Consider the following 49,620-nt stretch of genomic DNA (forward strand, 5'->3'; position numbering starts at 1 on the left):
AGTGTCGGTACCGAGCTACAGACCTACTTCCTTTCGATAGCCAACGAACGTACCAAGCCTTATATCTCCTTAGGAATCAGCGCTATTTATGGAGGGTATGAGAAAAATAACTTTACTATTGAGCGCACTTACTTCATGCCCCATATTGGCCTTGGGATTGTAACACAATTCTAAGTCTCTGAATGATTTACTGGGTAGGTCATGATCTTTTTCATGGCTCTCTGATTGATAATTAACAATTAACCATTGACAATTAACAATTAATCTTTTTATCTTTGCCTTCTGAAAAAAGACCCTCTTTTATGAGTACAGAGATCCCCTATCTATTGGCTATAGAATCCTCCTGTGACGACACCTCAGCGGCTGTCTTACAGGGGGATAAGGTACTTTCCAATATGATTGCCAGCCAAAAGATACATCAGGAATACGGAGGGGTGGTGCCGGAGCTGGCCTCACGGGCACACCAGCAGCATATCGTTCCGGTAGTGCATCAGGCCTTGCAGTGCGCTGGGGTCGGCAAAGAACAGCTATCGGCTATTGCCTTTACACGTGGGCCAGGCTTGCAGGGTTCCCTCTTGGTGGGGGTGTCCTTCGCCAAATCCTTGGCGCTCTCCTTAGGGATTCCCTTGGTGGAAGTCAATCACTTGCAAGGACATATCCTTTCCCACTTTATAGACGAAGGGCAGAAGAAGCCTGCTTTTCCTTTTTTGGCGATGACCATCAGCGGCGGACATACCCAAATCCTCAAGGTCAATGATTATTTTTCCATGGAAATCCTGGGGGAAACCCAAGATGATGCCACCGGAGAGGCCTTCGACAAGACCGCCAAGCTCCTGGGACTTCCCTACCCCGGAGGCCCCCTGATCGACCAATATGCCCAAAAGGGCAATCCTAAGGCCTTTCCCTTTCCTTTCCCTAAGGTGGAGGGACTGAACTTCAGCTTTTCTGGCCTGAAAACTGCCGTGCTTTACTTTATCCAAAAGCAAGAACAGTTACAACCAGGCTTTGTTCAGGCTCATTTGGCAGATATATGTGCCTCCGTGCAATATACCATCATAGAAATCCTGATGCGCAAGCTCAAAAAAGCTGTCGAGCAGACAGGCATCCGCCAAATTGCCATCGGAGGAGGGGTCTGCGCCAATTCTGGCTTGCGGCAAACCCTCCAACAGTATGCCCAAAAATACCATTGGGAGGTCTTCCTCCCCTCCTTCCAGTATTGTACCGACAATGCCGCTATGATCGGTATTGCTGCTTATTTCAAGTACTTACGAAAGGACTTTGCCGATATGCACATCACCGCTCAAGCAAGATACCGTTTTAGTGACTAATCACTAACCACTAACAACTAAAAAATGAACATCGCTATCGTCTGTTATTCCACCTTCGGGGGAAGCGGAGTAGTCGCCACCGAGTTGGGGGTTGCCTTAGCTCGAAAGGGCTACCAAATACACTTTATCACCAGCGGACAGCCGGTAAGGCTTTCTTCTTTTCATAAAAACATCCACTTACATCAGGTATATGTGGAGGAATATCCCTTGTTTCGCTACCAGCCCTACGAACTTGCCCTCACCAGCAAGATGGTGGAGGTAGTGCGAGAACACCACATCGATATTATCCACGCTCACTATGCGATTCCTCATGCCTATACAGCCTATATGGCAAAGCAAATCCTGCATAAGGAGGGATTAGAGGTCAAGATAATCACCACCCTACATGGCACTGATATTACCTTGGTAGGCAATCACCCTTATTATAAGACAGCGGTCAACTTCAGCATCAACGCCTCCGATGCCGTTACGGCTGTCTCTCATAGCTTGAGAAACATGACCTACGAACTATTTGATATTCAAAAACATATCCAGGTTATCCCCAATTTTATCAACTTAAAAAAGAAGAAACAGAAGCCCAGCACCTGTCATCGTGCCATGCTAGCCGAGCCGGACGAGCTGATCCTTACCCATGTGAGTAACTTCAGGCCAGTGAAAAGAGCCTGCGATGTGGTACGGATCTTCCACAAAGTCCTCCAACACAAAAAGGCACGCCTTGTGATGGTGGGCGATGGGCCTGATAGGGAAAATGCCCAAGCCGTAGCGCATGACTTGGAAATACAGAACTATGTAAACTTCCTGGGTAACTACCTGGATGTGAATGACATCCTTTGCTCCAGCGACCTTTTCCTGCTCCCTTCTGAGTCCGAGAGCTTTGGACTGGCCGCCTTAGAAGCCATGGCCGAAGGAGTGCCCGTTATCTCCAGCAATGCCGGAGGAATTCCTGAGGTGAATAAGCAAGGCGTTTCTGGCTTTTTAAGCCCCATAGGTGATATAGACGACATGGCTCGCAATGCCCTAATTATCTTGCAGGACAAGCTAACTCTCGACCGCTTCAAGGCGCAAGCCTTTCAGGAGGCGACCCTCTTCGATGAGGAAAAAATTATCCCTATGTATGAGCTAGCCTACAAAAACACACAAGGTTAATTTTATTACAAATTTTTAACTTTCATTTTATTATAAACCTTGTTTGAATTGTAAACATAGTTAAAAAATATATTATTATATTTAATATAACTACATTTGCAGCCCAGTAATTCATTACATTTGCTCATGACAGGTATAGAAATACAGAAAGCGCTTGATGATCTTTGCGCTGATATGAAGGCCAAATTACCTGGATTCCGCTTCTGTGGCATCCTTAGCTGTGCCGATGGCTCTATTATTGCCCATTCTACTGCGGATCCTGAACTTGATAAGATAGCCTCTGAAGTGGCTCCTTTCTTTTCTATTATTATAGATCAGGTGAAGCTTGTGGTTGCCTCATGTGCTTCTATAGGGGTTAAGGAAACCCATACGCTTCTTATTGAGACAAACAAAACCACCTTTGTATCAGGTATTTCCAACAAGGGGAAATTCTTTATTGTTTTATCCTTAGAAAGAGAAAAAGCCAATCTAGGTATCGCTAGAGCTCTTATAGAAGCAAGCCGTCCGCTTGCCACTATCCTGGATGAACAACTATAACTTCAAAACTTTGAAACACAGATTCAACTTTGAACCTGTGTTTTTCCTTTTTCTATAACACTACATGGCTCCTTAATCTTTGCCTTCAAAAAAAAAGACTTTTTTGTGCCTCTTTAAAAAAAATTTCGTATCTTTGTCCCATAAAATACTAAATTTAAATTTAATGAAATCATTAAGACTAACACTCTCTGTATTAGCCATTACGGCACTTGCCAGCTGTAACGGAGGAAGTGGAAATGGGCAAAACAACAACGATTCTCAGCCAGCCGCTGCCACTGAGACTCCTGCCGCTGCCACTCCTGCTGAGACTCCTGCTGCTCCTGCCGCTGGGGCTAATGTAGATTTGAACAACAAGGGAATAGGCCCAGTGAAAGCTGTAAACCCACCCCTTGGGGCTACTGTAGACCAAGCGCTTGCCGAAAAAGGTAAAGAGCTTTTCAAAATCAACTGTACCGCTTGCCACAAGCCTACTAAGAAATTCATAGGCCCAGCTCCTAAGGGTATCTTAGAAAGACGTGCTCCTGAATGGGTAATGAACATGATCCTCAACCCTGAGGAAATGATCGCTAACGACCCTATCGCAAAGCAACTTTTGCTCGAAGCCAACGGAGCCCCTATGGCAAACCAGCACCTCAATGAGGAGCAAGCCAGAGCTATCCTTGAGTACTTCCGTACCATAGAGTAAGCTCCCAAAAGACTCCTTCAGGCATGGGCTGAAGTAGTCTTTTGTTATCCATCTCTCGGATATAATTTTTTTTTAAATAAATTGTTTTTATGAAGACAAGCAAATTGTTATCTTTGGCAGTTGCTGGAGCTTTTCTTGCCAGTTGTGGAAATGGCAATAATAGCAATAGTAATAAGTCTGGAGCTATCGGTGCTTCAGATGCTGCCTCCAAGGTGTATGTAGCACCAGGAGAGTACGATGAGTACTATGCCTTCCTTTCAGGTGGTTTCAGTGGCCAGCTCGCCACTTACGGACTTCCTTCAGGACGACTCCTCAAAGTAATCCCTGTGTTCTCACAAGACCCTGAAAAGGCGTATGGTTACAACGAAGAAACCAAACCCCTTTTGCAAACTACCCACGGATTCATTCCTTGGGACGACACACACCACCCCGACCTTTCTCAAACTAATGGAGAAGTGGACGGCCGTTGGATCTTTATCAACGCGAATAACACCCCTCGTGTAGCGCGTATCAGCCTTAAGACTTTCGAAACTGAAGAAATCCTTGAGCTTCCTAACGCTGCCGGTAACCACTCTTCTACTTTCGTTACTGAAAATACGGAATATATCGTAGGGGGTACTCGTTTCTCCGTACCTATTCCTCAGGAAGACGTAGCTATCAAAGACTACAAAGGAAAATTCAAAGGGGTAATCTCTTTCGTGAAAATCAATCCTGATTCTGGGGCTATGAACCTTGAGTTCCAAATCCTTATGCCTGGGTTCAACTACGACTTAGCACACTCTGGTAAAGGTAAATCTCACGGATGGGTATTCTTCACCACTTACAACACTGAAGAAGCAAATACCCTTCTTGAGGTAGAAGCCTCACAAAATGACTACGACTATGTAGCTGCTATCAACTGGAAAGTAGCTGAGGACTATATCAAACAAGGTAAATTTACCGAAATGAAAGCGCCTCACTACCACAATACTTACAGCGATGAGACCCACACTGGTAAGAGTGAAGTAGTAGAAACTGTAAAAATCCTTGATGCTTCTCAGCTCCCAGGACTTGTTTACCTACTTCCTACTCCTAAATCTCCTCACGGAGTGGATGTTGACCCAACAGGGGAATACATCATCGGTAACGGAAAACTCGCTTCTGAACTTACTGTACACTCTTTCACTAAAATGCTAAAAGCTATTGAAGACAAAGCTTTTGATGGTGAAAAATATGGTATTCCTACTATCAAAATGGATGCTGTTGTAGCTGGCTCTGTAAAAAGCTCCGGTCTCGGCCCATTGCATACCGAATTCGACGACAAAGGTAATGCCTACACTACTTTCTTTATCTCTTCTGAAGTAGTAAAATGGAAAGTAGGTACTTGGGAAGTATTGGACAGAAAACCAACTTACTACGCTCCTGGACACCTTATGATCCCTGGTGGAGACTCTCGTAAGCCTTATGGTAAATACCTCGTTGCGATGAACAAGATTACCAAAGACCGCTACCTCCCTACCGGACCTGAGCTTTGCCAATCTGCCCAATTGTTCGATATCTCTGGTGACAAAATGGAACTCCTTTTGGACTTCCCAACTATCGGAGAACCTCACTATGCACAAGGTATTGCTGCCTCTAAAATCAAAGATCAACAAACTAAGATCTATGCACTTAAGGACAACCACCACCCTTACGTAACTCGTTCCGATGCCGATGCTAAAGTCGTAAGAGAAGGTAACAACGTTCATGTATACATGACTTGCGTTCGTAGCCACTTCTCTCCTGACAACATCGAAGGTATCAAAGTAGGGGACACTGTGTACTTCCACGTAACTAACGTAGAACAAGACTGGGATATCCCTCACGGATTTTCCGTATTGGGTGCTCAAAACTCAGAACTCCTTGTCATGCCTGGACAAACTGAAACCCTCGTTTGGAAACCTACCAAAGTAGGGGTATGGCCTTTCTACTGTACTGACTTCTGTTCAGCTCTTCACCAAGAAATGCAAGGATACCTCCGCGTATCTGCCGCTAATGCCAACACTCCGCTTAAGTGGAGCCTTGGTAGCGACGAAGAATAGTATATAACCAAAAAAGGCTGGTACTCGTATCAGCCTTTTTTACAAAATTTTAATTGAAATGAAAGCACGAATTCTAATGGTAGTAGCTTCCCTTTTGCTACTATTCTTATTCTTTTTCCCTATTTGGCATATCAAACTTGATGCGCCTCAATATCCAGAAGGTATCAATATGTATATCTGGATTGACGATATTAATGGAAAGAGCAGCTTCTCTGCCCAAGAGGACGAACTTTCCGTACACACTATTGAGAATGTGAACCTTCTCAACCACTATATAGGAATGAAACACATCCATGCCGAAGATTTTTGGGAATTCAAGTATTTCCCTTGGGTGATCGGAGGTTTCCTTGTCTTAGGTCTTATTATTGCTTTCTTAGGCAAGCGTATCCTATACCTTGTTTGGGCTGGCCTTATGGGTGTAGCTGGAGTATTGGGTATGTATGACTTCTATCAGTGGGAATATGACTATGGACACAACCTTAGCGACACTGCTCAGATCAAAATCCCTGGTATGGCCTACCAGCCTCCTTTCTTTGGAGGTAAGGAGCTGCTGAACTTCTATGCAGAATCCTATCCTGCATGGGGTACTTATGCAATGATTATTGCCGCTACACTGGCTATTGTAGCCTTCTTTGTTACCAAATGCGACAAATGCAATAAGTGCAAAGCATAGTCCTATGAAATAATCATCTTAGCCTAAGAGAATACCCCTTGGGCTAAGGTGATTTTATTTTTACAATCAACTGATTTACAATATATTAATCTTTATTAATTATCAAATCATGAAAAAAGTATTCTTATTACTGAGCATGGCGCTCTTAGCGGTTGCCTGCTCTCCCAAAGCGGAGCCTATCGACTATGGTAAGGAAGAATGTGCCTTCTGCAAGATGACCATCGTAAGCCCACAGTTCGCTTCCGAAGTGGTTACCCAAAAGTCGAAGGCCTTCAAGTATGATGCCATAGAGTGTATGCTCCAAGCCCCTCAAGAGGATAAGGTAGCCCTACACCTTGTGTGCGACTACCTACATGAAAACACCCTAATTGATGCGACCAAGGCCACTTATCTCATCTCCAAAGAGATACAAAGCCCTATGGGAGCTCACTTGGCTGCCTTCGCCTCAAAGGATGAAGCTCAAAAGGTACAAGCTGAAAAAGGGGGTGACCTATACGATTGGGCTGGTATTCAAGCCAAATTCCAAAGTCACCAACACCCTGCCCACGATCATGGAAACATGCACGATCACTAATATTATCTTCTAAATGCTAAAAAAACTAATACCCCTGCTTATAGGCCTCCCCTTTTGGGGAGAGGCCCAAAGCCTACAAGTATGCCCCCAATGTCCCTATAGTACCATCGCCCAAGCCATAGCCGCTGCCAAAGAAGGTGACACTATCCTGGTACAAAAGGGGGTATATGCTGAACATAATATCACCATTGATAAGCCCCTAACCCTCATAGGAAAGGACAGGCCTACTATCAACGGGCAGTTTAAGGGAAATATCTTTAAAATACGAGCTAACCAAGTCACCATCAAGGGATTCCGCTTGGCCAACGTCCCCTTCAAGGCGACCGAAGAACAAGCGGCTATTCACTTAGAAAAAGCCAAAAATTTCCTCATAGAGGACAACCTCATGGATCAGGTATGTTTCGGGGTCATCCTATTCAAGGGAAAGGATGGACTGGTGAAGAATAATAGAATCTCCTCCAACGCGAAGGAACAATACAATTCTGGAAATGCCATCCACCTATGGAGCTGTAAAAACGTGAAAGTCATAGGTAATGAGGCCTTCAATTGTCGTGATGGTATTTATATACAATTCTCTTCCAAATCCTATATCGAAGGTAACTACTGCTATGGAAACCTTCGCTATGGGCTGCACTTCATGTTCTCCGATGACAACGAATACCACCGCAACAAATTTGCCAAAAATGGTGCTGGTGCCGCAGTGATGTTCTCCAAGCGGGTCAAAATGGTGGAAAATACCTTCCAGGACAACTGGGGTCCCTCCTCCTACGGGCTATTGCTTAAGGAACTCTATGATTCCGAGCTGGTAGGCAATACCTTCTATCGCAATACCATAGGTATCAATGGGGAGAACTGTACCCGTATGAAGTATAATGAGAATACCTTCTCCGAGAACGGCTGGGGAATCCGTATCCGTGGAGGCTGTTACCAAAATGATTTTTGGGACAACAACTTCCTGAATAACACCTTCGATGTGGCTTATGATAACAACGTGAACGACAACAAGTTTCGCAGCAACTACTGGAGTGACTACACCGGTTACGACCTCAATAAGGACTCCGTAGGCGATGTCCCCTACCGCCCGGTGAAGCTCTTCTCCTACATCAGCAACCGAACTCCCGAGAGTATCGTGCTTTTGCGCAGCTTGTTCATCGATATCATGAACTTCTCCGAGAAAGTAGCCCCCGTTTTCACCCCTGAAAACCTCATCGACGAAACGCCCCGCATGGAGCCTTTCAAAAGAACCCAAAAATAACATTTACCCCAACTAATACCTATCTCAAGCATGATCGAATTCAAAGATGTCCATAAGAAATATGGCAAGTTAGAAGTCCTCAAAGGGGTGAGCTTTACCATCAAGGATGGGGGCATCATCGCCATCCTAGGCCCTAATGGCTCCGGGAAAACGACCTCCATGAAGAGCTTCCTCGGTATGGTGGTGCCTACCAAAGGTGACATCCTCTTCAATGGCAAATCTATCAAAAACCAATGGGCTTATAGGGAACAAATCTCCTATCTGCCCCAGATAGCCAACTTCCCCAGCAACCTGAAGGTGAAGGAGCTGATTGCCATGATCAAAAACATCAAAAAACTCCCCTGCCAAGACCAAGAACTCATAGAACTCTTCGGCCTACAAAAACATATGAACAAGTCCTTGGGCAACCTCTCCGGTGGTACCAAGCAGAAGGTAAACTTAGTGCTGACCTTCATGGTGGATGTTCCTGTACTGGTCTTGGACGAGCCTACCTCCGGACTGGATCCTATCGCTATCCTCGCTCTAAAGAAGCTCATCCTACGCGAGAAAGAAAAAGGAAAAACGATCCTTATCACCTCTCACATTCTTAGCTTCATTGAGGAACTCTCCGACGAGATCCTCTTTATCTTAGAAGGGAATATCTACTTCCGCGGCACCCCGCTGCAACTGCTGGAGACTACCCAAAAAGACAATTTCCAAGAAGCCATTGCCGAATTGCTAAAAAACGAAAAATATGATTAAGATTATCCGATATACTTTCTTCGACCTCATCCGCAGCAGCTGGACGTATTTCTACTTGGGGTTCTATCTGATTCTAAGTAGTATCCTCTTGTTCCTTAACCATGATATTTCCAAGTCGGTCATCACCCTTATGAACGTGATTATCGTGCTTATCCCTCTGATTTCCACCATCTTCGGGGTGATGTATTACTACAATGCACGAGAGTTCATTGAGCTGCTGCTGGCGCAGCCTATTCCCAGGAAGCACATCTTCTTAGGACAATACTTAGGCATCTCCCTTTCGCTCTCTCTGAGCCTTGTCATCGGACTGGGGGTTCCTTTCTTGCTCTATGGGCTATTCCTCTCCCCTGATATATTCAACTTTATCATGCTCATTATCACTGGGGTATTCCTAAGCTTCATCTTTGTAGGTTTCTCCTACCTCATCGGGCTTTACTATGAGAACAAGATCAAGGGTTTCAGCTTGGCCATCTTCATTTGGCTCTTCATGGCGGTGATTTTCGATGGTCTCTTCCTGATTTGCTTTATGGTATTCCGTCAATATCCCTTGGATACCTTCTCTATGGCGATGATTTTGTTCAATCCTGTGGATCTCTCCCGTATCCTCGTCCTACTGAAGTTAGACATCTCTGCGCTGATGGGCTACACCGATGCGATTTTCAAGTCCTTCTTCGGCTCCACCGCCGGTATTGCCGCCTCCTTGGGCTCTCTAAGTCTCTGGGTCGGTGCCATTATCCTGATGATACTAAGAAAAATAAAGAAGAAAGACTTTTAGTTAGTTTGAGTTTTGAGTTGTAAGTTTTGAGTTGTAAGTAACTCAAAATTAAAAACTCAAAACTCAAAACTTTTTTGTATTTTTGCCTTCTAATTCCAAATCACTTTATCTTATGACTATTGTTCAGTTTCAGTATATTCTGGCCGTTGCCCAATATAAGAACTTCAGTGTAGCGGCAGAAAAATGCTTTGTGACCCAACCTACCCTAAGCATGCAGGTACAGCGCTTAGAAGAGGAATTGGACGTGCTTATCTTTGATCGTTCCAAAAAGCCGGTACGCGTAACCGAGATAGGAGAAAAAATCCTAAAACAGGCCGAGAGTATCGTCAACGAATCTGAACGTATCAAGAGCCTCATTGCCCAGCACAAAGGCTTTATCGGAGGGCGTTTCCGCTTGGGAATTATCCCCACCATTGCCCCTACGCTGCTGCCTATGTTCCTGAACAACTTCACTAAGAAATATCCCAAAGTAGAACTCAAGGTAGAGGAAATGGCCACCCGTGAGTGTATCCGAGAATTGAACGAAGGAAGCCTCGATGTGGCTATTGTAGCGACCCCCTTGGGAGAGAAAAACCTCATCGAACGTGTCCTATACGAGGAACCTTTTGTAGCCTATATCCCCAATGAGAGATACCACCTAAAGGAAAAACAGAAGATAAAAGTCTCCGACCTCAAGCTCCATGATATGCTCATGCTTCAGGACGGACACTGTTTTCGCGATAGCGTACTGAATCTCTGCCAGGAACTGGCTCATCAGGAGAAGGGGAAAGGCCTTCCCGTGGAAATCAAAAGTGGTAGCTTCGAGACCCTTATCCGCCTCTCCAACGAAGGTATGGGCATGACCCTACTCCCCTACCTACATACGCTCAACTTAGGGGAGAAAGAAATAAAAAACCTACACTATTTCGAGGATCCTGCCCCCGCTCGTGAAGTCAGCCTCCTATACCACAATCACGAACTGAAAATCAATATTATCAATGCCTTACACGAGGTCATTGCTGGGGTTGTTCGCGGTGCAATTACCTTCCACGACCTCCATATCATTGACCCTATACTCAAGAAAAAAAGCAAGAAATAGTTTTGAGTTTTGAGTTATTAATTCAAAACTCAAAACTAAGAATTTAAGTAGAGTTGTCTTACAATCCCATCGGCCAAGCCTACTTTAGGGACAAGGATATGCTTGATTTTAGCCCATTTCATGGCCTTGATATAGATAGGCAATGCCAAAGGAAGAATATCAGCGCGGTCCGGGTTGAGTTCCAGGTCACGGATACGCTCCTCATAGGTCATCTGGTTGATTTGCTCGAGGTATTCCTCCAAGAAGTGTAGGGTAAGCGGTACATCCTTGCGCTTACCGGTGGATTTGGATATCTTATTGATATTCCCGCCGGAGCCTATCGCTTCCATATCCTTGAGGTCTTTGGTATAGAGGCGTATCCAGTCCTTCACCTTGTCCCACAACTGCTCGTCAGCCTTGCCCTTGAGCAGGCGTACCCCCCCTATGGGGAAAGACCTGGCTGCCCTAACCTCGCCTTGGGCATATACGGTAAACTCCGTACTTCCTCCCCCCACATCTATATAGAGGTAGTTCTTATCTCCCTCCAAGAGGGTATGTAGGTCTGTATTGGCAATAATAGCAGCCTCCTCCGCCCCATCTATAATTTCTATAAAGATCCCCGTCTGCTGGGCTACTTCCTCCACTACTTCCTTCCCATTGGTTGCTTCTCGCATCGCCGAGGTAGCACAAGCCCGATAGGCCTCCACCCCTTGTACTTTCATCAGTAAGCGATAAGCCTCCATCGCATCCTTTAGGCGAACCGTATTCTCGGGGCTTATCTTCCCCTGTTCGAAGACATCCGCCCCCAAGCGGATAGGAACCCGCACCAAGCTCCCCTTGGAGAAAATAGGCTCCTTGCCCTCTTCCTCTAATACATTGGCAATAAGGAGACGAACCCCATTGGAACCAATATCTATTCCTGCAAATTTTCGTATATTCATGGTTTTGTTATGTTAGTTTTACTTTGCAAAGCTACAAAGATAAAACAATAAAAAAAGCTAATAAATGCCAATTAAAACACAAAAACCTTCTGCAACACAGTCACAGAAGGAATTTAAAAAATTAAGTAGAATGAAAAAGAAATTTATAACAGTTTGACAACGTCTTTGGCAAAATAAGAGGCGATAAGGTCAGCCCCCGCTCTCTTAATAGCATAGATTTGCTCCAGCATAATCGCATCGTGGTCTAACCACCCGCGTTGTGCTGCTGCCTTGATCATAGCATATTCTCCAGATACTTGATATACGGAAACAGGTACCTGTACCGCATTCTTCACCTCACGTACCACATCCAAATATACAATACCGGGCTTTACCATCACCATATCAGCACCCTCGGCCACATCCATAGCCACCTCTTTGAGGGCTTCTATACGATTGGCAAAATCCATCTGATAGGTTTTCTTATCCTTAGGAATATCCTGCATATCTACCGGAGCACTATCCAAGGCATCGCGGAAAGGCCCATAGAGTGCCGAAGCATATTTGGCCGAATAGGCCATAATACCCGCATTTTTATAGTTATTTTCGTCCAAGACACGGCGTATTTCCTCTATACGACCATCCATCATATCGCTGGGAGCCACCCAGTCGGCACCGGCTTGTATATGAGAAAGACTCATTTGAGCCAATACCGATACCGTCTCATCATTGAGTACCACCCCTTCTTTGATGATACCATCATGCCCATAGATAGAATAAGGGTCGAGCGCCACATCGGTCATCACCAGCATTTGAGGGGTCGCCTCTTTGACTGTTTTGACAGCTCGCTGCATCAGTCCCTCAGGATTAAGCGCTTCCGTTCCTTGATTATCTTTCAGGTTATCAGGCACTTTTACAAATAGCAATACAGATTTGATGCCTAAGCTCCACAATTCCTTTACCTCCTTGGCCAATATATCCAAGCTATAGCGATAATAGTCCGGCATGGAGGGGATTTCCTCTTTTACGCCCTTACCCTCTACCACAAAGAGCGGTACGATAAAATCATTAGGCGTTACAGTAGTTTCTCTTACCAAGGCGCGTATGGTGTCATTTACACGCAATCTGCGATTTCTTCTAAGTAGGTTCACTTTTTTAGGATTTAAGGGTTATAGGATTACAGATAACAAACCTCTAATCCGTAACCACTAATTCAACGAGTGCAAAGATACGTTTTTTTCTGTTAAAAAAGAAATTATATCTGTTAGATTTTGTACTTTTGTCCGTAAAAAATAACATATGCGGTTTTATATGCTTTGGATAGGCTGTCTCTTAACAGCAGTAGCCTCGGCACAGAGCGACTCCCTACAGATAGACCATAGTATAGATACTAAGTATTTAGAAGACCAATTTTACCTTGGGGTAAGCTATGATTGGCTTGTATCCAAGCCCGAGAATATGAAGCAACACAGCTTCTCCCGAAGCTTCTTCGGAGGCTATCAGCGGGATATTCCCTTGAATAAGGCGCGCAATATAGGGCTAGCCGCAGGGGTGGGGCTCTCCTATGAATTGCTTTACATTAATCTCAAGGCTACCCCATCTGATACAGGCACTCTATACGACTTGGTCTCTATCGAAAAAGCCCGAATCCATAAGAACTATTACGAGCACTACCGAGTGGACTTCCCTATCGAATTCCGCTGGCGTACCTCCACCCCTTATACCCATAAGTTTTGGCGTATTTATACAGGACTTAGGCCCTCCATTGCTTTTGTCTCTGGCTATAAGTTGGACAGTTCTTCCCAAAACTATACCCTCTCTTTGGAATCCCTCAAGGAATTTCAGTGTGGCCTCTATGCCGCTATAGGGCATAATACCTGGAACATCTATGTCCAATATGGTCTGCGCCCTCTCTTTAAGGATACCTATAGCCAAGAGGGCACCTCTTTGGAGAGTCATATGCTAAATATCGGACTTATTTTTTATATTCTGTAATTTTTTTTGGTCAATTCAAATAAAAATTCTATTTTTGCCCCCAAATTTAAAACAATATTGTTATTTATGGGATTTTTAAAAGAATTCAAAGAATTTGCTGTAAAAGGCAATGTAGTTGATTTGGCTATAGGGGTGATCATTGGGGCTGCATTTGGCGCCATCGTATCTTCCTTAGTAGCTGATGTGATCACACCTTTACTACTCAACCCAGCGCTAAAGGCCGCTCAGGTGGATAAGCTCGATGCCCTCATATGGAATGGGGTCGCTTATGGAAAATTCTTAGCCGCGGTGATCAACTTCTTATTTGTAGCCTTTGTACTCTTTATGTTGGTTAAAGGTATCAACAAGTTGAAGAAGAAGGAAGAAGAAGCCCCCGCTGCTCCAGCAGGGCCTACTCAAGAAGAACTATTGGCTGAGATCCGAGATCTGTTAAAAAAATAGTTTTCCATTTTATTTATTGCAGAAAATTGCCTCCTATCCTTTGGGAGGTAATTTTTTTAATAACACTACCCTTAGATGTAAGAAAAATTATTATCTTTGCTCTCTGTTAACGTCTCTTCTTTTATGTCTCATTACACAAGAATAACAGCCAATAGTGATACTATTGTAATTAATCTATCGCAATATTTGTATGATGCAGGCAAAACAGAATCGATGGTTATTGGACATTCAACCGAAGCAAACCCTAATTTACCTTCAACTAAAAGAAAGAAGAAACTGATTGATAAAGAATAGAAGGAACGAGCCAATATATCACAAGATTACCGTCACGGAGAACGAAAGTTTTATAATAATGGAAAAGTTATCTTAACAACAACTAAGGAAGGCAGAATTACAGGTGAAGAAATTAGAGAGGCATTAAAAAATACAAGTTTATGATTATTATCTTTTTGATTTTTTTTCTTATTTGCTATTTAATAAGTTTTCTTATTGTAAAAAGATTTATCAAAAAGAATAAATGGCAATGGTTTTTTATTATTGGGTGGATAGTAGCCTTATTAGGGTTTATCATAAATGTATTTTTACATCACGACTTTGGAATGGATGGGTTTGCAAATATTAGTGATTTAAAAATAGCATTGGTGTTTTCTATTTATGAAACTATATTAGAACCACTCCATCACATTTTATTTTTAGTTGCAGTAATTTGGTTTATTGTAGAATGGTATAAAAAGAAAAAAATATTCAAACAGATCTAATGACACTATAGAATTGGATATCATTTTTTGGTATCTTTTCAAATCCGTAAAGAAATTACTATCATTACCGACCAAAGCTCCTATAGGTCATTCTTAGTCTCAATAATAAGGATTACCTCATAGAAGCTACTCTTAGTGATAATGACAATCAACGAAAAATGGAAGCAGAACCTGTACCCCGACACTTAGCTAGACATATGCTGGAAGTGAATGCCAACAGTATGGATCTTTTCGTCGCAAGAGAACTATATTCCAATCATTTAACAGATTTTAATCATGTCATAGTAGATCAAGAAACAAAGAATTTAAAAACGCTTCAGATCCAAAATTCACGGAACGATTTAAAGAAATTGTAAACCAAAACACTTTTAGATACAAAAGTAATTATAGGGTCATACATAAGAGATAATATAGTAAATCCTCCGAACTTCAGGGGATTTATCATCTTAAAGTCCTAATATTTTCTATTAGAATACAAAAAACTCCTGACAAACAGCTATTTGTCAGGAGTTTTGGGTGGAGTATGGGGCTCGAACCCACGACCTTCGGAACCACAATCCGACGCTCTAACCAACTGAGCTAAAACCACCATCTATTTCGGGTGCAAAGGTAAGACTTTTTTTCTAATTAAAAAAACTTTTTTCAAGAAAAAATATATTTTCCATAGTTTGATTTGCAACAAATTGATTTTTAATCATTTATCACGATTCGCAATTCATGTCCCCTAAAAAATTGCTCATTTGTCATTATTGTTGTATCTTTGCCCCTCTAAAACTTCATAAGATAATGAAAGCAGGTATCGTAGGGCTCCCCAATGTGGGAAAATCAACACTATTTAATTGTTTGTCAAACGCTAAGGCACAAAGTGCCAACTTCCCTTTTTGTACCATAGAACCCAACTTGGGGGTGGTCAATGTTCCTGATGTGCGCCTTGAGAAGCTCGAAGCGCTCGTCAATCCGGAGCGTGTACAGCCCGCTACAGTGGAGATTGTGGATATTGCAGGTCTTGTCAAAGGTGCCAGCAAGGGAGAAGGCCTCGGGAACCAATTCTTAGGTAATATACGTGAATGCCACGCTATTATCCATGTGTTGCGCTGCTTCGACAATGACAATATCGTCCATGTGGATGGCTCTGTAAACCCTATTCGAGACAAAGAAACCATAGATATAGAACTACAACTCAAGGACTTGGAGACTGTAGAGAAACGCCTCGAGAAGGTAACCCGTGCCGCCAAGGCAGGCGATAAGGTTGCTCAAAAGGAATTGGCGCTCTTAGGTCGCTATAAGGAAGCGCTTCTTCAGGGGATTTCTGCACGTGCTGTTGCGCTCTCTGAAGAGGAGGCCGAACTCAGCCAAAGCTATCAGCTACTTACAGCCAAGCCCATTCTCTATGTCTGCAATGTAGATGAGGCCGCTGCGGCTAATGGAAACAAATATGTGGAGCAGGTCAGGGAAGCAGTCAAAGACGAAAACGCCCAAGTCATCGTCCTTGCAGTGGCCACTGAGGCCGATATAGCTGAATTGGAAACTTACGAAGAGCGACAGATGTTCCTGCAAGACATGGGACTGAGCGAACCTGGGGCTTCAGTACTGATCCGTGCTGCCTATAAGCTCCTAAGCCTACAGACCTATTTTACTGCTGGAGTCAAGGAAGTACGTGCTTGGACAATTCCTGTGGGAGCCACCGCACCTCAGGCGGCAGGGGTGATACACTCCGATTTCGAACGTGGTTTTATCCGTGCCGAAGTGATTGCCTATGAGGACTTTATCTCCTATGGCAGCGAAAGCAAGGTCAAGGAAGCCGGCAAAATGCGTGTAGAAGGCAAGGAATATATCGTCAAAGACGGTGATATCATGCACTTTAGATTCAATGTATAGCTTAGTGACTAATGACTAACGATTAGTGACTAATCCACCCCATCACTAAAACTATTTATCATTAATCATTTGTCATTAATCATTAATTTTGTACTTTTGCCCCGAACTTTTATTCATAACACCGTGAAATTATCTAAAGAGGCTAAGACAGCCATTATCATTCTCATAGGATTAGCATGCTTTATATTTGGCATAAGCTATATCAAGTCTTCTTCCTTGTTCAGTTCTAACAAGGATTACTATGCTATTTTTTCCCATTCAGCTGGCTTGCAATCAGGAACGAATGTAACGGCCAATGGGGTGGGGATTGGAACTGTGAAATCGGTTGTGATAGACCCTAAGACTGCCCAAGTGGTAGTTACCTTTTCTATCAAGAAGGACTTTACCTTCTCCAAGAATACAGTGGCCGAGATCTATAGTAGCTTGGTTGGAAATACAAGCCTACAGCTACTTCCGGCTATGGATGGGGCTGCTCTTGCGCAAGCAGGAGACACCTTGACTTCCCATATCCAAACCAGCCTGATGGATGCCATAGGTGCCAATATAGAACCTACCATTGGCAACCTTAATAAGGCGCTTACCGCTGCTGACTCTCTTATAGGAAATGTCTCTAACACCCTGGATGCCAAAACTCAACAAGATATCAAAGAGAGCTTGGCCAACCTGAATCTTACCCTACAACAGATGACCAAGGCTTCAGCCAATCTCAACAATCTCTTAAGTGCCTCCAGTGCCCCTCTACAGAAGTCTTTGGCTAATATGCAGACCGTCTCAGGAAACTTTGTACAGCTAAGCGATTCCCTTTCTAAGTTACAGATAGGTCGCCTCATGGAGCAAATGGAAGGTACCCTTAGCAAAGTCAATGGTCTTTTGGCACAAGTCGAAAAAGGAGGTGGTACCGTAAGCAAACTCCTTACCGATCCTAAGCTATACAACAACCTACAAACAGCCACTTCCGAACTCGGCCTACTGATGGAAGACCTTCGCCTCAACCCTAAGCGCTATGTTCATATCTCAGTGTTTGGGAAGAATAACCAAGCGTACGAAACTCCTAAAAAGGTAGAGACCCCAATCTCAGAGAGAAATTAGTGATTAGTGGTTAGGCTAACCACTAATCGCTAAAAACGAATCACTGACAACTAAAAACTGACTTTCTTGTTTATATTATTAGTCATAGCAGGCATTGCTCTTTTTGTGCGCAATATGCGTCGGCTGCGCCATAATATTCGCTTAGGGACAGTGGTGGATACCTCTGACCATAAGCGGGAACGACTTATACGTATGCTTCGCTTAGCCTTAGGGCAAGGAAAAATGGGCGTACGCCCTGTGGCAGGACTGCTACACTTATTTGTATATGTGGGCTTTATCATTATCAATATAGAGGTATTGGAAATCCTTATCGATGGGATTTTCTCCACTCACCGTGCATTTGGCTTTATGGGTGGTTTTTACAACTTTCTTATTGGTGCTTTTGAGTGCTTGGCGCTTTTAGTCTTAGTGGGGGTAGTGACCTTCTATATCCGTAGGAATGTACTAAAGATTTCACGCTTCCACAAAAAGGAACTACAAGGCAGTGCGCAGCGTGATGCCAATATCATCCTCTATGCGGAGATGGTGATGATGAGCCTTTTCTTGGTAATGAACGCCTGCGATTACCTCTTACAAATCAGAGAAGTAGCTCCTTATGCCAAGGTAGGTGCCTTCCCTGTAAGCCAGTGGATCAGTCCTCTGTTTGCCTCTTTCTCGACTCCTGTACTTATTGCGATAGAACGTACTGCCTGGTGGGGGCACATCATCGGGATTTTTGCCTTCCTCAATTACCTCTACTACTCCAAGCACCTACATATCCTCTTGGCTTTCCCTTATACCTATTATGCACCGGTAAAGCCCAAAGGGGAGCTAAACAACCTCCCTTCAGTCACCCGAGAAGTCCAACTCATGCTCGGCACCATAGAGGACAATGGAGCGGAAGAGCCTACTCCCACCTTTGGTGCCTCTGATATCATGCACCTGAGTCGTACCCAACTGCTTGCCGCCTATAGCTGTACCGAATGCGGCCGCTGTACCGATGAGTGTCCGGCCAACCAAACCGGAAAGCTACTCTCCCCCCGTAAAATCATGATGGATACCCGCCGAAGAACGCAAGAGGTGGGCGAAAATATACGAAAACATAAAGGTGTCTTCCAGCCTGATAACAAGCAACTTTTGGGCGACTATATCACCCCCGAAGAGCTATGGGCTTGTACTACTTGTGCTGCCTGCGTGGAGGCCTGTCCTATGGAAATCAACCCCCTATCTATCATTATGGATATGCGCCGCTATATCGTCATGGAACAATCCGCAGCTCCTACTTCCCTAAACAAGATGATGACCCAGATAGAAAATACCTCCTCTCCCTGGGGCTATCACCCCTCTGAAAGAGAAAAAGTATGGAAAGAATAGGAAATTTGTTTTTTTATTCGTAACTTTGTCACTCTATATAACCTTATTAATAACCTATTAATCTGCTGTAATATGTATAAAGTAGTATTATTACGTCATGGACAAAGTGAATGGAACAAACTCAACCTATTCACAGGTTGGCAGGATGTAGATCTTACCGAGCAAGGAGTACAGGAGGCTCGTGAGGCCGGCCGAGTACTCAAGGAAGAGGGATTTCGCTTCGATGTAGCCTATACATCCGTGCTCAAGAGAGCTATCAAAACCCTGAATAATGCCTTGGAAGTGATGGGCGAGCTATGGGTACCTACCTACAAAAGCTGGCGCCTGAATGAAAAGAGCTACGGAGCGCTACAAGGGCTTAACAAGGCCGAAACAGCCGCTAAGTATGGCGAAGATCAAGTACTCCTATGGAGACGTTCGTATGATGTACAGCCTCCCCTATTGGAAGAAAGCGATGAGCGCCACCCCTCTCATGACCGCCGTTACAATGCCCTTACCAAGGAAGAGAAAACCGCCGGAGAAAGCCTCAAGGACTGCTACGATCGTATGCTCCCCCTATGGTTCAGCGACATAGCCCCTGCTATCAAAGAAGGAAAAAGCGTAATTATCGCCGCCCATGGCAACAGCTTGCGCTCCTTAGTACAGTATCTCGATAGCCTTTCAGAGGAAGAAATCCTAAAGCTGAATATTCCAACCGGAGTACCTTTGGTATATGAATTGGATGCGGAGCTAAAACCTATCAAACACTACTACTTAGGTGACCAAGAGGCCATTGCTGCTGCTATCAATAGTGTTGCCAATCAAGGAAAAAGCAAATAAAAATTTTGAGTTTTGAGTGCTTAGTGCTGAGTTGTAGTAAACTCAAAATTAAAAACTCAAAACTCAAAATTTATATTCATATCAGGAAAGCGAACAGACCGGATGGGTTCTCCTTGGGCGACAGGGGGAAGACCTATATAGTGTCCTTGTTCTAAAACATATACTGAGATGGAGGGTTCCTGAGGATATACGATCCAATATTCAGGTACGCCAGCTTCTTCGTATATTCGGTATTTGTCCTTGAGATCTCTTTTTGAATTATGAGCGGAAAGTACTTCTATTACCAAGTCGGGAGCTCCTATAGCGCCGCGTTCATCGAGTTTGCTCGGATCACAGATAACACATAAGTCGGGCTGTACAACTGTATCTATTTGGTTGTCAGCCTTTCCTTTTTGGGGTAAACGGACATCAAAGGGAGAGAGATAGACCCTGCATTCGCACTTATCTGTACATTGTTTAAAGAAATTAACCAACCGCCAGTGCAAGTCACCAATGACCTCCTGATGCCTACGAGAGGGAGCCGGAGACATAGAAAAGATACGCCCTCTGAGCAACTCTACACGTTCCTTGAGCTGCCAAAGTAGGTAATCCGCATAGGTATAGATACCTTGGGGGTCTAACTGACTGAGATGAGTGATGACCATTCTTGGTAGTTTTGAGTTGGTAGTTTTGAGTTTTAAGCTACTTTCTACTTAAAACTCAAAACTCATAATTAATCAATGATATCAAAGCCTGTGTATTTGCGCAATACCTCCGGAATCACGATACCTTCTGGAGTTTGGTAATTTTCCAAGATACCGGCTAAGACACGGGGCAAGGCAAGGGAGCTACCGTTGAGGGTATGAGCAAGCTGTGTTTTCCCTTCGCTATTGCGGAAGCGGAGCTTGAGTCGGTTGGCCTGAAAAGTCTCAAAGTTGGACACAGAACTGATTTCGAGCCATTTTTCTTGAGCGGTAGAATATACCTCAAAGTCGTAAGTAAGCGCTGAGGTAAAGCCCATATCCCCCCCACAGAGGCGTAGAATACGATAAGGGAGCTTTAGTTCGTTCATGATTCCTTTGACATGCTCCACCATTTGGTCAAGTGCCTGATAGGAGCGACTGGGGTGTTCTATACGGACGATTTCAACTTTGTCGAACTGATGCAAGCGGTTAAGGCCTCTTACATGCGCTCCGTAGCTACCAGCTTCACGGCGGAAACAAGGGGTATAGCCTGTACAGCAGATCGGCAACTCACTTTCAGAGAGAATCACATCACGAAAGATATTAGTCACCGGCACCTCGGCCGTAGGGATGAGATAGAGGTTATCCAACTGTACATGATACATCTGTCCTTCCTTGTCAGGAAGCTGACCGGTACCATAGCCAGAGTCCTGATTGACCATGTGGGGTACTTGAAACTCCTGATAACCAGCCTGGGTATTCTTGTCCAAGAAGTAGGTAATGAGAGCACGTTGCAATTTGGCTCCTTTTCCTTTGTAAACAGGGAAGCCTGCTCCGGTGAGTTTGACCCCCAATTCAAAGTCGATAATATCATACTTTTTGGCCAATTCCCAGTGAGGAAGTGCTCCTTCGAAGAGTTGCGGGATTTCGCCTGCTTGGAACACATTGAGGTTATCCTCTGCGGAGGTACCTTCAGGGACGATTTCATTGGGGATATTAGGGATCCGATAGAGGATTTCATTAAGCTCTTGTACGGTTTGGTCAAGGGCTGCTGTATATTGTTTGATTTGCTCTTTGAGATCGGCAGTTTGGGCTTTAGCCGCTTCGGCTTCTTGTCTTTTCCCTTCTTTCATAAGCGCCCCAATCTCTTTGGAGAGCCTGTTGCTCTCAGAGAGGGTATTGTCCAATTGAGTTTGTGTTTGGCGACGATTCTCATCCAAGGCAATTGCCCTATCCACCAAGTCTAATTCTTTAAAGTTTCGCTTCTTTAATCCTTTGATTACGAGATCTTTATTGTCTCGAATGTAACTGATTTGTAACATAATAGTAATTAGTTGTTAGTTATTAGTTGTTAGTCACTCGCCATTAGTTGTTAGTCACATGTCATTAGTCACTATTTAAGTACTCTACTGGTTTTAGCATAGGCTTTTTGCCAATAATTCTCTGAAAGGGTTGATACAGTAATTCCTTGAGATACTGAGGCATGGATAAACTTCACTTCGTCACCTACTCCAACCACGATGCCCACATGGCTAATGCGATTGCGCTTGCGGTTAGTTTTGAAAAAGAGCAAGTCTCCTACTTCGGCTTGGCTTAAGGGGATGTCCCGCCCTTGGGTAGACATCTCCAAAGAGGAGCGGCTTAGGGGAACATTGATAGCACTAAATGCAGTGCTTACAAAGCCCGAACAGTCCATTCCACTTCGGGAAGTACCCGCCCACTTATAGGGGGTTCCGATGTAGGAATAAGCCGAATCTATCAGGGTGATAATGCGTTCATCGGCTCCTAAGGCCGCCATATCAGGCTTGATCAGTAGTTCTGCCTTTCGGCTCAGAGGCATATTGGATTCGTCTATCACTTCTCTCTCATAGCGAGCTATATCTCCGAAATCAGTAGCAGCGATAAGCATATCATTGGCACTTTCCATATAGGAAGGATTGTCTACCAATTCACGGGCAGGGCGATTCTGTGCCTGTAAGCAGGAGAATCCTGTTAGAAATGAGAAAGAGAGGATAGGAATGATTTTTTTCATAACATACATTTTTGCAAAGTTACGGAATAAATTGATATGATGTTCTATTTTTTATCCATTGTTGATAAAAATATCTTGATGAGTCGGACAAATGTTAAACAAGCGAGAAACCGTCCCTCCAAGTGATAAAAATTTATTATTTTTGCACCAAAAAAATGATACGTCTCTTCTCCACCAAGCAGCTTTCTCCCACTCAAAGGCAAGCCTTTACTTCCGCAGGTTTTTCCTTGGAGATGGAAGACTTTATTGAGATTCTACCGGTGGCTCCTATAGGGGCGATCCCCCAGGCCGACTATTTTCTGTTCAGTAGCCAAAATACCTTACTTTCCTTAGCTCAAAACCCTTATTATGCGCAACTACCACATAAGCGAGCTTTCTGCGTAGGAGAAAAGACCCGACAACTCTTGGAACAAATGGGTTGGGAGGTGTTGGCCTCCTTTGATTATGCCAAAGACTTAGCCCCTTTCTTAGTGGAACACTATTCGGAGGCGTCTTTTGTATTCTTCTGTGGAGCGCAACGGATGAACACGCTACCCAATACGCTAAGAGCCCATCATATATCGCTACAGGAATACATCGTCTATCATACGGCACTCACCCCCAAGCGATTGGAGTCTCCCTACGATGCACTGCTATTCTTCAGTCCTTCTGCTATAGAGAGCTATCTGAAGGATAATGAGATAGGCCGGGAGAAGCTCATCTGTATAGGAGAGACCACTTATGCCGCTTTGCCCAAGGGTAGCCAAGGCTATATAGCGCCTCGCCCTACGATAGAGGGAGTACTGGAATGCTGTATAAGCCTATTTGACAATTGATAAAACTTCACCGAAACATGATAAAAAATGATCTTTTCTTAAGAATTCTCAAGGGAGAGGCGACGGAACGTCCAGCAGTATGGATGATGCGCCAGGCTGGGCGTTACCTCCCTGAGTTTCGAGCCCTAAGAGACCAATATGATTTCTTCACCCGTTGCCGTACCCCGGAGCTGGTAGCGGAGATTACCACCCAACCGGTTAATATAGTGGGGGTAGATGCCGCCATTCTCTTCAGTGATATACTGGTAGTCCCCCAAGCCATGGGGATAGAGATTGAGATGAAGGAGCAGGTAGGCCCCTTCTTACCCCATCCTATTCGTAACCAAGCCGATATCGATCGCGTATACCTCCCCGATGTCACCGAAGCCTTAGGTTATGTGATGGAAGGAATCCGCCTTACCAAGGAACGCTTGGCCGATAGGGTGCCACTCATTGGCTTTGCCGGTGCCCCTTGGACTATCTTCTGTTATGCCGTAGAGGGAAAGGGCTCTAAGAATTTTGATATCGCCAAGTCCTTTGCCTTCTCCCATCCTGAATGGGCGGATACTTTGCTACAGAAAATCACCGATACTACCATCCTCTACCTCAAAGAAAAAGTAAAAGCAGGAGTGGATGCCCTACAGCTCTTCGATAGCTGGGGCGGAGTACTCTCCCCGGAAGACTATGAGCGCTACTCTTGGCGTTATACCAAGCAGATTGTAGAGGCGCTTTCTGCTGAAGTTCCAGTGATTGTCTTTGCCAAGGGCTGTTGGTATGCCTTGGAGGCCATGAGCCAAAGCAAAGCCGCTGCCTTGGGGGTTGACTGGAGTTGTAGCCCAGCGGTAGCACGAAAGCTCACCGGAGGGAAGAAAGTACTTCAAGGGAACTTAGATCCTGCCTGGCTGCTTTCCTCCCCTGAAGTCATTCGCGAAAAAACCCAGCAGATGATACGTGCCTTTGGCAGAACCCACTATATAGCCAACTTAGGACATGGCATTTTACCGAATGTACCGGTGGCGAATGCCCAAGCCTTTGTGGAGGCTGTCAAGCAGTTTAAGGAATAATCAGTTCAATGGCTTTGGCCACTCCGGTGGAGGCCTTTTGAGCGATTACAGTAAGGTCGCCACGACTATGTAGGGAGGGATTCGGGTCTATATAGAAGACCGGAGTCCCTTCCTTTCTGTAATTCATCAGTCCAGCAGCGGGATACACCTGAAGGGAGGTGCCGATAATCATCAGCACATCGGCGGTATAGACCTCCTCAATAGCCTGATCCAGCATAGGAACTTCCTCCCCGAACCATACGATATGGGGTCGCAGCTGGGCACCAGTAGGACTCTTGTCTCCTACCTTTATATCTCCTGTACAAGGGTAGGTAACCTGAGGGTTATCCACTCCACGACTTTTGAGGAGTTCACCATGGAGGTGTATCACATTGTGGCTACCCGCACGCTCGTGTAGGTCATCCACATTTTGGGTAATGATGACCACCTGAAAGCGCTTCTCGAGGTGTACCAAAAGGCGATGTGCCTCATTGGGCTGTACCTCAAGGAGTTGGCGACGGCGCTGGTTATAGAAATCCAACACCAAGGCAGGATTGGCCGCAAAGCCCTCAGGGGTAGCTACTTCATTGACATCGTGTCCCTCCCATAGCCCCCCTGAATCGCGGAATGTACTGATGCCACTCTCAGCACTAATCCCTGCTCCGGTGAGTACAACTAATTTTTTCATTATTGATTCGATTCTGATACATATCTTTTAAAATAGCCACATTCGGCTAAGACCTCTTGGTAGTACTTGGTATGGGCATAGCGACTTAGCTCCTCGAAAGCATCCCAGCGATACTGAAGCCCCTCACCGACAGTTTCTTTTTGGTATCTGTCCTGATCTTGCAAACAGAAATCAACGAGATTGTAATATTCATTGCGCTCTACCTTGGCCAGCATATAAGTAATTTTAGCCTTTTGCTCATCGGTCTCGGCATGTTCCCGAGCCAGGAGGTAATACTTTTTAGCTTGCTTCATACTAAGAAGGATATCCCAATGCTTGGCTGTGATACGATAACCATATTCATCTACAATTTTATTTTCATAGAAAAAGCGTGTACTTCCGAAATAAGACGCATTGTAGAAAGCATTGCCCACCAGTAAGGCATTGTTATAAACATCCTCTTTTCTATTGATCTTATCCTCCATTTCCTTTACCTTTTCCAAGAAAGAAAGTTTGGTATATTTCACCTTTTGAGGCAAGGCATGTTCGCAATCGGCACAGTCCTTTATTTTCCCATTGAAAGGATTGGAGGGAAGGTACTTGGGCTCGGTTGTATTCATTTTTTTGAATTGGTCGATAGCCTTTGATATATTATCCTCATAGAAGGCATAGATGGCACGGCTTTCGTAGATATCGTTGAGGTTATAGGCATATTTCTTAGTCCAAAAAGCCTCCCAAGGGGTCTTATCCTGCTTGAGCAAAAACTGTTCCATAGCGATGGATTGTGCTTTGTTTTTGTAGAACCCTTTTTCACTATAGGTCAGCTCGGCCATCAGGGGATTGTCCTGCTTGAGATAGAGCATAGAGAGGTATTTGCCTACAAAGACAGGCACATAGGCCACGCGTATGGCCTCCTGTCCTTTGGGTGCTTGGTAGTCCCATAACCATTGTAAGTCCGCAAGGAGCTTGGTTTCGGCCTGTGGCGTAATCTGATCCAAGGCGGAGACCCCACAGAGGATACCCAAAAGCCTTACTTGTGTCTTTTTGGCAGAGTCGTATGCCAATTTATCCGCCTTACTCAAAAAAGAACGCGCTTGGTCAAATTCGTTTTGAAACATCGCCACATAGCCCGCTGCCAAGTTCCAAAGGTAAGGGTTGGAGACCTTTTGGTGGGAGGTAATCTCCATAATCCAAGTGGTAGGTAAATCCTTCGTTGCCACTCTCTTGGCATATAGGTGATAGCCATTGTAGGATTTTATAGTCTCCCCATAGGTACCATATATATTTATCTTAGCTTCCAAGCGATTGATATAGCGAGAAAGCAGAAAATCTACATAAGGAGAGGCGCTATCAAGAGCGAGGATCTTTTCTATAGCTTCTTTTTCCCCTGCATAATACCCCTGCATCGCCCATAAGGCACATTGCTCCTCGGTGGAGAGGCCTTGGTAGAGCGAGGCTATCTGCTCAGCAGGTAAGGGACGATACTCATAGGTAGTCATCTGTCGCAAAGCAGGTATCTTGTTAAAAACCTGTGCCAACAAAGGCGCACTCTTGGCGTATTCCTTTTGGGCTATGTAAGCCCCCGCCACATAGTGTACGCCTCGATAGTAAAGCTCGGTTCGGGGCTGAGCGGCTTGGGTTTGCTGAAAGAAATCAATGACCGCACTGCGATTATTGGAATAGAATTTCAGGCGCATCACTTGGTACCACATCCTATGAGCAAAAAAGGCATCTTGCTGCTCAAGTGCCTGCTGGTAGAGTATCTGAGCCTTTTCGATAGAAGCCTCTTGGGTACGCATTACCTTGCGACTGTCATAGTCCCAAGGATTGTAGGAAGCATTGGTAGCCTCCTCATTGGAACGAGCTATAGAGAGCAAGGCAAAGAAATTCTTCACTCGCTTGTTGGTCGTGCTATAGTTCTGAATCGCTGCTAAGTCCTTTTCCTTATATAAGAAATGTTCGATTTGCTGCTTGGTAAGGGCTTTTCCTAAGTATTCCGACCAGCTTTTGACATCTGACTGGGAAAAATCCTTTGCCTCTTCCCCGATGTAAGTATTGCCATAGAAGAGAAAATCCTTATCGAAGAAAAGGGGCGTATAGGATTTTTGGGTAACGGTCACCTCTGGAGCAAATACAGAGTTGTAATCATAGCCCAGAAATCCATCTATACAGGCATAAGCGCCATAGACAGAGACAAGAAAGAAGCATAACTTAGCGCAGTTTTTTAAAAAAGTCTTTTTCATAAGTATAAATATGAGTATTTAGGTCGTATAAGATTATTTCTTTAGGAGGTTGTTTCATATATTTGAACAAATCAGCCTTCATGGTTTGGAGGTCAGAGGGGGTTATCTCCTCTATTTTGATAATATCTCCTTTCTGCCATAGTTGTCCTTGGTAAGGAACCGCCTGGGTGACTAAGTAACAATTGCTCTCACCTATGCGGCTAAGCTGCCTTAGGGTATCGGCCTGGGCGGAGGACATCCCTGATACCAAATGGGTTACCTCACCAGCTACAGAGTGTACACCCCAGCAGAAAACCGGAAGGGCTACCCGCAGCGGCAAGGGATAGTCCCTTAGGGCAGAGAGGTACTTTTGGGCAGTGGCACGATCATAGATAGCGTTAGCCCCAGTGGCGGTAATCTTGCCCATGTTATAGTACATCAGCACTCCCTCCTCCACAGGGGGAATCCCCGTGGTATGGTGGTACTTGACCTGATGGAGGCGAATGGTAGCCGAGAGACGATAAGGGTTTTCCGCCTTGAAGCGCTGGACAAACTCAAAATAAGGTTCCCGACTCTTGAGCGACCAATCACAATCCAGCTGTACCTCTGAGACGGAGAGCTTGTAAGTGCGATTGATCTGTGCGATATATTGGCTCAGTCTTTCCGAGAGCTGCTCTACAGAGACCTCCCTATTGAGGAACACCTCATTTTTAATATAGATCACCGGGACAATCTCCTTTCCCTTAAGGTGGGTGGTATCCATCTCCACGGGAGCATCGGGGACGGCCTCTCCCTCCCTAAGGATGATATCACAGTAGCGCACATAGAGTCTTTGGATATGATAGTCCTGAAGGAACTGCTGCGCTGGTGCCTCCAAGCGAAAGAAAGTCTTCCAATAATACACACTCAACTGGGCGGGCGCCTGTTTTTGCTGGCAAGCCCAAAAGAGAGGGAAAAAGAGATATAAAACCTTTCTCATAGGGACATCATTTCTTTGAAAAAAGGATAAATACTTTGTGCTAAATAATGTACTTCCGTTGTATATAAGATAGGTTGTCCCTTATCATCTTTCTCAAAATGTTTCAGACTATGATCTATCGCTGTTTTGATATGTATAGGTGCCTTGCGAGTATCAAAGCCCCCTTTTATCTTATGATTTAAGTATTCTTTGAAGCTGGAGTATGACTTCACCTCTTGCACTTTAGGTTTCTCCTCCATAAAATGGTAATATAACCAAACTTCAAAAGAGGGGTTGCTTTGACTTACTTCCCAACTATTCTGGTCTGTTTTATTCTCTAAGCAAAAGTTCTTCAATTGTGCTATTTTTTCCTTTTCATTCCAGCGATCCGTATCAATAACAAACCACACTTCATCATGATAATCAGCATTCAAGGAAGTTTTCTGAAAATATACAATGGCCTGATCTTTGAGCTTTACAGGGTCGGACTTACCTTCTTCGCTCCCAATAGGAATAATATCAATATTCGAAGATATACCCGTAAAATAATTAAAATAGCTTACTTCTCTATCTCCTTCACAAAAGATATAAACCTTTTTAGCATCTCGATTGGGGGGCTGTCGCTGGTATATTTTATTTCTCGTTAGATATGTTTTCATCCGTATGCCAATTGAGTTCTTTTAGATTTGATAAAAAGGGAATACCTCCATAACGTCCATTGAGATAACCATCTTCGATATTAGCTGTATTACTGATATTAAAATCACTTAGCGAATACATATGAGAGACGCCTGCTTTGTCCTTTTGTGTAAACCAAATCTCATCGGTACGCAATATTTGCTGATCTAACAGACATGATTCATGGGTGGTGAAAATAAGTTGCCCCCGAGCTGTAGTATCCCATGATATTTTTTTTATCAGCTCTTTTATCATCATAGGATGAATGCTACGTTCTATTTCATCTACCACATACACTGTCTCATGATTGATCACGTCACTGATCATAGGAGCGTATTCTAACAATCGCTTGGTGCCATCGGATTCTAATCTCAAGGGGAAATGCTCTCTATAACCTCCCTTGCCTAAATGCTCTGTAAATAGTCGCTTGGTATAAAGTTGCTCGTTTTCATCTAAGACGATACCTACTTCTTCATTAGTAAGATCATCGTAGAGTGTAATTATCCCATCTCCTTCTTTTCTTATTCTATCGATTAGTTCCTTTTTGTTTTCTTCACTAAGATTAGGGAAGGTATTCTCTATCTTCTCTTTTTCTATATAGATTCTTTCGATACCAGCACTAAGATTCGGTATAAATGTATTGATAAAGTGGCGCATATGACTATTTGCATCAAAGGAATGCACCATCCCATTTACCTGAAAAGTGGGAGAAAGAACCACAAGGTTTCTTGAAAACCAATTATATACCCTATCAATATCTGGATATTCATTAGGGTATTTCTGAGAAAGAAAGGTAAGTAATAGCTCTTCCTTACCAAGGAGCTTATCCGAGAGTATTTCTAAAAATAATCGCTCTTTCTCATCTTTTACCTCCCTTTCGATAAAAGGAATTTCTTGTTTTTCACCTATTAGACTTCGCTCAAATATAATACGATCTCTTTCCTTAAAACTCTCAAGCAGTGTCTCATTAAGAATTTTTTTATGATCAAAGGTAAGGGTATAGTAATATATTTTTCCATCTGATAGAAATTCTATAGCCAATGAGATAGGTTCCTGTAATGTGTCTTTGTTCAACCTAAATTTGTAAGTATTGACCTTACCCATTATCTTTCCCTCTCTTATTGTCCTTTGTAACAGCGCAATAGCCCTTACAAAATTAGATTTTCCAGAGGCATTGGCTCCATAAATAGCGCTTAGGCGAAGGATATCAATTCCTTTGTAGTGCTTTTTATGATGTGACAACTGTTCAGAATGATTCGTTAGGAGGTTGAACTCTGTTTCCGCTCCGAATGAATATAAGTTTTTTACCTGAAATCGTATAAGCATATTCTTTTGTCTGTTCTTAGCTATATTTTAGCCTCTAAAAATGACCTTACCGGACAATAGCATAATTTCCATGACACAAAGGTAATGAAAAAAAATGAGATACCTACTTTTTTTAATGGTTAATTATCAATGGTTAATTTTTCAAGTCTATTTTTATGCCGCTTCAATGTTCAAATCCTATTCATTTGCTTTGGTATAAAAACAAATGGCCTTCCACCCCTACCCTCCCTAATACTAATTTTTCACAGACCATTTCTAATTGACTATAATTTGGTGTTTTCAAAAAAAATCACTACCTTTGTAGCTCACTGCAAGTAATACAAAATTAAAATTTACTATAATGAAGAATTATGATGTGATTGTCATAGGAGCTGGCCCAGGAGGCTATGTGGCTGCTATTCGTTGCGCTCAATTAGGAAAGAAAACGGCTATTGTAGAGAAATACAGTACCTTAGGGGGCACTTGCCTGAATGTAGGCTGTATTCCCTCCAAGGCGCTCTTGGACTCCACACACTTGTTGGACGATGCGCACAAGCATGCTCCTATACATGGAATCGATATTGCGGGAGAGATTACCGTAGATTTTCCTAAGATGGTAGCCCGCAAACAAGCCGTGGTAGACCAAAACACTCAGGGAATCAACTTTCTGATGAAAAAGAACAATGTGGATGTATTCCACGGAAAGGCTTCGTTCGTCTCTCCCACCGAGCTACAGGTACAGGGAGCCGAGAGCGAAACACTTTCTGCTACCCACTTTATCATTGCCACAGGATCTAAGCCATCGGCTTTGCCTTTCATCTCAATTGACAAAGAACGTGTGATTACCTCCACCGAGGCCTTGAGCCTGAAGGAGGTGCCCAAGCACCTAATTGTGATAGGTGGGGGCGTGATTGGCTTGGAGCTTGGCCAAGTATACCTCCGCTTGGGTGCTCAAGTATCCGTAGTGGAATACGCTGCGAGCATCCTCCCTACTATGGATGCCGCCATTGGTAAGGAACTTAGCAAAGTGCTTAAAAAACAAGGCTTTGAGTTCTATACCGACAGCAAAGTAAAAGAGGTAACCCGCACTGGGGATACCGTTACTGTAAAAGCCGATGGGCCTAAGGGAGAGATTGTTCTCGAAGGTGACTACTGCTTAGTGGCTACCGGCCGCCGTCCCTATACAGAAGGCTTAGGCCTCGACAAGGCTGGGGTACAGCTCAACCAACGCGGTCAAATAGAGGTGAACGACCACCTACAGACCTCCGCCGCTCATATCTATGCCATAGGAGATGTGATCCGCGGGGCTATGTTGGCTCACAAAGCTGAAGAAGAAGGGGTCTATGTAGCGGAACTTTTGGCCGGAGAGAAGCCTCATGTGAATTATGACCTCATCCCAGGGGCTGTCTATACCACCCCTGAAGTGGCAGCTGTAGGTAAGACCGAGCAACAGCTACAAGCGGAAGGCCGCCCCTACAAGGTAGGTCAGTTTCCCATGCGTGCCTTGGGTCGTGCCCGTGCGAGCCTTGAGACCGATGGCTTTGTAAAGGTCTTGGCCGATGCTACTACAGATGAGATCCTTGGGGTACATATTCTCGGAGCACGTGCATCCGACCTTATCGCCCAATCGGTAGTGGCTATGGAGTACCGCGCCAGTGCAGAGGACATCGCCCGTATCTGCCATGCTCACCCTACTTACAGCGAAGCCGTGAAAGAAGCCTGCCTCGATGCTACTGCTAAGAGAGCGATACACATGTAAGTGAAGAGTGAAGAGTGAAAAGTGAAGAGTGAATAACAGTTTTTCACTCTTCACTTTTCATTATTCACTTCTAAAGTTTTTTGGCGCTATGTTTCTTCGCCCAGCCGATGCGCCCGTCGGCGACTTTAAGTTTGTACCATTCTTGGACTTGGTCTAAGATCTCTACTTTGGTACCTTCATGAAGGGCAAAGACTTCCTTACTATAGGTATTAGGCTGCTCATAGAGGCGTACTTCCTTGTCAAAAAGGATGGCGTAATGATTGGCCTCAGTGTATTTGCTAACGGTTTTCCCCAAGAAGAAGCTCGCTACGGAGACAAACAGCGCGACGATCATCAGGGTGAAGAAGAGCCGCTTATAGCGTATCTGCTGAAGAAAATAATACCCAAAGAAACACCCTACAAATAAGCACATACTGCCTATAGCCCAACCGCCCCATCCATTGGGCGAGTTCCAGCGGCTTAGAGCTGCTACCACACGCTGTGACCATATCTTAGGCAAGGGGACAATCTCGTCCAAGGCCATTTGTTGGGCATAGCGCAAATTGGTCTGTATTGCCTTATCTTCTGGAGCCAGTTGCAAGGCTTTTTCATAATAATAGATACTAGGAGCCACCTCTTCTTGCTTATAGTAAGCATTGGCTAAGTTGTAATAGAGGCTCGCGGAGGCCTTCCCCTTGGCTAAAATTCGCTGGTAGTTGTCCACCGCTTCTTGGTAGTCTCCTCTGTTATAGGCACTTCCCGCTTGGGCGAACAGTTCCCCATTAGAAAGCTGAGCGCTGGCAGGTAAAAGGTAAAAGGCAATAGCTAATAGAGATAAGAGGTATTTCATTAGGGGTTAGGGTTTAGGTGATAGGGATAGGGGGTTATAGAGAGATGATTCCTTCTATCTTTCCAGCTTCCTTATAGTAGGCGATAACCTGGTCAGGGTCTTGTACTTTAAGGCGTATGGAATAAGCTGTATATTTGCCTGTAGCGGATGGTTTTTCCTCTATGGTAGCATCCGTATGAGCAAAAATAGCCTTTATAGCTGCTTTTTTCTCTTCTCCAGTGGGAAGGATGAACTTATATAGGTATTCAGCAGGGAATACGGTAGTCTTTTCTAATTCTGATTTTAGCTTTGCGTAAAATTCTTCTACTTCTTGATTGGTCATTTTTTAGGTATTAGTTGTTAGTGATTAGTTTTCTCCGCCGCAAAAAGTATGCCAAAAGCATCTCACACCCAATTTGTCACTTTTCATTCTTCACCCACATACCCAGCTCCATGTATTCGCTGGCTTTACTTTTCTTACAAAAGAAAAGGCTCCCTGAAGGGGAGCACTTTTCTGATAAAGATATGTAATGTTCAAAATTAATCACATGCAGTGGTTCTAACTTTAGAGCGATAGAGGGTTTCCTTGGCAGCTCCTGCAGCTCCATTAGAGCCTGTTTTAGAATAGATGATTTTATCCTTAATCAATTGCTCTTTTCCTGAAGGTACCGCAATACACTCTATGTGGTTAGGAGTTGTATTAGCCTCTGTGATGCGTACCTCCTCAAGGCTTCGGAAGCCACGTAGATCCAGCTTGGTTATATTTCGATTTTCATCCAATTCTACAAGTTTAACTCTAGGAGCATCCCCTACAATATTTTGAATAGTACCTGAACCTGACAAAGTTATTTCCTCCAATTGTAACATAGTAGAAACATCAATGGTAGTAGGCCCTTGTGGGTATAGAGTCAGTTTCTTAAGTTTTCTAAAAGCTTCCAATCCAGTAAGATCCCTTACATTGTTATCTACTGTGAACTCAGTTATCTTATCGACATCGGACTGAGTAATGGGATCATTATCTGAACGTCTTCCATACAATGGCCTATCTATTGCTTTGAGCTTCTCCAAAGTAATTTTCTTAAGTCTTGCACTATTGAAAGTGATAGGTGTATTATTGGAACCTCCTCCTGTCACTGAGGTATACTTAGAGGTCTGTTCTGCTGTATTGAGTGCAGTTTCCTCATCTGCAGTATTTACAATAATACTGGTTACCTCAGTATTGGTTCTTGTACCTTGGTATGCTCTTACTATTTGGAAAGTTCCTGCATTAGTTGCGAGGTTCTGTATAGGTCTCAAGTTGATTTCTCCCTGAATGCTATTCTGCAAGAGGTTCAGTGAATTAATCTTTGTCAAAGTATTGAAAAAGTCTCCAGCAATAGCTGTAAGGCTATTATTTTGCAAATTTAACACTTGGAGTTCTGCTACCTCAGAGATTGCAATCTTATCCAAGCTACCATTAGTTACAAAAATTTTAGTCAGCTTAGGGGCGTTCTTAACCTCTAATTCCTTTAAATTAGAATTGTATATTCCGAAGGATTCTATGTCTGGGAAGTCAGAAAAAGAGATTGTCTTAGAATCGTTATTGAGTTCCATTCTGCCACTTCCTCCAGATACTCTTAGAGATTTTATTTTTTTGAAAAACTCTAATCCCTTTAGGGAACGTATCTCAGAAGACTCTATATCTATTCTTTCTGAATAACGAGCTGCCTCGGAAATAGTAATAGCTCTATCCCCATTTCTATCAGGACTTGGGTTAAGAACCAAAAGCTTGGCTAGCAGAATAGGATCAAGCTCTTCCAATATACGATCTACATTAGAGCTAGCTGTATATTTGCCTGTACCATCAGAGGTATTGAGGCTATTGGCTAAATTATCACTATAGACTTTTATCTTAGTCACCCCTGAGTTACCACTATCTCCTTTCATGATTTCAACTTTTCCATTTTGTAGGTTACTCAATAGAGAGAAGTCCAATTCTCCTTTTAGACGGTTTCCCTTAAGTTTTATTTCTTGAAGAGCAGTGAGCATATTAATGTTTACTGTCTCAAGCTGGTTATTGGTAGCTTCTAAGACTTGTATATTTTTAAAATGTTCGATTCCATCCAAGGAAGAAATTCCCACATTAGGCACCCTCACTGCCTGGGCAGCTAAAGCCTCTGCTTTGGATATTTTACCATCGCCATTGGTATCTGCCTTCAGTATTCCCTCTCCTCCGGTAAGAAGTGCATTTCTGAAACGCTCATCACGTATATAGATTTCATCCGATACTTCTGTCCAAGTTCCTGATTTTTTTTGGTAAACCTTAGTATCCTCTTTGGTATTAACATAGAAATCATTTTCAGCGCCTACACTTGAGTCAGGCGCTCCTTCTCTGACATAGAGTTTGTTTCCTTCAGCAAAGGTTGGGAGGGAGGCCTTTACAGTTGCTGCTCTTCCTGATGCATCTCTTTTATAAAGTGTCTTGGAGCGTTTGTCTACATAATAGCCTAACTCTGTTGGGTTAGGAGCACCATTCCCTTGCGAAGCCTGTGTTATTGTAGCTGTTCCATTTCCTCCTCCACTACTTCCTCCTCCGCTTTCAGGATCTTTGTTGTCTTTGTTACAACTTACAGCCAAGGCTGCAATGGCACAAGTGGTCAGCGCCAAGAGCATGTGTATTCTTTTTCTCATAATTAATTAGTTTTGCTTAACATTACTATAATCATTTTTTGTCTTATTTGGGGTTTCCCATGGGACAAAAGTAAACTATTTTTCCGATATAAACAAATTTACAATCTTTTCTCTTCTTCTTTTTTATTCAGATATTCACTTATCAACTTAGTTATCCACCATTGAGCACAGGATATGCAAGGTTTTTATTAAGAAAAAAGCGTTATTATGTAATACTTATAGCTATTTTATTAAGAAAACGGTGTTAAAAAGTACAGTTCGTGAAAAATTATGCACCATTGGTGATTTTTTGTTAATAACCTTATTTTTGCTGCCATTTTTGTATCCAAGAGGCGAGGGTTTTAGCCCAGTCGTCTCGGTCGTTGAGGCAAGGGATACAGTTGTAGGTTTCCCCTCCGTGGGAAAGGAAGGTTTCCTTTCCTTCCATGGCGATTTCCTCAAGGGTTTCGAGGCAGTCGGCCACAAAGGCAGGGGTTACGATGGCCAAATGCTTGACCCCCTCTTTGCCCAATCGCTCGAGGGTGGCATCGGTATAGGGTTGCAGCCAAGGGTCTCGCCCTAATCGGGATTGGAAGGAGGTGCTATAGTGCGCTGGGGAGAGCTGTAGTTCCTTGATAACCGCCTGGGTAAGGGCATAGCACTGGTGCCGGTAGCAATACTGATGGGCTGGGGAGAGGGTATTGCAACAGATATCATTAATCTGGCAATGCTCCCGAGTGACATCGGACTTATAGATATGTCTTTCGGGGATACCATGGTAGGAGAAGAGTAAGTACTCCCCTTCCTTATAATATTCCTTGATAGAGGCAGCCAAGAGCTTGACATAATCTGGGCGATTATAGAAAGAAGGCAGCTCCGAGAGGGAGATATGCGGATATTTCTTCTTCACTATTTTATGCGCCAGCACGGAGATGGTCTCGGTGGTGGACATGGCATATTGGGGATAGAGTGGTACCAAGAGTATTTCGCTCACCCCTTTTTCAGAAAGGGCTTCAATAGCCGAGGCGATGGACGGATTTCCATATCGCATGGCCATCTGTACCGGGATAGAGAGCTGTGCTTGCACCTTTTTGGTCAGCTTGCGGGTATGGACGATCAGGGGGGAGCCTTCTGGAGTCCATACTTTTTGGTAAGCAGCAGCAGATTTTTTAGGTCGGGTACGCAGGATAATGCCTTTGACGAGCAATGCGCGACTCAAATAAGGCAGGTCTATGACCCGTGGATCCATCAAGAACTCGTCTAAATAATTACGTACATCTTTGACAGAAGTAGAGTTAGGCGAGCCTAAATTGACCAAAAGAACACCTTTTGACATTCGATTTAATTTTGCCACAAATGTACGCACTTTTTTATATTTTTCCCTATACTATTTATTTTTTTTATTGAAAAAAACATCGTATCTTTGCCACAGAAAAAAACAACAACATGCAAGTCGATTTTACTTTTCAGGAATATTTAGGCTTTTTAGCCTTCTTAGGGATTGCCACCATGGGCTTTTGGCTTATGATTTTCTTGCTTTCCTATGTAGTACCTTATTGGTTATTTGGAGCAGCGATAGAGCGCTTTAAGGAAAATCGAGCCGCTAAGAAGCTCGCCAAAGAACAGCAAACCGCCTAAGGACACTCCCCTTATAAAAGCCTACTCTTACAGAGGCCCCCCCTCTGTAAGGGCTTTCGCATATCTGTATGAAGCGGATATGAATCATTTTTTAACCTAAATATATTATTATGAGCCAAAGTACCGAAGCGCGTTTGTGGCGTATCCCACTGCTAAGCAAGTTCTTTACCTTTCTCAAAGGAATTCCCTTAGGCAAGGGGCGAGTGTTCTCGCTTTATGACCTACTGGAACTCTATACGATAGGTATTGTAAGGGGGGCACTTACCTATAGGGCAAGTGCGATTTCGTACAGCTTCTTTGTGGCTATTTTCCCCTTTCTCTTGGTGGTGCTGAACCTGATCCCTTATATACCGATCAACGATTTTCAGCAGGATTTTTGGATTTTTTTAGACAATCTGCTACCTCCAGGAACACATCATTTCTTTGAGGATATCTTCATGGACATTGCAGGAAAGAAGCGCGCAGGCTTGCTTTCTTCTGTATTTGTACTTTCTATCTTTCTCACTACCAATGGCATCAATGCCGTTTTTGGTGGCTTCGAGAACTCCTATCATGTGGAAAATACCCGCGGGGTGGTACGGCAGTACTTTATCTCAATGGGGGTAGCGATGCTATTGGTATTTCTGATTCTCTCTTCAGTAATCCTTTGGTTGGCCTTCGAGTATATACAGGGGATGCGTATCTTTGAGTTTTTCAATAGCAATCCTTATTTTTATCCGCTAACGAAAAAGGTTTTCTTCATTTTTATTGCCTTTCTATCTATCTCGATACTGTTTTACTTCGGCTCTCCCAAGAAGGGTTTGCGATTTTTCTCAGCCGGTTCGCTACTGACTTTGATTCTTTTTATTCTGACCACCTATGGTTTCGGGATTTATATAGAGCATTTTGCTCAGTACAACCAGCTGTATGGCTCGATAGGGGCTCTTTTGATCTTCCTTTTATACATATGGCTCAATGCAACGATCCTCCTGCTGGGGTTCGAGCTGAATGCCTCCTTGCTGAAACTCCAGTGGTCAGGAAACAACAATTAAACAATTAGTGGTTAGTGATTAGTGACTCACCATCAAAATAGTTAAAGTCTTATAAAAAAATCATTATATTCCTTTTTATTTCTATCTTTGCGAAAGATCCACAATTTTTAAGATAAAATGATTATACAAGACTTTAGCTTTGGCAATTTTCGTTCTTTCAAGGAAATACAAACGCTAAGCCTGACAAAGGCGAAGCTAACGGCCAAGAAAGACAAGGTTTTGGAAGAGAGTCATACCTTTGTTCATCAAAGAGATGTTTTTTTGAAATCAAAAGCCATCTATGGGGCGAATGCCAGTGGGAAAAGCAATTTGGTGAAGGCCTTGTCTGTTTTTTTGAAAATCATCTCTCAATCTCTTAAGAATGAAAAGGTATTGGAATTGATTAACAGTTTTAGGCTCAGTGCCGATAGCATGGAGCGCCCTTCCTTCTTTCAGATGATTTTTTGGATAGATGAGACCAAGTACCGCTATGGCTTTGAGGCTACCGATAAGGCCATACAGTCCGAATGGCTCTATGAGAAGAAAGGAAAAAAAGAGACTTGTTATTTTATCCGAGAAAACCAAGCTATCAGCTATCTGAATGAGACCTTGTTCAAGGAAGGGGATATCTACCTTGGACTTGCCCAACAGGAAGAAGGGAACAAGGAGTTCCTCTCCCCTACAAGTCTTTTCCTAAAAATGCTCACCTCCTTCCCCTTTGCCAAAATCTCCAAGGCCATTGTCGAGGGATTTGAGCGTATCAAAGTGCTGAGCGGCTTGGGTACCCCTGAAATGACGGCCTATGCACGGGAAGCCCTAAGAGTACCCGCCAAGAAGTCCTTCATGCTTGAGATGCTCAAAAGAGGGGATACAGCCGTGGAAAAATTAGGCTTTTTGGAGCTGGATAACGACAATACGGAGGGCTTAGAGGCTCCTAAAAAGCGTTCGGTATTGCTCTCGGCCAAAAAGCTCAACCGCGTAGATACGGACAAGATTCCGCTCTCACTCTTTGCCTTCGAAGAATATGAGTCCGAAGGTACCCAACGCCTCTTCGAATATGCGGCCTACCTATACGATGCCCTCCACCAGGGAAATGTGCTAATCATAGACCAATTCGATAGCCAACTGCATCCCCTGCTGGCCAAGCGGCTGGTGGACTTGTTCAACAGTGCTGCCAATACCCATAGCCAAATAATCTTCGTTACTCAAAATACCCAACTCATGGAGGAGAACCTGCTAAGGCGTGACCAAATTGCCTTTGTAGAGAAAGACCGACAAGGAGGAAGTCACCTCTATTGCTTGGCAGAGATAAAAGGGGTAAAAACGGAGGCTCACCAAAGAGAGTACCTCTGTGGCCGATATGGTGCTACGCCTGTTGTAGGTGATTTTAAAGAACTTTTTGAAATTTAGACCATGGCAAAGAAAAGAAAAACAACTCAGAAGCAGACCAAAGCGGTCAAAGCGACCCGATATACCAAGCATATCCCTAACCCTGAGGAACCGACTCCCGCTTGGGAGCTACTGAAGGAGCCTTACGAATATAGTGAGAAACGTAGCTTGCGCAAAACCATCTTGGTGGTATGCCAATCCAAAGAAGAAGCTGCCTACTTCAAGTCTTTTCCTATAGCCTCCTTAACGGTGGTACCCCCTCGGGAAGAGGAAGCCACACCGCTGGATACCGTTCTCTACGCACAGGAGATTGTCAAGGCTACTGCACATGATTTCGATCAAGTATGGTGTGTGTGTAGAACCAGCCCCGAGCAGACCAACTCCTTGGAAGCAGCTACCAAGAAAGCCCATAGCCTGGGCTATCGCATCGTCTATAGCAATGATAGTTTCGACCTATGGATATGGCTCCACTATGGAGAAATGCAGGAAAACTACCAACAAGCCTTGAGAGAAACCCTACAAATCGACCCTGAAAAAGGGAAAGACCTTTTCTTCTATAAGAGACTCTATAACCAACTCGAAGAAGACCCTCGCGCCCAACGCTCCTTAGCCATCGAACGTGCTAAGAAATTATACCTGGCACAGGAAAAACTTCCCTACGCCTCCCAATCCCCTCTGACCAATCTCTATGAACTGGTAGAAAACCTTCTATAATAACAAATGACGAGTGACAAGTGACTAATTATCAGAATGAAATTAATCACTTGTCACTCGTCATTTGTCACTTGTCATTTGTCACTTGTCACTTGTCACTTGTCGTTAGTCACTATTAAGGTACTTCTATAGTGTTGATAATCTTATTGATAATCTCCACAGAGGTAACATTTTCGGCTTCGGCCTCGTAGGTGATACCGATACGGTGACGTAAGACATCGTAGATGACCGAGCGCACATCCTCAGGCACTACATAACCACGGTGGTGAATAAAAGCATGACACTTAGCCGCTACCGCTAAGCTGATGCTACCACGAGGGGAAGCGCCAAACTGTATCAGAGGACTAAGCTCCGCAAGCTGATACTTCTCTGGATAACGGGTAGCAAAGATAATATCCAAGATATACTTCTCAATTTTTTCATCCATATAGACCTCATAAGCAACCTTTTGGGCATGTAGGATTTGCTCAAGGCTCACCACTGGATTGACCTTTGGATGAGTACCCTGTAGGTTATTGTGCATAATCTGTTGTTCTTCCTGTAGCTTGGGATAGTCGATTACGACCTTGAGCATGAACCTATCTACCTGTGCTTCTGGTAGTGGGTAAGTCCCTTCCTGCTCTACAGGGTTCTGAGTGGCCATGACCAAGAAAGGCTTATCCAAGGCGAAAGTAGTATCCCCTATGGTCACCTGTTTTTCCTGCATCGCTTCAAGCAAGGCCGATTGTACCTTGGCAGGGGCACGGTTGATCTCATCGGCTAAGACAAAGTTGGCAAAGATAGGCCCTTTTTTGATAGAGAACTCATTTTGCTTGACATTGTAGGTCATCGTACCGATCACGTCGGCCGGTAGCAAGTCGGGGGTGAACTGTATACGACTAAAAGACCCCTGTACGGACTTAGCTAAGGTATTGATAGAAAGCGTCTTGGCCAGCCCTGGCACCCCTTCCAGAAGGATATGTCCCTGACCTAAGAGACCTATAAGGAGTGCATCCACCATATGCCGCTGGCCAATGATGACCTTGGACATCTCGGAGGTAAGCTGCTCTATAAAGACACTTTCTCGTGCTATTTTTTCATTGATTTGGCTAATATCAACACTCATGATTTGTTATTTTTCTTTACACTTTGTTTCAGGAGGCTAAGTTATTATTTTTTTCTCGATTAGGGCGTTAAAAGAAAGTGAATAATAAAAAGTGAAAAGTGAATAGTTATCCCCGCTCTTGACTTTGTTATTCACGCTTTCACTTGCCACTAACCTCTATATGGGATTGGCTTTCGAAGGGGATTACCTTTCCTTTTTGGTGGGAGAGGTCTCCTTCTACCTCAGTTTCCCCTTGGAGGGTTTGCTTAGCGGTCGCTTTTTGAATCCACTTGGTAGCCGGATCGAGCCAAATGTCGATTTCTATCTGTCCATTCATGGTAAAGAAGACATATTGGCCTTGCTGTAGGATGACTTTTTCATGGTCGGTAGCTACAGTGACTTTTCCTTGGATATAGATTGTCTCAGGGGTTACCTCCTTGAGGGTATATTGGGTTTTTATATTCACATTCATCTCTTTGGAGAGGAAGGAAGTTATCTCCCAGCTATCCCCTACGCTGACTTTTTGTCGGGGCAATACGGAAAGTACGGAGGAGAGGTTGGACTGAAGGGTGGTCTCGGCAAAGGCGGCTTCGAGTTGCGCCATCACCTGCTGTTTTTCAAAAGGGGTAAGGGGGCTACTCTTGGCATACTTTTTCTCCAATTGCTTCATAGCACGCTCCATAAGTGGCTTGACCGGGTCGAGCTTTACAATTTTCCCCTTGACACTCAGCTCTCCTTTGAAGGCTTGCTTGCAGAGCTCCTTGGCCGCCTCATTGGTATATTGAGGAATTTTTTCCAAGGGCATGGGCTTCCCTTGCACTTGGGTTTCCATCTCTAAGGAAGCCGCTTCATAACGAAGACTTACCGGATATAGCTGCTTTTCCTCCTTCGCAGGAGTAAGGCTAAGCAGCGTATGGCTTGTCGCCTTGACGGCCACATCCATTTGGTCTACCCGCTGCTTGGAGGATACCTCGGAGACTACATTCCACTTATACACCCCCTTAGGCTTCAGAACAAGGCTCAAGTCAATGGCTTGTGACCATCCTAAGAAAGGAATGAAAAATAATAAATACCTCATATTCAACATAATAAATAGCTATAGCACTTATACTTAATACTCTGCAAAGATAAGAAAAAAACAATGATTAATGAATAACTATCCATTGTTAATGCTATATTATTTTAACCATTAATGAGGGCACACAAGCTAATACTTAATCGTCCTTTTAATAAGGATTCCTAAAAGGAGCAGGAGCATCAGCCATAAGAGGAGAGGGCGGCGGTGGTGAACCTTCTGGCTTTGGTATTGGTGGGCATGGTATTGTCTAGTTTGGTGTTGGGTAAGTTGTTGGTAGTCTTGGTTTTGCTCTTTTTGGTGACTGACATTTCTGAGCTTCAGGGAAAGGTGAGGGGCTTGAGCTATAAGGATACGCTGGGCACCTTGCTTGATTTCGGCCAAGAGAGGGCGGGTACTCGAAGGGGCTAAGCAAGGGAGTGTATCGCCTGGCGACTGGGAGAGTTCCCATTCCAGTTCCTGCCATTGGTCGAGCTGGATTCGCTGTTCTTGTAGCCGTTGCTTGTATAGGGCTAAGCTATCGGTTTGCTGGGTGTGTAGCACCTGCTGGGTAGTTTGCTGGGAGCTCTTGCAGGCGACAAGCAGCAAGGGCAGGACCAGGGGCAATAGGGTTTTCATAGGCTTAGGAGAGTTGTTGGATGATCCGTTTGAGTTTGTCTGCATATTGAGGGTCGGTGGCATAGCCGGCCGCTGCGATTTCTTCGGCCAAGCGATAGGGGTCACTTTTGTACTGCATGGCCTTTTGGTAGCGCGGCAGCTGGGAGAGTAAGCGGGCATGGTCGGTGAAGGAGCCTTCGGGACTATCGTATTTGCGAAACCAATCCCGAACCACACAGAGGTATCTCCCCTTACCCATTTTCTTTACACTGATAACCTCTGGGAATTGTCCTGCCTCAGGCAAGGCCGAGAGAATTTCATAGGTTCGCAACAACTGCCGCTGGGCAAGAGGGGTGTCCTTCGTGGCTTTGATTCCGAAGAACATATTCCCTGGGGCATGCTTGCCCCAACCGGTCTCCAAGGCGGCTTGTGCCAAGATGAAGATAGCCGAAAGTCCTGTCTTTCGCTCACTTTCCATGGCATAAGGAAGGTATTTTTCTTTGAAAATATTCATACGATGCGCAATAGTTAATGATGCTATTAAAGTCCTACAGTGATCGTGACGGCATGTTGTCGTATCTCGGGTAGGGGTTTGAGCTTTTGGCCGAGTATCATCAGGTGAGGAGGGTCGGCTTGCCAAGAGGTGCGGATAGCGGTGATGACTTCTTGGACGATAAAGCGCAGGCGATAGCGAGCCGAGACATATCGGGCGCCCTCTACACCTTGATATACATAGATATCGGGTACATAGATAATGATTTGCCCCACTCCTGTGGTTGCTAATTCTTGCATGGTCGGCTTGCGATCCTTAGGAAAATGATATTCAAGGCATTGTAATACGATATCTTCCTTATAGGAGTCCTGAGGGCGATCGTTGCCTAAGTATATATCGCCGGTAAGGGCTATGCGATTCTTCAAGTCGTATCGCTTAAGGAGCTGATACAGATGGGTTTCTACATCGAATGTGGTCATTTTTTGAGTTTTTAAGGTTCTGAGATTTGGTTATACCCATAATCGGGAGTGGTATTGTCCTATATCACAGCGCTGGACGAGGGCTTCTACACGCACCTCTTTGCCCTGAGGGTCGTCGCTGATAAGGATACGCACTCCTGCGGGAAGGCGGGCGACTCCTTTGGGGAAATAGACTACCGAGGAGAAGCGTCGGAAAGAGGCATTGCCCCTTTGGACATGGTGATAGAGGGTGTTGGCCAAGGGTACTTCTTGTCCCTTGCTTTGGGCTTCTTCCCTACAGCGACATAGGAAGACAAGCGCTTGGGTAGGCGGCTCCCAGCTACCATCCTCGCGCTGCTGCACAGAAGAAGTGGTGATTACAAAAAGATAATGGGGATACTGCATGTTAATTTGTCAATTAGTCAATTTGACAATGAGCTCATTGGCCAATTAGCTTATTACCATAGGTTGCTTTTGTCTCTTAGTTGGGGCGTAGCTGTGGGAAAGAGTATATTTTTCTCTCCCAACTCGTAGCATAAGGCCGTGTAGTAACGTGCTATGGCGGCTAAGTCCCAGCTTTGGGAGAAGCTCCCTTCGCTTCGTTTTTGGGAGGTTGCCCCTAGTATAAGGGAGAAATAGCGGTAGATGGCGCTATCACAGCGCGCTATCTCTAATTGCCCCTCTGGGGAGAGCTGCCCCTTCTCCAGGAGCAGCGCTATAGTTTCTGGCTCTATCCCCATCGGGGACAGGCTCTTAGTAAGATAGTCTATATTCGTCATTCTTTATATTTTGGGTTTCACTTTTCATTGTTCATTTTTCACTATTCACTAATTTTTCTCCCACCTACTGGCACTAATCTGCATCAGTACGGAGCGACCGGCCAAGTTCCATACGGGGAAGAGGTTGGCGATTCCCTCGGTAATCTCCTTCACGGGCGATTCTTGGGAATATTTCTTGATAAGGGTATGGGCATGTAAGGCCTTGAGGGTACTGGAGGAAGGCATCTTCACATCGATAGGGGTCTTCCAGTAGGTATTGCCCAGCACCTTACTTTCAGAGAAGAGGATGACGTCATTGGCAAAAGGGTTGAGAGTTTCATGTTTTCCCTTACCGCTTTGCAGGGTTATCTCCTGGTCTATGACGATAATTTGTAGGCCTCGGTAGCTCTCGGCATGCTTGGCCAAATAGGTATTGACAGTCAGCAGGTCGGGGGTCTCTCCGGTAACATTCTGCAAGGTATAGGGCATACAACGCTTTATAACTTCCTCCTGTGAGGAGAACTTCAGGAAGGTATCCACATTCATAAAGGCGTACTTATAGGTAACCCCATGTTCATTTCGCCCTATGCTCATCGCCCTAGGAATGTCCTGGGTAAGAGGACGACCTTTTCCTTCGTTATAGGCTGTTTGCACTCCTATTTTCTGTTTGGCTGGGATGCGATAGTCCATCTCATACTGACTAACTACAGAAAAGTTGTTGTCCGCAGTGAGAGAGAATTTCCCTAAGGAGATTTGTTGTAAAGCGATCCACTCTGCACGAGCGGCAATTCCGTGCCAGCAGTACTTGGTATCGTCCGCCCAGAACTCTATCAAGGAGCGCATATCCGGATTTTCGCCGGAGGTAGCCACCATCAGGTCATAGTCTGTTAGTTCGTCTTCGTTTTTCTCTCGTGCGATGGAGAGCTTGGGTATCTCTCCGTAGAACTTATCCATACTCTTTCGCTCTTTAGCAGGGATAGAAGCGCCTCGGGCTACTACATCGGCCGCTACTTTCAGTCCTGCCTGTGCCTCCAGCATACGCCAAGAGAGCAGCGAGGTCTCCCTAAGGGGGAACAAGGTAGGATAGTAATACTGTTCTAAGTTGTAACTACTTACAACCGCTTGCAAATCGGCCTGCTTGAGGCCTACCATTAAGGATGAATTTATCATATGAGTTTTGTGTTTTGAGTTATCACTGTTCTTTTTTTCACTAAACAAAGAGAACCGTTTTGAGGTGTTCCCGTAGTGTTTGGGCGATAGGCAGGTTTTGTTTTTCTTTTATGACACAGATTAGCCAAGCCCCGCAATAGAGTTCGCCTTCGCGTGGTACGAGGGTACTGGCAGCCACCAAGGCTATGGGAACGACCTTGGGTTGCTTGTTATTCCCCTCACTGGCAAAAAGTGCTGTTTGCTTGGGGAGCATCACCGAGAAGGGTTGCTCGAGGGTGAGTATATCGTATTCTACGGATTGTTTATTGACCGATACGATTCTTTGGCCATCGGCTATATCCGCGGCTATGTAGTCTCCGGCCAAGAAATGATGGCCTTTTTCTACTTTCAACTCCTTGGAGTCACTTCGTATTTCGATGTAGGTGGAGGCAATCTTCTCCACCTGGTAGATGCCCTTCTCTCCTTTGCCTATAGGCGTACCGACCTGAAGATAAGCCCCTCCTAAGTTTTCTGAATGGAGTGTTACCCCTCCGGGCAGGTCGGCTATGGTGTGCATAAATAGTCCCGATGTAGGAACCGATGGTGTGTGATGTATCATTCTTTCTAATAGTTAATAGTTAATGGTTAATGATTAATGGTTAATTGTTAATGATTAGTCGCTGGTCGCTGGTCACTAGTCACTGGTCACTAGTCACTAGTCACTAGTCATTAGTCACTGGTCACTAGTCATTACCTACACTTCTTTTCCCTTGAACATTTTACCTTCATTTTGTTGTAATTGGATAAAGGTTGCGACCGAGGGCGAGACATGCTCCAGGGAAGCTCCCTTAGAGGAGAGAGGGGGTTGCTGCTGAGAGAGGCGCTGGTTAGCCAAAAGTTGGTTGGCCTGTAGTACATCTTCTCTTTTTTGGGCTAAGTACTGGGTAAAATCCTCCGCAGAGGCAAACTGCATACGCCTGAAGTCCTTGAGGCTTTGGTCTCGAAAGCTGCGATCTTCACAGCTATCTAAGGCCTCTTGTAGCGCGCTATAGCGCTGCTGATAGCTCTGGGCATCCTCATAACGGAGCAGGCGTTGCTCGAGCGAGGACACGGCTTGCCTCACCTGTGCCGCTACCAGCTGCTCCAGGGCAGGGGACACCACTGGGGGCTGTTCTTTCTTCTTGAAGGCCTCCGCTGGTACAAAGTCCTTGATCTGCTCCTCAGTGAGCTTGGTAATCAAGGCTTGGCTCTGATGACTATCCGGCCCTTGAGCGGCTAAATCACTGGCCAACGGCGCCAAATCTGCTGGGGCTAACTGTGGAAACTTCTGCTGAAGCAATGCTAAAATCTCTTCTTGATTCATGATATTTTATTTTTAAATTCTTTTACTCGTTGTTCGACGTTGCAAAATTACAACATTTTAGACTACGAAATCAAGTATTTTTCGTGTGAGAAGTAAGAATTTATACAATAAAAAATAATGTTAAACAAAAACGAGTTAATTAGAGAATATTTAACGTTGATTTTGTGCTATTTCAAAAAAAATGACGTATATTTGTCGGAACCTTCTAACTTAATGTCTTATGAAAAATTTACTTATCTATTGTTTTTTAGCGCTATTTGGATGGAGTGATTGCCTTTTTGCATCCTCCCATGAGATTGTTCTTCCTCATAGCAAGTTAGACCAACTATATACCTACCGTATAGTGGGAGTCGTAATGGATGTGAGAACACATGTGATCATCCCTGAGGCGATCGTTTCTCTCAAAAACCTCTCTACAGGACAGGAAAATACCTACTCCTGCGACAAAAGTGGCTCTTATGTCATCGTACTGGATGTCAGAAATAGCTATCAGATAAAGGCTACCGCCAAGGAATACACCCCTTCGGAACAATTTACGGTAAAAGAAAATAGCAATAACCCTGAGGAAACCCCTGTCAAAATCAAAGATTTTGAGCTCCTTAAGAAACACAATTAACACTGGTTAGCTGCTAAGCTTTGGCAATTAAAAAACAATTAAAAAAGAACATATGAACAAAATGATGCTTTCTGCACTCCTCTTAGCAGGAGTGGCCTCTATAGCACAAGCGCAAGAGGAGAATGCTCCAGAGAATTCCTTCACCCTATCGGCTCAGCTACGCCCTCGTTTCGAATACCGAAACGGTGCTTATGTGCCCTTACAGGAAGGAGAAAAACCTGCTATCTTGGTCAATAACCGCACACGCCTGAACTTCAATTATCAGCACGGTGACCAATTGCAATTCTACGTTTCGCTACAGAACGTCAACATTTGGGGACAAGCACCTCAAGTACAAGTCAAAGATCGTACCGGCGGACTTTCCGTATTCGAAGCCTACGCTGCCCTTCCTCTCTACAAGGATGTCAATGCCAAAATAGGCCGACAAATGATCGTGCTCGACGAAGACCGTATCTTCGGTTCCCTTGATTGGCACCCTGCCGGACGTGCGCATGATGCGATCAATATCAATTGGAAAGCCTCCGAAAAGCTCTCCCTACGCTCTTTCTTTGCCTTCAACCAAAACTACTTCGAAGGAAAAATTACTAGTGGAAATGTCAATAACCCTAAAGGACAGTTCTTTGCTCCAGGTGGCCAACCTTACCAACACCTAGAAGCAGTACATGCGCATTACGACTTCGCCCCTACTCAAGGACTTTCTGTTTTGATAGCTAACCTCGGACAACGTAACGACCTTGTTGATAACAATGATTACAACATGCAGACCATCGGTTTCCACTACCGCGGTAAGTCCGATGCGCTACGTTATGGTGCTGAAGGATACCTACAAACTGGTAAAAATGCAGCAGGTAAGGACAAAGAAGCCTTCCTATTGGCAGGTTTGGTAGGATACCAATTCACCCCTACTTTCTCCGCTACCCTCGGAGTGGATTACCTCAGTGGGAATGATACCAATAGCAGCTCTGACAAAGACAAGGCTTTCAATCCGTTCTCTGGTACCAACCATAAGTTCTATGGCTTCATGGATCACTTCTACGTAAGCTATTCCCCTAGCTATGGCCTCTTGAACCCTTATCTAACCCTTAACCTCAAGACCTCCGATAAGGGAAGCCTCTCCGCTACCGGACACTATTTCCACTCTGCTGGAAAAATTCTCGGTGATCAAGGAAGCAAAACACGCCTCTTGGCTGTAGAAGGTGACCTCGTTTATACCCATAAGATCCAACAATATGTTTCCCTACAAGCAGGCTACTCCCTTATAGTCCCTTCTAGCACCTACAAACAACAACGCGGGCTCAACTTAAAAGTACGCAAACAACAGGATTGGCTATGGTGCAGCCTCAATATCAACCCTAAGCTCTTCTCTGCTAAATTCTAATCGAATCTTGTGTTTTGAGCGATAATTCATAACTAAAAACGCACAACTAAAAAGGACTGCCTTGAGATCTCAAGGCAGTCCTTTTTTACTAACTGCTGACAACCAACCTCTAAGTCCAAATCTGTTAAATTTCTTGACTTTAATAATTTATTGTTGTAATTTTGCAACTCAAATAATTCACTTGTGACAATTGATAATTAATACGAATCAATAGTTAAAATAATACACTTTATATAG

52 protein-coding genes and 1 tRNA gene are annotated in these 49,620 nt (G+C 44.3%); 28 read left to right on the top strand and 25 right to left on the bottom strand.

Annotation, left to right across the window (positions count from 1 at the left end; translation table 11 throughout):
* Positions 1 to 302 precede the first annotated feature (302 nt).
* The 11 genes from tsaD to HMPREF1551_RS01045 all read left to right on the top strand — a co-directional run bounded on the left by tsaD (position 303) and on the right by HMPREF1551_RS01045 (position 10,852).
* Complete coding sequence (gene tsaD / locus HMPREF1551_RS00995) at positions 303 to 1,328, top strand: tRNA (adenosine(37)-N6)-threonylcarbamoyltransferase complex transferase subunit TsaD (RefSeq protein WP_021627121.1); 1,026 nt, start codon at positions 303 to 305, stop codon at positions 1,326 to 1,328.
* Between the two features lie 24 nt (positions 1,329 to 1,352).
* Positions 1,353 to 2,474 carry an N-acetyl-alpha-D-glucosaminyl L-malate synthase BshA gene (bshA, locus tag HMPREF1551_RS01000; protein WP_021627122.1) on the top strand — a complete coding sequence of 374 codons (1,122 nt, stop codon included), beginning with the start codon at positions 1,353 to 1,355 and terminating at the stop codon, positions 2,472 to 2,474.
* 126 nt (positions 2,475 to 2,600) lie between these two features.
* A complete protein-coding gene (locus HMPREF1551_RS01005; RefSeq protein WP_021627123.1) occupies positions 2,601 to 3,011 on the top strand; it encodes a hypothetical protein in 411 nt (136 codons plus the stop codon).
* A 163-nt stretch (positions 3,012 to 3,174) separates the two neighbouring features.
* The gene (locus HMPREF1551_RS01010; protein ID WP_021627124.1) at positions 3,175 to 3,696 is read left to right on the top strand and encodes a c-type cytochrome; all 522 of its coding nucleotides are present in this window, start codon (positions 3,175 to 3,177) and stop codon (positions 3,694 to 3,696) included.
* A gap of 89 nt (positions 3,697 to 3,785) precedes the next feature.
* Entirely contained in the window at positions 3,786 to 5,756 is a 1,971-nt protein-coding gene (gene nosZ, locus HMPREF1551_RS01015; RefSeq protein ID WP_021627125.1) for a Sec-dependent nitrous-oxide reductase, read from the top strand.
* 58 nt (positions 5,757 to 5,814) lie between these two features.
* Positions 5,815 to 6,429, top strand: coding sequence for a hypothetical protein (locus HMPREF1551_RS01020; protein ID WP_021627126.1), 615 nt, complete (start codon positions 5,815 to 5,817; stop codon positions 6,427 to 6,429).
* Between the two features lie 109 nt (positions 6,430 to 6,538).
* On the top strand, positions 6,539 to 7,003 hold the full coding sequence (locus HMPREF1551_RS01025) for a nitrous oxide reductase accessory protein NosL (protein WP_021627127.1): 465 nt from the start codon (positions 6,539 to 6,541) through the stop codon (positions 7,001 to 7,003).
* Between the two features lie 13 nt (positions 7,004 to 7,016).
* Positions 7,017 to 8,258: a nitrous oxide reductase family maturation protein NosD gene (locus tag HMPREF1551_RS01030; RefSeq protein WP_021627128.1), complete on the top strand. Its 1,242-nt coding sequence runs from the start codon at positions 7,017 to 7,019 to the stop codon at positions 8,256 to 8,258.
* Positions 8,259 to 8,288: 30 nt separating this feature from the next.
* Positions 8,289 to 8,999 carry an ABC transporter ATP-binding protein gene (locus tag HMPREF1551_RS01035; protein ID WP_021627129.1) on the top strand — a complete coding sequence of 237 codons (711 nt, stop codon included), beginning with the start codon at positions 8,289 to 8,291 and terminating at the stop codon, positions 8,997 to 8,999.
* Entirely contained in the window at positions 8,992 to 9,774 is a 783-nt protein-coding gene (locus HMPREF1551_RS01040) for an ABC transporter permease (protein WP_021627130.1), read from the top strand. The genes HMPREF1551_RS01035 and HMPREF1551_RS01040 overlap by 8 nt, the downstream gene beginning before the upstream one ends.
* Positions 9,775 to 9,886: 112 nt before the next feature.
* A complete protein-coding gene (locus HMPREF1551_RS01045; RefSeq protein ID WP_021627131.1) occupies positions 9,887 to 10,852 on the top strand; it encodes a hydrogen peroxide-inducible genes activator in 966 nt (321 codons plus the stop codon).
* A gap of 35 nt (positions 10,853 to 10,887) precedes the next feature.
* On the opposite strand, the gene HMPREF1551_RS01050 is transcribed toward HMPREF1551_RS01045, so the two are convergent.
* Positions 10,888 to 11,772, bottom strand: a complete 885-nt coding sequence (locus tag HMPREF1551_RS01050) for a Ppx/GppA phosphatase family protein (protein WP_021627132.1) — start codon at positions 11,770 to 11,772, stop codon at positions 10,888 to 10,890.
* 143 nt (positions 11,773 to 11,915) lie between these two features.
* Positions 11,916 to 12,902: a porphobilinogen synthase gene (hemB, locus tag HMPREF1551_RS01055; RefSeq protein WP_034544043.1), complete on the bottom strand. Its 987-nt coding sequence runs from the start codon at positions 12,900 to 12,902 to the stop codon at positions 11,916 to 11,918.
* A gap of 148 nt (positions 12,903 to 13,050) precedes the next feature.
* Here hemB and HMPREF1551_RS01060 point away from each other — a divergent pair, with 148 nt between their 5' ends.
* From HMPREF1551_RS01060 to HMPREF1551_RS14465, 4 genes are all read left to right on the top strand, one after another.
* Positions 13,051 to 13,746, top strand: a complete 696-nt coding sequence (locus HMPREF1551_RS01060) for a porin family protein (protein ID WP_021627134.1) — start codon at positions 13,051 to 13,053, stop codon at positions 13,744 to 13,746.
* Positions 13,747 to 13,812: 66 nt separating this feature from the next.
* The gene (gene mscL, locus HMPREF1551_RS01065; protein WP_021627135.1) at positions 13,813 to 14,187 is read left to right on the top strand and encodes a large conductance mechanosensitive channel protein MscL; all 375 of its coding nucleotides are present in this window, start codon (positions 13,813 to 13,815) and stop codon (positions 14,185 to 14,187) included.
* Between the two features lie 434 nt (positions 14,188 to 14,621).
* Complete coding sequence (locus HMPREF1551_RS01070; protein ID WP_021627138.1) at positions 14,622 to 14,945, top strand: hypothetical protein; 324 nt, start codon at positions 14,622 to 14,624, stop codon at positions 14,943 to 14,945.
* A gap of 119 nt (positions 14,946 to 15,064) precedes the next feature.
* Positions 15,065 to 15,301: an AlwI family type II restriction endonuclease gene (locus HMPREF1551_RS14465; protein WP_410492496.1), complete on the top strand. Its 237-nt coding sequence runs from the start codon at positions 15,065 to 15,067 to the stop codon at positions 15,299 to 15,301.
* Between the two features lie 158 nt (positions 15,302 to 15,459).
* Here the strand turns inward: HMPREF1551_RS14465 and HMPREF1551_RS01080 are convergent.
* Positions 15,460 to 15,535: transfer RNA gene (locus HMPREF1551_RS01080), tRNA-His, on the bottom strand.
* A 196-nt stretch (positions 15,536 to 15,731) separates the two neighbouring features.
* Here HMPREF1551_RS01080 and ychF point away from each other — a divergent pair.
* The 4 genes from ychF to gpmA all read left to right on the top strand — a co-directional run bounded on the left by ychF (position 15,732) and on the right by gpmA (position 20,084).
* Positions 15,732 to 16,823, top strand: coding sequence for a redox-regulated ATPase YchF (gene ychF, locus HMPREF1551_RS01085; protein WP_021627140.1), 1,092 nt, complete (start codon positions 15,732 to 15,734; stop codon positions 16,821 to 16,823).
* A 123-nt stretch (positions 16,824 to 16,946) separates the two neighbouring features.
* On the top strand, positions 16,947 to 17,912 hold the full coding sequence (locus tag HMPREF1551_RS01090; protein WP_021627141.1) for an MlaD family protein: 966 nt from the start codon (positions 16,947 to 16,949) through the stop codon (positions 17,910 to 17,912).
* Between the two features lie 66 nt (positions 17,913 to 17,978).
* Complete coding sequence (locus tag HMPREF1551_RS01095; RefSeq protein WP_081695728.1) at positions 17,979 to 19,265, top strand: (Fe-S)-binding protein; 1,287 nt, start codon at positions 17,979 to 17,981, stop codon at positions 19,263 to 19,265.
* 72 nt (positions 19,266 to 19,337) lie between these two features.
* Complete coding sequence (gene gpmA / locus HMPREF1551_RS01100) at positions 19,338 to 20,084, top strand: 2,3-diphosphoglycerate-dependent phosphoglycerate mutase (protein ID WP_021627143.1); 747 nt, start codon at positions 19,338 to 19,340, stop codon at positions 20,082 to 20,084.
* Between the two features lie 56 nt (positions 20,085 to 20,140).
* Here the strand turns inward: gpmA and HMPREF1551_RS01105 are convergent, their stop codons facing one another.
* The 3 genes from HMPREF1551_RS01105 to HMPREF1551_RS01115 all read right to left on the bottom strand — a co-directional run bounded on the left by HMPREF1551_RS01105 (position 20,141) and on the right by HMPREF1551_RS01115 (position 22,778).
* The gene (locus tag HMPREF1551_RS01105) at positions 20,141 to 20,728 is read right to left on the bottom strand and encodes a Uma2 family endonuclease (RefSeq protein WP_021627144.1); all 588 of its coding nucleotides are present in this window, start codon (positions 20,726 to 20,728) and stop codon (positions 20,141 to 20,143) included.
* 68 nt (positions 20,729 to 20,796) lie between these two features.
* Positions 20,797 to 22,068: a serine--tRNA ligase gene (gene serS, locus HMPREF1551_RS01110; RefSeq protein WP_021627145.1), complete on the bottom strand. Its 1,272-nt coding sequence runs from the start codon at positions 22,066 to 22,068 to the stop codon at positions 20,797 to 20,799.
* A 71-nt stretch (positions 22,069 to 22,139) separates the two neighbouring features.
* Positions 22,140 to 22,778: a C40 family peptidase gene (locus HMPREF1551_RS01115; RefSeq protein ID WP_034544048.1), complete on the bottom strand. Its 639-nt coding sequence runs from the start codon at positions 22,776 to 22,778 to the stop codon at positions 22,140 to 22,142.
* A gap of 155 nt (positions 22,779 to 22,933) precedes the next feature.
* On the opposite strand from HMPREF1551_RS01115, the gene HMPREF1551_RS01120 reads away from it, so the two are divergent.
* Both HMPREF1551_RS01120 and hemE read left to right on the top strand, forming a co-directional pair.
* Positions 22,934 to 23,593: a uroporphyrinogen-III synthase gene (locus tag HMPREF1551_RS01120; RefSeq protein ID WP_021627147.1), complete on the top strand. Its 660-nt coding sequence runs from the start codon at positions 22,934 to 22,936 to the stop codon at positions 23,591 to 23,593.
* 17 nt (positions 23,594 to 23,610) lie between these two features.
* Entirely contained in the window at positions 23,611 to 24,636 is a 1,026-nt protein-coding gene (gene hemE, locus HMPREF1551_RS01125) for a uroporphyrinogen decarboxylase (RefSeq protein ID WP_021627148.1), read from the top strand.
* Here hemE and HMPREF1551_RS01130 read toward each other — a convergent pair.
* Genes HMPREF1551_RS01130 through HMPREF1551_RS01150 form a run of 5 tightly spaced genes read right to left on the bottom strand, consistent with a single transcriptional unit; the run spans position 24,626 to position 30,466 of the window.
* Positions 24,626 to 25,303, bottom strand: coding sequence for an SIR2 family NAD-dependent protein deacylase (locus HMPREF1551_RS01130; protein WP_021627149.1), 678 nt, complete (start codon positions 25,301 to 25,303; stop codon positions 24,626 to 24,628). The genes hemE and HMPREF1551_RS01130 overlap by 11 nt on opposite strands.
* The gene (locus HMPREF1551_RS01135) at positions 25,303 to 27,525 is read right to left on the bottom strand and encodes a hypothetical protein (RefSeq protein ID WP_021627150.1); all 2,223 of its coding nucleotides are present in this window, start codon (positions 27,523 to 27,525) and stop codon (positions 25,303 to 25,305) included. The genes HMPREF1551_RS01130 and HMPREF1551_RS01135 overlap by 1 nt, the downstream gene beginning before the upstream one ends.
* A complete protein-coding gene (locus tag HMPREF1551_RS01140; RefSeq protein WP_021627151.1) occupies positions 27,494 to 28,483 on the bottom strand; it encodes a hypothetical protein in 990 nt (329 codons plus the stop codon). Before HMPREF1551_RS01140 ends, HMPREF1551_RS01135 begins: the two co-directional genes overlap by 32 nt.
* The gene (locus tag HMPREF1551_RS01145) at positions 28,480 to 29,121 is read right to left on the bottom strand and encodes an RloB family protein (protein ID WP_021627152.1); all 642 of its coding nucleotides are present in this window, start codon (positions 29,119 to 29,121) and stop codon (positions 28,480 to 28,482) included. Before HMPREF1551_RS01145 ends, HMPREF1551_RS01140 begins: the two co-directional genes overlap by 4 nt.
* Entirely contained in the window at positions 29,096 to 30,466 is a 1,371-nt protein-coding gene (locus tag HMPREF1551_RS01150) for an AAA family ATPase (protein ID WP_021627153.1), read from the bottom strand. The genes HMPREF1551_RS01145 and HMPREF1551_RS01150 overlap by 26 nt, the downstream gene beginning before the upstream one ends.
* A 340-nt stretch (positions 30,467 to 30,806) precedes the next feature.
* Between HMPREF1551_RS01150 and lpdA the strand changes: the two genes are divergently transcribed.
* On the top strand, positions 30,807 to 32,204 hold the full coding sequence (gene lpdA / locus HMPREF1551_RS01155) for a dihydrolipoyl dehydrogenase (RefSeq protein WP_021627155.1): 1,398 nt from the start codon (positions 30,807 to 30,809) through the stop codon (positions 32,202 to 32,204).
* Between the two features lie 70 nt (positions 32,205 to 32,274).
* On the opposite strand, the gene HMPREF1551_RS01160 is transcribed toward lpdA, so the two are convergent.
* The 4 genes from HMPREF1551_RS01160 to hemH all read right to left on the bottom strand — a co-directional run bounded on the left by HMPREF1551_RS01160 (position 32,275) and on the right by hemH (position 36,997).
* Complete coding sequence (locus HMPREF1551_RS01160) at positions 32,275 to 33,033, bottom strand: SH3 domain-containing protein (RefSeq protein ID WP_021627156.1); 759 nt, start codon at positions 33,031 to 33,033, stop codon at positions 32,275 to 32,277.
* A gap of 34 nt (positions 33,034 to 33,067) precedes the next feature.
* Positions 33,068 to 33,355, bottom strand: a complete 288-nt coding sequence (locus tag HMPREF1551_RS01165; RefSeq protein WP_021627157.1) for a DUF493 family protein — start codon at positions 33,353 to 33,355, stop codon at positions 33,068 to 33,070.
* Positions 33,356 to 33,552: 197 nt separating this feature from the next.
* Complete coding sequence (locus HMPREF1551_RS01170; RefSeq protein WP_021627159.1) at positions 33,553 to 35,682, bottom strand: leucine-rich repeat domain-containing protein; 2,130 nt, start codon at positions 35,680 to 35,682, stop codon at positions 33,553 to 33,555.
* A 301-nt stretch (positions 35,683 to 35,983) separates the two neighbouring features.
* Positions 35,984 to 36,997, bottom strand: a complete 1,014-nt coding sequence (hemH, locus tag HMPREF1551_RS01175) for a ferrochelatase (RefSeq protein WP_021627161.1) — start codon at positions 36,995 to 36,997, stop codon at positions 35,984 to 35,986.
* A gap of 110 nt (positions 36,998 to 37,107) precedes the next feature.
* Here hemH and HMPREF1551_RS01180 point away from each other — a divergent pair, with 110 nt between their 5' ends.
* The 4 genes from HMPREF1551_RS01180 (at position 37,108) to HMPREF1551_RS01195 (ending at position 40,412) form a co-directional block, all read left to right on the top strand.
* The gene (locus tag HMPREF1551_RS01180; protein WP_021627162.1) at positions 37,108 to 37,299 is read left to right on the top strand and encodes a hypothetical protein; all 192 of its coding nucleotides are present in this window, start codon (positions 37,108 to 37,110) and stop codon (positions 37,297 to 37,299) included.
* A gap of 110 nt (positions 37,300 to 37,409) precedes the next feature.
* On the top strand, positions 37,410 to 38,330 hold the full coding sequence (locus tag HMPREF1551_RS01185) for a YihY/virulence factor BrkB family protein (RefSeq protein ID WP_021627163.1): 921 nt from the start codon (positions 37,410 to 37,412) through the stop codon (positions 38,328 to 38,330).
* A 117-nt stretch (positions 38,331 to 38,447) separates the two neighbouring features.
* Complete coding sequence (locus HMPREF1551_RS01190) at positions 38,448 to 39,719, top strand: AAA family ATPase (RefSeq protein WP_021627164.1); 1,272 nt, start codon at positions 38,448 to 38,450, stop codon at positions 39,717 to 39,719.
* A gap of 3 nt (positions 39,720 to 39,722) precedes the next feature.
* On the top strand, positions 39,723 to 40,412 hold the full coding sequence (locus tag HMPREF1551_RS01195) for an RloB family protein (RefSeq protein WP_021627165.1): 690 nt from the start codon (positions 39,723 to 39,725) through the stop codon (positions 40,410 to 40,412).
* A 115-nt stretch (positions 40,413 to 40,527) separates the two neighbouring features.
* On the opposite strand, the gene HMPREF1551_RS01200 is transcribed toward HMPREF1551_RS01195, so the two are convergent.
* From HMPREF1551_RS01200 to HMPREF1551_RS01245, 10 genes are all read right to left on the bottom strand, one after another.
* Positions 40,528 to 41,517 carry an AAA family ATPase gene (locus HMPREF1551_RS01200; RefSeq protein WP_021627166.1) on the bottom strand — a complete coding sequence of 330 codons (990 nt, stop codon included), beginning with the start codon at positions 41,515 to 41,517 and terminating at the stop codon, positions 40,528 to 40,530.
* A 139-nt stretch (positions 41,518 to 41,656) separates the two neighbouring features.
* Positions 41,657 to 42,574, bottom strand: a complete 918-nt coding sequence (locus tag HMPREF1551_RS01205) for a DUF6263 family protein (RefSeq protein ID WP_196800698.1) — start codon at positions 42,572 to 42,574, stop codon at positions 41,657 to 41,659.
* A gap of 129 nt (positions 42,575 to 42,703) precedes the next feature.
* On the bottom strand, positions 42,704 to 43,234 hold the full coding sequence (locus HMPREF1551_RS01210) for a hypothetical protein (protein WP_155851595.1): 531 nt from the start codon (positions 43,232 to 43,234) through the stop codon (positions 42,704 to 42,706).
* Positions 43,194 to 43,682: a glycoside hydrolase family 73 protein gene (locus tag HMPREF1551_RS01215; protein WP_021627169.1), complete on the bottom strand. Its 489-nt coding sequence runs from the start codon at positions 43,680 to 43,682 to the stop codon at positions 43,194 to 43,196. The genes HMPREF1551_RS01210 and HMPREF1551_RS01215 overlap by 41 nt, the downstream gene beginning before the upstream one ends.
* A gap of 26 nt (positions 43,683 to 43,708) precedes the next feature.
* A complete protein-coding gene (locus tag HMPREF1551_RS01220) occupies positions 43,709 to 44,140 on the bottom strand; it encodes a hypothetical protein (protein ID WP_021627170.1) in 432 nt (143 codons plus the stop codon).
* Positions 44,141 to 44,170: 30 nt separating this feature from the next.
* Positions 44,171 to 44,524, bottom strand: a complete 354-nt coding sequence (locus HMPREF1551_RS01225; RefSeq protein ID WP_021627171.1) for a hypothetical protein — start codon at positions 44,522 to 44,524, stop codon at positions 44,171 to 44,173.
* Between the two features lie 53 nt (positions 44,525 to 44,577).
* A complete protein-coding gene (locus HMPREF1551_RS01230; RefSeq protein ID WP_021627172.1) occupies positions 44,578 to 44,898 on the bottom strand; it encodes a DUF6706 family protein in 321 nt (106 codons plus the stop codon).
* Between the two features lie 48 nt (positions 44,899 to 44,946).
* Complete coding sequence (locus tag HMPREF1551_RS01235) at positions 44,947 to 46,047, bottom strand: major capsid protein (protein WP_231374943.1); 1,101 nt, start codon at positions 46,045 to 46,047, stop codon at positions 44,947 to 44,949.
* A 40-nt stretch (positions 46,048 to 46,087) separates the two neighbouring features.
* Positions 46,088 to 46,645: a hypothetical protein gene (locus HMPREF1551_RS01240; RefSeq protein WP_034544053.1), complete on the bottom strand. Its 558-nt coding sequence runs from the start codon at positions 46,643 to 46,645 to the stop codon at positions 46,088 to 46,090.
* Between the two features lie 135 nt (positions 46,646 to 46,780).
* On the bottom strand, positions 46,781 to 47,389 hold the full coding sequence (locus HMPREF1551_RS01245) for a hypothetical protein (protein ID WP_021627175.1): 609 nt from the start codon (positions 47,387 to 47,389) through the stop codon (positions 46,781 to 46,783).
* Between the two features lie 220 nt (positions 47,390 to 47,609).
* Between HMPREF1551_RS01245 and HMPREF1551_RS01250 the strand changes: the two genes are divergently transcribed.
* Both HMPREF1551_RS01250 and HMPREF1551_RS01255 read left to right on the top strand, forming a co-directional pair.
* Complete coding sequence (locus HMPREF1551_RS01250; protein ID WP_021627176.1) at positions 47,610 to 48,005, top strand: carboxypeptidase-like regulatory domain-containing protein; 396 nt, start codon at positions 47,610 to 47,612, stop codon at positions 48,003 to 48,005.
* Positions 48,006 to 48,057: 52 nt separating this feature from the next.
* A complete protein-coding gene (locus HMPREF1551_RS01255; protein WP_021627177.1) occupies positions 48,058 to 49,383 on the top strand; it encodes an alginate export family protein in 1,326 nt (441 codons plus the stop codon).
* Positions 49,384 to 49,620 lie beyond the last annotated feature (237 nt).

The sequence above is a fragment of the Capnocytophaga sp. oral taxon 863 str. F0517 genome, assembly GCF_000466425.1.
GTDB lineage: Bacteria > Bacteroidota > Bacteroidia > Flavobacteriales > Flavobacteriaceae > Capnocytophaga.

What these genes read in the sequence shown, in the direction of transcription:
- tsaD (WP_021627121.1), top strand. Translation starts at nt 303, where the DNA reads ATGAGTACAGAGATCCCCTATCTATTGGCTATAGAATCCTCCTGTGAC.
- bshA (WP_021627122.1), top strand. Translation starts at nt 1,353, where the DNA reads ATGAACATCGCTATCGTCTGTTATTCCACCTTCGGGGGAAGCGGAGTA.
- HMPREF1551_RS01005 (WP_021627123.1), top strand. Translation starts at nt 2,601, where the DNA reads ATGACAGGTATAGAAATACAGAAAGCGCTTGATGATCTTTGCGCTGAT.
- HMPREF1551_RS01010 (WP_021627124.1), top strand. Translation starts at nt 3,175, where the DNA reads ATGAAATCATTAAGACTAACACTCTCTGTATTAGCCATTACGGCACTT.
- nosZ (WP_021627125.1), top strand. Translation starts at nt 3,786, where the DNA reads ATGAAGACAAGCAAATTGTTATCTTTGGCAGTTGCTGGAGCTTTTCTT.
- HMPREF1551_RS01020 (WP_021627126.1), top strand. Translation starts at nt 5,815, where the DNA reads ATGAAAGCACGAATTCTAATGGTAGTAGCTTCCCTTTTGCTACTATTC.
- HMPREF1551_RS01025 (WP_021627127.1), top strand. Translation starts at nt 6,539, where the DNA reads ATGAAAAAAGTATTCTTATTACTGAGCATGGCGCTCTTAGCGGTTGCC.
- HMPREF1551_RS01030 (WP_021627128.1), top strand. Translation starts at nt 7,017, where the DNA reads ATGCTAAAAAAACTAATACCCCTGCTTATAGGCCTCCCCTTTTGGGGA.
- HMPREF1551_RS01035 (WP_021627129.1), top strand. Translation starts at nt 8,289, where the DNA reads ATGATCGAATTCAAAGATGTCCATAAGAAATATGGCAAGTTAGAAGTC.
- HMPREF1551_RS01040 (WP_021627130.1), top strand. Translation starts at nt 8,992, where the DNA reads ATGATTAAGATTATCCGATATACTTTCTTCGACCTCATCCGCAGCAGC.
- HMPREF1551_RS01045 (WP_021627131.1), top strand. Translation starts at nt 9,887, where the DNA reads ATGACTATTGTTCAGTTTCAGTATATTCTGGCCGTTGCCCAATATAAG.
- HMPREF1551_RS01050 (WP_021627132.1), bottom strand. Translation starts at nt 11,772, where the DNA reads ATGAATATACGAAAATTTGCAGGAATAGATATTGGTTCCAATGGGGTT.
- HMPREF1551_RS01060 (WP_021627134.1), top strand. Translation starts at nt 13,051, where the DNA reads ATGCGGTTTTATATGCTTTGGATAGGCTGTCTCTTAACAGCAGTAGCC.
- mscL (WP_021627135.1), top strand. Translation starts at nt 13,813, where the DNA reads ATGGGATTTTTAAAAGAATTCAAAGAATTTGCTGTAAAAGGCAATGTA.
- HMPREF1551_RS01070 (WP_021627138.1), top strand. Translation starts at nt 14,622, where the DNA reads ATGATTATTATCTTTTTGATTTTTTTTCTTATTTGCTATTTAATAAGT.
- ychF (WP_021627140.1), top strand. Translation starts at nt 15,732, where the DNA reads ATGAAAGCAGGTATCGTAGGGCTCCCCAATGTGGGAAAATCAACACTA.
- gpmA (WP_021627143.1), top strand. Translation starts at nt 19,338, where the DNA reads ATGTATAAAGTAGTATTATTACGTCATGGACAAAGTGAATGGAACAAA.
- HMPREF1551_RS01105 (WP_021627144.1), bottom strand. Translation starts at nt 20,728, where the DNA reads ATGGTCATCACTCATCTCAGTCAGTTAGACCCCCAAGGTATCTATACC.
- serS (WP_021627145.1), bottom strand. Translation starts at nt 22,068, where the DNA reads ATGTTACAAATCAGTTACATTCGAGACAATAAAGATCTCGTAATCAAA.
- HMPREF1551_RS01115 (WP_034544048.1), bottom strand. Translation starts at nt 22,778, where the DNA reads ATGAAAAAAATCATTCCTATCCTCTCTTTCTCATTTCTAACAGGATTC.
- HMPREF1551_RS01120 (WP_021627147.1), top strand. Translation starts at nt 22,934, where the DNA reads ATGATACGTCTCTTCTCCACCAAGCAGCTTTCTCCCACTCAAAGGCAA.
- hemE (WP_021627148.1), top strand. Translation starts at nt 23,611, where the DNA reads ATGATAAAAAATGATCTTTTCTTAAGAATTCTCAAGGGAGAGGCGACG.
- HMPREF1551_RS01130 (WP_021627149.1), bottom strand. Translation starts at nt 25,303, where the DNA reads ATGAAAAAATTAGTTGTACTCACCGGAGCAGGGATTAGTGCTGAGAGT.
- HMPREF1551_RS01135 (WP_021627150.1), bottom strand. Translation starts at nt 27,525, where the DNA reads ATGAAAAAGACTTTTTTAAAAAACTGCGCTAAGTTATGCTTCTTTCTT.
- HMPREF1551_RS01140 (WP_021627151.1), bottom strand. Translation starts at nt 28,483, where the DNA reads ATGAGAAAGGTTTTATATCTCTTTTTCCCTCTCTTTTGGGCTTGCCAG.
- HMPREF1551_RS01145 (WP_021627152.1), bottom strand. Translation starts at nt 29,121, where the DNA reads ATGAAAACATATCTAACGAGAAATAAAATATACCAGCGACAGCCCCCC.
- HMPREF1551_RS01150 (WP_021627153.1), bottom strand. Translation starts at nt 30,466, where the DNA reads ATGCTTATACGATTTCAGGTAAAAAACTTATATTCATTCGGAGCGGAA.
- lpdA (WP_021627155.1), top strand. Translation starts at nt 30,807, where the DNA reads ATGAAGAATTATGATGTGATTGTCATAGGAGCTGGCCCAGGAGGCTAT.
- HMPREF1551_RS01160 (WP_021627156.1), bottom strand. Translation starts at nt 33,033, where the DNA reads ATGAAATACCTCTTATCTCTATTAGCTATTGCCTTTTACCTTTTACCT.
- HMPREF1551_RS01165 (WP_021627157.1), bottom strand. Translation starts at nt 33,355, where the DNA reads ATGACCAATCAAGAAGTAGAAGAATTTTACGCAAAGCTAAAATCAGAA.
- HMPREF1551_RS01170 (WP_021627159.1), bottom strand. Translation starts at nt 35,682, where the DNA reads ATGAGAAAAAGAATACACATGCTCTTGGCGCTGACCACTTGTGCCATT.
- hemH (WP_021627161.1), bottom strand. Translation starts at nt 36,997, where the DNA reads ATGTCAAAAGGTGTTCTTTTGGTCAATTTAGGCTCGCCTAACTCTACT.
- HMPREF1551_RS01180 (WP_021627162.1), top strand. Translation starts at nt 37,108, where the DNA reads ATGCAAGTCGATTTTACTTTTCAGGAATATTTAGGCTTTTTAGCCTTC.
- HMPREF1551_RS01185 (WP_021627163.1), top strand. Translation starts at nt 37,410, where the DNA reads ATGAGCCAAAGTACCGAAGCGCGTTTGTGGCGTATCCCACTGCTAAGC.
- HMPREF1551_RS01190 (WP_021627164.1), top strand. Translation starts at nt 38,448, where the DNA reads ATGATTATACAAGACTTTAGCTTTGGCAATTTTCGTTCTTTCAAGGAA.
- HMPREF1551_RS01195 (WP_021627165.1), top strand. Translation starts at nt 39,723, where the DNA reads ATGGCAAAGAAAAGAAAAACAACTCAGAAGCAGACCAAAGCGGTCAAA.
- HMPREF1551_RS01200 (WP_021627166.1), bottom strand. Translation starts at nt 41,517, where the DNA reads ATGAGTGTTGATATTAGCCAAATCAATGAAAAAATAGCACGAGAAAGT.
- HMPREF1551_RS01205 (WP_196800698.1), bottom strand. Translation starts at nt 42,574, where the DNA reads ATGAGGTATTTATTATTTTTCATTCCTTTCTTAGGATGGTCACAAGCC.
- HMPREF1551_RS01210 (WP_155851595.1), bottom strand. Translation starts at nt 43,234, where the DNA reads ATGCAGACAAACTCAAACGGATCATCCAACAACTCTCCTAAGCCTATG.
- HMPREF1551_RS01215 (WP_021627169.1), bottom strand. Translation starts at nt 43,682, where the DNA reads ATGAATATTTTCAAAGAAAAATACCTTCCTTATGCCATGGAAAGTGAG.
- HMPREF1551_RS01220 (WP_021627170.1), bottom strand. Translation starts at nt 44,140, where the DNA reads ATGACCACATTCGATGTAGAAACCCATCTGTATCAGCTCCTTAAGCGA.
- HMPREF1551_RS01225 (WP_021627171.1), bottom strand. Translation starts at nt 44,524, where the DNA reads ATGCAGTATCCCCATTATCTTTTTGTAATCACCACTTCTTCTGTGCAG.
- HMPREF1551_RS01230 (WP_021627172.1), bottom strand. Translation starts at nt 44,898, where the DNA reads ATGACGAATATAGACTATCTTACTAAGAGCCTGTCCCCGATGGGGATA.
- HMPREF1551_RS01235 (WP_231374943.1), bottom strand. Translation starts at nt 46,047, where the DNA reads ATGATAAATTCATCCTTAATGGTAGGCCTCAAGCAGGCCGATTTGCAA.
- HMPREF1551_RS01240 (WP_034544053.1), bottom strand. Translation starts at nt 46,645, where the DNA reads ATGATACATCACACACCATCGGTTCCTACATCGGGACTATTTATGCAC.
- HMPREF1551_RS01245 (WP_021627175.1), bottom strand. Translation starts at nt 47,389, where the DNA reads ATGAATCAAGAAGAGATTTTAGCATTGCTTCAGCAGAAGTTTCCACAG.
- HMPREF1551_RS01250 (WP_021627176.1), top strand. Translation starts at nt 47,610, where the DNA reads ATGAAAAATTTACTTATCTATTGTTTTTTAGCGCTATTTGGATGGAGT.
- HMPREF1551_RS01255 (WP_021627177.1), top strand. Translation starts at nt 48,058, where the DNA reads ATGAACAAAATGATGCTTTCTGCACTCCTCTTAGCAGGAGTGGCCTCT.